The following is a 57,671-nucleotide window of genomic DNA, read 5'->3' as shown; positions in this document are numbered from 1 at the left end:
AAAAGTGGCATTAATCCCGAAGCGCTCCATCAGGTAAGGGTTGGTAGCCGGGTTCAGGTCGTAGCGCCAGAGCAGCGGGGCATGCTGGGCTGTAAGCACCGGGTATTTATACCTTTTGATAACTCCGTTTCCTAAAGGCAGTTTCTCGTTTTTGCGGGTTATCAAATCAATATATGACTTCTCTAAACCTTCCAGTCTTTTTTGAAATAAGTTTTCCATTTCAAGTGGTTGTTAGTATGTATAGGAACTGCCGGGTCTGTTAGCAGCAGCAGTAAATCATTTTTGGGATACCAGCCTTTTCTTAAGCGCGGCAGCTACACCAGTGCCTTCAGCTTCAAGTTTGTCCCACCAGGTCTTTTTCAGGATAAAGCAACAAATTAACAGTACCACGCCTGTTACTGAGAGTTCCATGTGCATGCCCAGCACGAGGTAAATAGGGAGCAGCACCAGGCTTAGTTGCCACACAATGCCAATAACCACATTAAAAGCATCGAGCCAGAAGTTTTGGTTTTCTACAAAGGAAGGATCTTCTGCTTTCACGAGAGCATCTATTGGTTTCCAGAAACCCCAGGGGCGTACATTTTTGTAGAAGCTCTTAAGCGTTGCTTCATCAGTGGGAGGACCGGCAAAAGTGCCAATAATACTTCCGGCCAAAGATATGGCGAACAGCAAAGGGAAGTAGTAAAGGTCTAAACCATCGAAGAAAGAGGGGAATACCAGTGCAGACACAATACCCGCCAGCATGCCCCAGAAGAAGCCTCTGGCATTGAAGCGCCACCAGTACCACTTGAGCACATTGGCTGCCACATAGCCGCCATACAAACCGGCCACAATCCACTGCAGCAGGCTGTTTACATCTTTGGCAAAAAAACCCAGCACCACGCTGGCCAGCACCACCACCACACCCGTGAGGTAGTTAACGGTGCTTATCTTTTGGTTAGATGCTCTTGGGTTTACATACCGCAGGTAAAGGTCATTTACGATGTAGGCCTGGGCTGCATTTAGCGTACCGGCAAACGTACCGATAAAAGCCGCCAACAGGCCAGCCAGCAACAAGCCCATCACGCCAGAGGGTGCAAAGTTTGAAATGGCGGCTGGCAGAATCTTCTCAAAATCGATTCCGGTTGCCGACTCCAGGTTAAGCTGGTGGTAGTTCAAAATCGCCAGAACGGTAAATCCAATGATCATCAGGTAACGGGTCGGGAGCAGTACCAGCGACACGAAACCACTCATTTTAGCGGCATCCGTTGGCGACTGCGACGACAGGATCTTCTGCATGTCGTAATTAGGTGCGGGACCTGCCAGGCTGGCAAGGATGCCTTTAAAGAGCATCAGGGAAAAGAAAATACCGAATAGCGAAAAACCGTCTGACTGTATTTTATCATTTACCTCATCTATGATCCCGGTCCAATCCATGTTCAGGCTGGCTCCGAAGAAAGGCGTAATCCACTCTTCCGGCACGTTAAGAGAAGCTACATTGAGGTTCGCCATGGCAATAATGGCAATGGTAATGCTTGCCACCGTCATGATTACATACTGCAGCACATCTGCCCACACAATACTGGCCATGCCACCGATAATGGAATAGAAAACGGCAAAGGAAGTAAAGGCCAGCCCGTACAGATGCGGCACAAACTCAGGGGCAACATAGAAAGGAACATAAGGCGAAACGACCGACCAGGGAATAAAAATCTCCACAAACTTACCCAGCCCGATAAACCCATAGGCCAGAAAGCCCAGGCAACTCAGGAGCGCAAACACCACCACAATGGAATGCGACATCTGGGAATCTTTACCCCTGCCGAAGCGGGTCAGCATCCATTCGGCACCCGTGGTTACATTAGACCTGCGTAGCCAGCCGGCCAGGAACATCATTAGGAAAATCTGGTTAAAGGAAGGCCAGAGCCAGGGAATCCAGATGCTCTTTAAGCCATACACAAAGGCCAGCATCACCATCCACATCGTGCCTGAAATATCGAACATACCCGATGCATTCGACAGGCCGAGCGCATACCAGGGCAAAGTATTCCCACCGAGCAGGTAAGCGCTTTTACTTGCTTTCGCCCGCTTTTGGAGTACCAGTCCGATGGTAGTTATTCCAATCAGGTAAAGAAGTATAATACTGGCATCTAGTATGGTTAGCTTCATTTTTGGGTTGTTTGCTTAAGGTTTGAAGGAGCCACTTGCAGCAGCAGCGCTCTATTGCACACTCCTCTCCTGCTAATTTAATTCGATTTCAGGGGTTTATACAGCTGCTCCTCTGCCACATCGTTTAAGAAAAGGATGTTTGGTTGCCGGTACAGTTCTATAAAATTACTCGCACTCTTCTGCCCCGGATAAGGTGCGTAATAATGATCAGGGCGCCCGTTGCGCCAAAGCAGCACATACGATAAACCGGAGTCCTTAACAATCGGTAACAGGGTCTCTGTCCACCAGTTTTCATCCGGAATCATTTCCAGGCCGGTTTCGGTCAGGGCCCACACTTTGTTTTTCTCCTGCCCTATCTCGCGCAGTGTTTCCACCATCCGGCGAGTATCTGGCACAAAAGAATCGGCAACACCGGGCTGCGGGCGGTGGTAAATGTCAAACCCTACCATATCCACGTAATCATCGCCGGGGTATCGCTCCAGGTAGTCTTCTTTGGAGTTGAACCTGTCGGTGGAGTAGGCGATCAGGAGGTTGTTTACTTTTTCTTCTTTGCGCAGATAGTCAATGGTAAAGCGCCACAGTTTTATGTATTCTTCAGGGGTGCAGTGGTCGCGTCCCCACCAGAACCAACTGCCAGTGTGCTCATGAAAAGGCCGGAACACCACCGGAATCAGTTCACCATCCGGGCCTTTCAGACTCTTCATAAAAGTTGCCAAGGTTCCTAGCCAGGACTTGTAGCGCTTCATCGCCTTTTTATCGGAGAACAGTTGTTTGATGGTGGAATCTACCTTATCCCAACTGGTTTTGGCAGGCTCCACCGGGTTATGCAAATGCCAGCTAAAGGTGTTCAGTCCGCCCATAGTGTACGCTTGCTGCGCCATGGCCTTCATTTTGTCGAAAGGCACCTCGTCGAGGTTTGCCTGCTTTCCCATCTCCAGTTCTCCCAGATCCCAGCCAAATACAGCAGGATATTCACCCGTCACTGCCTTTACATCGGAGCTGCCGGGTTCATAAGCCCAGCCTACTCCGTACGCTAAGTCGTCCTGATGGCCAAACATGACGCCCTTCTGCGAAAGCCGCTTCAGGTTGGCATATAAATTCTTTGTTTCGGGTGTTGCCTTCGGGTTTACAGGTCGTACTTGCGCCTTGCCCGACACTACCAGCAGGAGCACCAACAGGCAACATATAAGGTAAGTTACGGAAGGCCTTTTTCTTTGCATCTTGTTTAAGTTAAAGCAGTTAAACTGTAACACAGCGCATGGTAATCACCCTTGAATGGTGCTGGCATAAAATTCATTTGGAAGGCGATTTTCATTTGAATAATTCGTGCTTATCCCATCTTTCTTATGATTTCACCCTGTAGCCTTATTAAGACTAATAGACTTCTTCCTAGGAGCAGATCTTGAACCTAATAACTGTTAGCAAATCTATAGTTTTATGGCTACTTCAGCATAATACTATTTTATCATTTTGTTCACTATTAAACCTACTATCTAATACTCATAATCCTTTAAGGCAGGTGCTGGTTATTTGTATTAGGAGGTTTTTCTTAAAAAAAGGGGATAGAAAACAATAAAAAAGCGACATTTATAAATTTTGGTTTGAGTTTAATAATTAACAACCTTGTATATTATTTAATTAATATTTGATTTTATTTTAACTAAATCTTTAAATGATTTATATCTTTATCAAACATTTTCACTCTTACAATTAGGAATGTTCAGCTTTTAAAAGACCAACATTAACAACAAACAGCTGTTAATAAAATTAACTTTAAAACCAAATTCCCTTTTCTGAATTTCCGTTTCGCTTGTTTTATATGTCCTAACTATATCGCCTTATATGAGCAGCATTTACAGAGAAATAACGCCACTAACTCAGAACGACTGTTTCACCATTTTTTCGAGAGTGAAACAAGGTTTCGATTTCCCTTTACATAACCACGAAGAATTTGAGCTTAACTTCATTTCCAATGCTGCCGGTACCAAGCGCATTGTGGGAGACCATGTCGAAGTTATTGACGACCTGGATCTGGTACTGGTCGGGAGCAACCTGCCACACGGCTGGTTTACACACGAGTGCAGGAGCGACAAGATTTACGAGATTACGCTTCAGTTTCACCGCGACCTGTTCGATGAGAAATTTTTGCGACGTAACCAGCTAAACTTTATTCGGTCGTTGCTGGAGCGAGCCAGTAAAGGCATTTCCTTCTCCAGAGAAACAAAAGAAGCTTTTCAGCCCCGGCTGGAGCAGCTAACCCAAAAAAGCGGGTTCGACTCGGTGCTGGAGCTTATTTCTATTCTCCACGATCTGTCTACCTCGCGCAATATGCGGACCCTCTCTAACAGCACCTTCACCACCGACCAGATTAATTACCACAGCCGGCGCATAGAAAAAGCCTTTGAATACATGCAGACCTACTATAATAAAGATGTTTCGCTGGCGGATGTCTCTAAAGTGGTCAGTATGCCGGAAGTTTCGTTCAGCAGGTTCATTAAAAAGTGTACCGGAAAAACCTTTATTGACAGCCTCAACGAGATTCGCCTGGGCCATGCCTCCCGTATGCTCATCGACACGACTGATACAATTTCTGAAGTTTCCTACAAATGCGGTTTCAACAATCTATCATACTTCAACCGGATTTTTAAGAAGAAAAATGGCTGCACTCCTTCTGAGTTCCGCCAGAATTACTCTGGGGTAAGAGTCTTTATTTAGCAGGATGATTTTACCCACACGAAATTATAAATCTGAACTCCCACAATCAAAAAACGCCTAAAAACTTCTTCCGCTTATAAATGGCACCAAGGTCCTTTTCGAACAAAGAGAAAGGGTCGTGGTAAAACTCCATAAAATCCGGGACGCTGCCATGCCCTGGGTAAGGAGCGTAATAGTGCGTCGGGCTCCAAATGTCGTTTCGCCAGACAAGTACGTAAGCCAGCCGCATGCCTTCTGCTTTTAGGATGGGCAACAGCGTTTTTGTCCACCAGGTTTTGTTCGGAATAGACTCCAGCCCTGTTTCGGTAAAAGCAGCCAGCTTTTTCTTTTTAACCGCATAATCCGATACGATTTTAAGTTTCCTGGTAGCTGTTTCGATGTCGTACTGGTCGCGGCCTACATCGGCATAATTATCCATGCCGACCATGTCTACCCAGTCGTCGCCGGGGTAGCGCTCCAGAAACTCCGCTTCAGAATTAAACCTGTTATCGGGCGAGAAGGCGTAGATAAAATTATGCACCTGCAGGCTGTCTCTTAAATAAGTAACCGTAAATCGCCATAACTGAATAAAATCTTCGCGGGAGGTGTGGGCTTTTCCCCACCAGAACCAATCGCCATCGAACTCGTGGTAGGGCCTGAAAATGACAGGGACCAACGCACCATCTTCTCCTTTAATGCTGTGGGCCCACTCTCCGATTCCATTTAGTATTACTTTGTACTGCGCATGTGCCTCTCCCCCCGGAATTATATACTTAACGGCAGGAAGCGACACAGAATCTTTCCAGTAAAAGCCTCCTTCAGAAACCGGGTTATTAAAATGCCAGGCCACTGTGGTAATGCCGCCTCTGTTGTACGTGTCTACAACATTTTGCCGGACAGCCTCTTTCGCTCTCTCCATGGCCTCCGGGGAGCTACCCGAGAAGCCGCTGAAATCGACTCCAATGACAGCCGGATGAGACCCTGTAACCGATTTCACATCTGATCGTCCTGCTTCTCCTGCCCATCCGTGCCCGTATTCAGTTGCGTGCTGGTGCCCAAAAAGTGTATGCTTTCCGGATAACCGCCAAAGGTTCTGGTAAAGTGCCTTTGTTTCTCTCGTAGCCTGTTTGTCGATTAGCTGAACTTTTTGGGCCTGTGCCCCTGCTACAGCCGCAAGTAAACTAACTATAAGTAGCAGCGTGATTTTAGGCATGTTCCATAATTTTATCATAAAATAAAGGCAGTTAAAATCTCCCGGCCTTGAATAAACTAAATACTACAAATGCTGAAGAACTAATTACTATTCCCTTTAAATTTTAAAATATCAAGGCACTGTTAATATAGTTCCAGCGCTTTTAGCAACTGTTCCATCCGGTGCCCTTAGGCTTAACTGTTTCATAGTTTTGGCTCCGCGGCCGTGAGCGCTAAGACTTCTACAATGAAAAATGAAAGTCTAAGGGCACCGGATGAAGCTTTTACCAAATGTATTAGAACTAACCAAAAAATGCTGCATACTTGAAGGTGCGTAACATCAATTTCTAATTTACAAATAAACTAGCTGCTTACCCTTGACTTAAAATTTCAGAAAAAGCTTTGGAAGGCTTTTTTCATTTGAATAATTCCTTTATTAAATCTTGTAAGATCAGCTACTTCAGCGTTTATTTTAGCTCACTCCTTTTCCTGTTGCAGGGCTTCCAGTGCGGCGGCTAAGTATACAAGTGGGGCATTCCAGTTGATGGCAATCTCATTCGAGGCGTAGGAGCAATCATCATCGGTATACATTTCATCCGGGAATTCAGAGCGGTAGGTGGTACACTTGTCCTGTTGATTTGCTCTGGCGTTTGTGCCGCCAGACAGCAGGCCTGGCACAGGCTCCGGAATGCCATCGGCTACCGAAGGCCGGTGATGCGGATGAAGTGTGGATTTTTCTCCGAAGCCGGTTACAAAAGAATAGCCGGTGGCATTGCGCCCCAACAGGTAATCGAGGTTAGAGAGCGCTCCGTGCAGGTATTTTTTTTCTGACGTAACATTGTATGCCTGCAGCAAGGCGATTCCCTGGTTAGCAGCCACTGAACTGCTACCCCAGATGTAATCCTTCTCCGATTTCCCCATCACGGTGCCATACGACCGGTCAGCAGCACCCTCCAATAACTCATCTGCAAAGCGCAGTAGCCGTTTTTTTAGTTCGGGCTCGTCTTTTTGAGCCTCTGGCGTAAGGTTGCGGGCATGCCGAACCAAAGAATAATAACCGAGCAAACGTACCTGGTTCCAGCCCGGCAATGGCATGTTGGCATCAGGAAACAGTTTTACAGCCCGGTAATACGCAGCGTTTTTGGTAGTAACGTATAATTCGGAGGCTGCCCAGATAAATTCATCCGTCAGGTCTGAATCGCCATAAGCTCCTGTGCTTATAGCTGGTTCGAATCGCTTGTTCAGGTCGTCCTGTTGGTACAGGATAGCTGGGTTTTGCTGCGCCCACTCCCAGGCTTTTGTAGCCGCAACCAGGCAGGAATCTGATAAACCAGGAAATGTACTTTCAAACGGTTTGTAAACGCGGCTGGCCTGGGCCATAACAGCAGCAAAGTCGAGGGTGGCGGCAGTTCCTTTCTGCACCACATACCGTACGCCATTGGCTTCAGAAGGCATCACCATACCGTCAAAAGCCGGGTTCGTCAGTTTATGGTAAACGCCTCCATCGCCAGGGTCCTGCATCGTAAGCATCCAGCGGAGGTTCCAAAGCACTTCATCCAGCAGGTCAGGCACCTTGTTGCCGCTCTCTGGAATATTCAGCTGCTGCTGCTGAAAGTAATCCGGAAAATCTTCGTAAGCTGCTAACAGCGTGCCCATGGTAATACCGCTGTTCACGATATACTTGTTGTAATCTCCGGCATCATACCAGCCTTTTGCTGATGAAATGACCGTACCTGCTGGTCGCTGAGCAGTAGCGGCTGACGGATGAACCAGCACCTCGCTGTCGGGGTGACCTGCAGGCCGGTGCCATTTACCTGCGTACTCAGGTTGGAGGTCGGTGGAGGCACGCTGGAAGTAAAATCCTTTCAGGGCAGCCGCCGCCAATTCTTTATGCACCTCCTGCTTCACATCAAAAGCAAAAGAATGCCCTACCCCTGGCACTACCAGTACAAAGTTTCCGGTGGCGGAGAAATCAGAAAAATCGGCCAGGCGCGTCTGTTTCTGCGAGTATTCTCCTGCCCTGGCTTCTGCCAGCCGGCCAGTGAAAACCGTTTCAGACAGGTCAGATGTTTTAAGGTAGAAGGTGTCTCCTCCGGTCTCACCTGTAACGATGGCTATTTTGGGTGCGGATAGATAAAAGCCAACCTGGTTCAGGTGAATGTTTTCGGTCAGTTCGTTTTCCATAGCAACGGTTGCCTGCCGTGGAGATGAACAAGCAAAGCCCAGGCAAACGATGCCAGAGAAGAAAACTTGTAAGGCGTATTTATTTGGCATAAGGTCTTTGGATTGATGAAATTTTAAACAGGCCCTTTTGAAGTTGAAGCAGAGGGAAAATGTGAAACCATTTCAAGAATAACAGCACCTACAGAAATTATTTGAATGAAAACTGCCTTCCAAAGGTGAAAATGCCTTTTGAGCTCCAAGGCTTCTTTGTCTGAAAACCTTACTTTCTACCTACCTGCTCCAGCCGCTCCGGAAAGCAAATTATCAGGTTACTCTTTTATTACTTTCAGGGTACCTTGTTGTGGCACCTCCACCAGGTATACCCCCGAAGGAAATCCGGCAAACGATACAACAGTAGAAGTGCCTTGAACGAACTGCTCTTTTACCAATTGCCCCAACAGATTGTAGATTTTGATGTTGCCCAGGTTTCGCTGGCTGCTTAGCATCAGTTTGTCCACTATTTTGGTCGGGTAGGCTTCAAAGGTGGCCGGTTCTGCCATCTTATCTTTGCTGCCGGTGGTAACGGGCCGGGTGTAGGTCTTCAGAGCAGGCATTTCATCGAGGGTAATTACGTAATCATGGGCAAACATTTTCTTCCAGAGGTCCAGTGAATTGTACTGGCTGCTGCGCGTATAATTTCCATACCAGGGCATGAACCAGGACCAGGCTGCACCATCCTGCACCAGGTTATCTACATCCGGAAAGGAACCCACCTCGCTCAATGCAATCATTTTTTTGCCGCCATACAAGGCGTTCAGGTTGTTAAATTCTATGGCGTGGGAGCTGTGGTCTCCATCTTTGTAAATATCACGGCCAACTATGTCTACATATTCATCGCCCGGATACCAGGCATCATCTCCGGGCTCTCTCGTCCAGACCCAGATCAGGTTACGCAGCCCGTGGTGGTGAACCATGCGGTTGTACATCAGCTGCCACAATGCTTTAAGCGGCTCCGGACCTTTGGTGCCCCACCAGAACCAGCCACCTGCCGCCTCGTGCAGGGGCCTCCAGATAACTGGTACGTTATGGTCCTGCAGCTCCTTCAGCAAAACGGAAATATAATCTATATCGGCCAGCATGGCTTTGTAGGCTGCTGAGTTTTGATCCGAGACTTTGGAAATATCGAAAACTGTTCCGTTTGGCTTGCCTGAATTTCGGGCATAAAACTCTTCCGTCGCCCGAGAAGGGTCTCGCCAATGCCACATCAGGTTGGGTATGCCGTTGCGGTTGTACCAGCTTTTGGCATCGTTAATGGGTTCTTTGCTATTGTACCAGCTGTAGTTGCGGCCGCTGTGCATAAAATCAAGGCCGAGCAGGGCTGGCTCTTTGCCAGTGTTTTGCTTGAGCCAGTTTACCTCGTCCATGCTGTTGAGCGTCATCACACCCGATATGATTTTTTTACTGTAGTTATCGAGCAGGAAGTTATAAAGGGCTGTAGCCTCTGCTGTTGCATTTGGTGTAACGAGCGTCTGGTTCAGGTTGAAACGGTCTGTGGCATTTACCTTCTCCAGTTCAATATAATCTATGTTAATCCAGCCCCACGATTTCTTTATGGCCAGTGTGTGCGCGCCAGCCGCCAGCTTGTACGTATTTACTACCTTGTGGCTACCATATTGCGGATTATTAGGTAAATGAAAGTCTGCAGACACCCCATTCAGAGAGATAATATTTGTTTTTTCGCCATTAGGAGCCGATGCTCTTACAGTAATATTATAAAAGCCTTCAGTCGGCAGTGAGATGGCAAACGTTAAGCTACCCTCGCCTTGAGCTACGGCAGCGCCACCTGAACAAGAAGCACAGTTTATTTTAGAGGCACCACCTGCCAGGCGTGCGCCTTCTGCCTCATATTTCTGAGCAAGCGCATCTGGCCTTACCAGGTATACCAGCACCAGAAAAAAGGCTGTTCTAACTATCCTGTTCATGCTTATTTTCTGAAGTTTCAGCATTTTGGTGGCTCATTTTTTAGGGTTAACGCTTACTTAAAGGCGGCACTTCAGCATACCATAAAATGTTTTTAATAACCTTTGATAAACACCTCTAATATCTATAAAGAGGCAGAACCTTGATTTGAACTGGTTAGAAGGTTAGATTACCGGTAATCACTCCTCCTCGTCAACACTCATTCAAAACTTCTCAGTCTTCAAATTACCAGATACTCAAATCAAAAAATGCAGGGCACTAACCTATAAGCATCTAAATAATATTTTTCTAATGAAAGTGGCCTTCCAAAGGTTTTATCCCTTTTTCCTTCCAAGGGTAGCACTTAGATTGTAGTTGTTATCTGCATCTAACCAAAGAGGCAATGGGTATAAAAGAGGAAGAGTATTGCCACTCTCCCTCTTCTGAATTTACTTGACGTTCTTACCTTAATCCCATATCGTCTATGAAAACTGTATTTGGGTTAGTGCCATAATTCTTAACCATAAACTCTGAAATACCTGCCGAAATATCGCCGAACTCACTTAAGGCTATTTCAACTTTTTGCCACTCGCCTTGCTTCAGGGTGAAGCTAGGTTCCGCAGAATAAGCACCAGAAGTGGTTTTAAGCTGTATAGCCATGCGGTTGTCGCCGGAGCCACCGTATACGTACAGTACCAGGTGGGTATAACCTGCAAGCGCTTTCGGGTTATTCGGGTGCAGCTGCAGGGCACCGTAGGCATCGTTGTAAACCACCTTAATGGCTTTTGTGCCTCTGCTTACACGTTCGGTGCTTTCCAGGTCCTGACTGGTGGTACCCCAGCCACCCCATTTCTGCCACTCATCGTCCTTTTCAGACCGCAAGGCATCGTTATAGATGTAGTAGGAGATATTGGGAGCTTCTGTTCCGATCTGCGCCTGTTTGTCGGTCGTTACCTCGAAGTTTGAGTGTGTGATAAGCTTGAGTACGCCTGTCTTAGCTGCAGCCGGCACGGTAAGCACAATTTGTGTTGCGTTCTGGGCTACAAACGTAGATACGGTAGCACCACCTGTAAACACTACCGATTTTACCAGGTTAAGCTCTGTGCCGGAAATAGTCAGGTAATTTCCTGCTATAACGGGTTCAGGCGCCACATTGGTAATTACCGGCAACACAATTGTAACCTGTGCATCCGTCTCAATCACATAATTTTTTACGGTAGTTATTGTCAGGGCTCCTCTTTTGGCATTCATGGGCACTTTTACAACGATGCTGTTGGCTGACTGACTTACAAACGTCGAAACCACTGTTCCCCCCTGGAACGTAATGCTTTTAACCAGATCGAGGTTCGAGCCATTAATGGTCAGGTTCTGGCCTGGGTCTACGGGGCTTGGCGAAACCGACGTAATGGCTGGCAGCACAATGGTAAGCTCTTGTGTTGTTTGCACTTCTACACCGGAGTTTGCCACTAGCGTTAACTTTCCTTTGGAGGCGTTGTCCGGCACCTTTACTACGAGTTGGGTAGCGGTTTTGCTTACAAAGCTGCTCACATTGGCTGCGCCCACGCCCGTAAATTTAATTTCTTTTACCAGGTTCAGGTTGGTGCCGGTTAGTGTCAGATTTTCGCCATGCTTTATGGCAGTCGGAGCCAGTGAGGCTACAGCTGGCAAGTGCAGCACAACTTCCTGCGTAATTGTCACTTCTTCATCAGAAAGCGCCACTAGCGTCAGAACACCCTTTGCAGCATTTTCAGGCACTTTCAAAACAATTTCTGTTTCTGTTTGACTTGCAAAGCTGGTTACTGAAACATTGCCTGCACCAGTAAAATTCACCTGCTTCACCAGGTCCAGGTTAGTGCCGGTTATGGTCAGGTTTTCTCCATTGTGCAGCGTAGCAGGAGCCACAGCGGTAACAGCAGGGAGAGTTATTACCAGTTCTTCCTCTGTTTCTACAAAGGTGGGTTTTGTACCTCCGCCAACTAATACCAATTTGCCGGTTTTTGCGGTTAGCGGCACCCGCAACACCAGTTCCGTGGCCGACTGGCTTACAAATTCAGCCACTGTGTCGCTTTCAAAGACCACACCTTCTACCCAGTTCAGCTTGGTGCCGGTAATCGTGATATTGGTGCCTGGCTTAGCTTCAGGCGTAACAGCCGTAATCGTAATGGGAACTTCAAAACTCAAAACTGTTTTTGAAACTACCTCTTCACCTCCGCTTAACTTCAGGGTAACCAGGCCAGCCATGGCCTCCTGCGGCACCACAAGCCGGATAAGCTCCGGCGTCTGCTCCAGGAAACTAGCCTTAGCCACGGTTACGCCTGCCATTTCTATGGCATCTACTTTGGTAAGGTTGCGGCCAATGAAGCGGATTTCTTCGCCATGCTGCACACCGGTAGGTCCAAAGCTGAGCAGTTCTACCTGGCCAGTGTTTGGCATGGTTTCATCGTCGTCGTCGCAGGCAGTTAAAAAGCCTAAACAAATTACCAGGCAGGCAAGTATTATCAGCTTTACATTATAAAATTTCTTCATCTCTGATTTTGTTTAAACGGTTATTTAACTGGAACCACCCGCATGTTATCTAAAGCGAAATTTGCATTTACTGCCAATGGGCCGCTGAAGTGGAAGGAGACACCATAGCCGCTTTCGGTATAAGGGAACGATTTGTTCGCAACATAGAAATCCTCAAAAGGAATGCTAACCGTTTGCCAGGTGCCGTCAGTACTGATATTAGGTTTCCATATATAATGGGTATTCCCTCTTTCTGAGCCCATGTCGCCGGGACCCATATACATCCTTACTTCTGCACCTGTTAAAGAGGCTAATGTGTTTATCTCGAATTTGAGGACATAATTTTTAGGGTTCGCAATGGCAGCTGCCGGAATGTTACGGGTTTCTTTAGCTGCATCGCTGTTGTTAGGACCCACGTAGAACTCAAACCAGGCCCAGGCACCTAACTCTCTGTTTATGCGGAGAAACTTACCGTTTATAGGGGTAATATCCGGATCAGATTCTTTTATAAAATCAGGGCCATGCCACAAACCTTCTGTCGGACCGTCGAAAGTGGCAATCAGGTTGCGGTTGTCACGGAACCAGAAATCAGACTTCGATTGTCCGAAATTAGTTGTAACCGTTATGGGACCAGGTTCAGCACCTTCCGGCACTGTAACTTCTATCACATCATCCTCTACACGCACCACATTACCCTGTGCTCCGCCAGTAAAGGTTACCGTTAGCGGTTCATAAAAGAAATCTCCGGTAATAGTAGCTACCTGGCCTGCATTGGCGTATTCTCCGAGCATCGAGGCAATTACCGGCTCACTTATATCTACCGTGAAATTATGAATAAGTGAATCGCCATTAGCAAACACAAGCTTCATCCTGTTCGAAATCTGTGTAGGGATCTGGGAAGGAACTCTTGTAATAATCGTGTTATTGGTGATGTAGGTCGGCGTTAGGGTTCCCTGCAGGTTGTTAAACCATATTTCCCGGGCGTTACCCAGGTTCTGACCAATAATGGCAATCATGCTGCCCTGCCCTGCTTTGGCTATAAGCGAATCTGAAGCCTCTGGCCTTGTAACCCTGATGTAGTTGATCATGGGCCTGCCATTGTTCGGAAGATTTTCATCATCTGAACAGCCCGAAAACATTCCTGCCGTCGCTACCGCGAAGAAAAGGAATAACCATGCTGTATATCTTGATTTCATGAACTTTTGCTTTATAAATCCTTTTTAAAATACTGCTTAACCGCCAAAGTCATAAGGAACAGGGTCTGCCCGAAGACTTGGTGCCTGGCTGGCTTCTGCTGCCGGAATCGGCAATTCGAAGTTGCCTGAATTGGCGTTTGCTGTTCTGTCTGCAAACCATTCTGTTTTGGTAAAGGTCCAGGCGGTTGGGTTTGGCATTCTGTTCGGCTTCACCACAAACAGGCCCCGATCCTGGTTATTAATGATATCATAGGCTTTTTGCGGATTGTAATAATGCAGGCGCACCAGATCGTACCATGCCAGCCCTTCCATGGCAAATTCCTTTATCCGCTCCTCAAAAATATCGTCCCAGGTTAACGGATCTTCAAATGCAGGCAAGCCGGCGCGCTGGTGCACTTTGTTAAAGAATTCAACTGCCAGAACATCGGTGGTGGAAGCACTGTTGCCCAGAACTGCCTCTGCATAAATCAGGTAAATCTCTGCCAACCGTAGCATATACGTATTGTTAGGATAGCGCTGCTGCATGGCCTGCCCGCCCACATCCTTGGCCTTGCCTACTACATACTTTTTGATGCTGGCAAAACTCTGGTCTGCTGTAGCTGCCGGTGCCGGAAACACAAGTCCCTGCTCTGTTTCTTTCCCATCGGAGTCTCTCACCGTCTGCGAAATTTCAGGATAATGGAAGCCAGGCAGCATATAGCTGGCCTTCAGGCGTTGGTCTAGTGTGAAACCTGGTCTGGCACCATTGTCCTGTATCAGACCATCGTACAGGCTCAGCATCCACCACGATGCACCCAGGTCACCGCCCCAGCCATCGCCATTGGCAATGTCGTTGCTGAACGTGATCTGTGAAACCATGGTATTGGCATAGCCATAGTTGGTGGTAAATACCCATTGCTGCTCAAACAGCGATTCGTTGTTGTTATCGTAAGGGTACCGGAACAAGTCAGCGTAGTTTGGCAACAGCATTTTTCCGCTTCCGGCAATTACACTTTCGGCATATTGCTTGGCTTTATCAAGATGCTCCTGCTTCCGTACGCCTCCACTAGCCTCTACACCTGCCCGTGTAAGGTAGGTTCTGGCCAACATTCCTTCCGCCGACCACCTGGTAACTCTGCCTGGCTGAACCGGGGTTGCAGGCAAATTCTCGGCTGCGAAAATATAATCCCTTGTAATGAACTCCCAAACACTTTCTACCGTGTTGCGTGTAAGGCCTCCACTGTTCAGCAGCTCCAGGTTATTTTCAATGATCGGCACCGGTCCGTAGTTCGATACCAAATAAGAATAGGCAGTGGCCCGCATAAACCGTGCTTCGGCAATGGCATGGTTTTTTACAGCTTCACTTACTTCCGGTCCTGCATAGCGGTTTAAATTTTGAATTAGAGTGTTCGATTGACCAACCACGATAAAAAATGCCCGGTAAGCCTCGCTGTTAGCCGTAGAAACAGCCGTCGTGTTAAACAGCACATTGTCTCTGTCGCCCCAGGCTCTGAAGGTGGTGCCTGCTCTTAAATCGCCCAGCGCCCAGGAAGCCTTGTCTACGTAATCTTTCCAGACGACACTATAGAGTGGTGCTGAAGCAGCCAGTACCTGTTCGTTGTTCTTAAAGAAGTTAGCATCTACTAAGGTATCTAATGGAGGCCTTTCCAGGTATTCTTTTTCACAGCCCGAGAATAAGGAAAGTGCCATGATGCCGGTAATGAATATATATTTATTTTTCATTTTGCTTGTAGCTTTAAATTAGAAGTCAACTCCAACACTGAAAGAATAAATCGGGGTTAAGGGGTAGCGTCCGTAATCCACACCAATGGCGGCTGCGTTCGGGTTCTCCAGCCCACCAACGTGCGAGCCTACTTCCGGGTCGAAACCGGAGTAACCTGTCAGGGTGGCTATGTTCTGAGCACTTATGGCTACCCGTGCGGCTTTTACAAACTTCTGGCGGTTTAGCAAGGAAGTTGGCAGGTTGTAATTCAGGGTCACGTTTTTGAGCCGTACAAAAGAGCCATCTTCCACATATTTATTTGTATGACGCTCAAAGTTGTTGTTCCTGTTACCACCAGACATTCTGGCTACTGTGGTGCCGGGGTTCAGCAGGTATGGGTTGCCTTCGCCGTCTAATTCTACTTTAGCATAATCAAAAGCACCTACAAACAGGTTACGACCCAGGTTTATGTTGTTGGGGTTGGAGTTCTCGTTGCGCAAATAATTATAGATGTCGTTGCCGATGGTGCTGGTAACAAGCACGCTTAAGTCAAAGCCCTTATAAGAAAAGGTGTTGGTGAAGCCTGCAAAATACTTCGGCCATGGGTTCCCGATAAACGTCTGGTCCTCACCGGTAATAACTCCGTCACCATTAATATCTTTGTACTTAATATCGCCTACCCAGATGCTGTTCTCTCCTATCGGGTACGGGTTACCGTTGTTATCAGCCGGACGTGGGTGAGTCATCAGGTCATCCATATCCTGGAAAATACCTTCTTCTATATAGCCATAGAACAACCAGGGTGCCTGCCCCACCACAGAGCGCTGTGCCCAGTTAATCCACTCTCTGGTAGTTCGGTTCAGGATACTACTTTCAGAAGAAAGCGTCAGGAGTTCTGTTCTGAAATGAGAAATATTGAAGTTAGATTCCCACCTGAAATCTGGTCTGTCGATGTTTACCGTGTTTAAGGTAAGGCTCCAGCCTTTATTCTGCAATGAGCCAATGTTAACGTTAGGAGGCAACACAGCACCATTGCCGTTAGTACCCATGTACCAGGGCAGCGTGGCTTCCAGAATCAGGTTGTCTGTGTTCTTGATGTAGTAGTCTGCTTCTATCTGAATTCTGTTGTCGAACAGGCCCAGGTTTAAGCCAAAGTTATTTGTTTTTGTTTCTTCCCACTGAAAATTCGGGTTCGGGTACCTTTCAGGAATAAAGCCTGTGCCCCAAGGAGTTGGCCCCGGAGACAACCTGCCGTAGATGGCCCCGCTGCCACCCTGGTTGCCTGTAAGACCAATTTCGTAACGTAAGCGTAAGTCGCTGACAAAAGGAAGGCTGAAAAATGCTTCTTCCGAAACACGCCAGGCAGCAGAAACAGACGGGAAGTAACCCCATTTGTTTTCCGGACCAAAGTTTATTGATCCATCAGCCCTGAAAGCAGCCTGCACTATATAACGATCGTTAAAGTTATAGTTAATGCGGCCCAGATACGACTCCATTGCCCAATCGCCATGCCCACCGTTTGCTACACTTGTCAGTATATCTCCTGCGTTCAGGTCCAGCACATCATTGGTCTGGAAGCCACGGCGTTCGCCATATAGGTTTCGCCAGGTAGACTCCTGCGCCTCGTGCGTTGCCATTACGTTTATGCTGTGTTTGCCAAACGTTTTCTGGTACTGCAGCATCTGGTTCCAGTTCCAGTAAGTGTTCTGGCTATTGTTGTTATTTAACCTGGCTTCGGTGTTTGTCTGGTACCCGAACCTGTAGGTTGGCAGAAAAAAGGTGGAGTTAGAGAAGTTCACATTTCCGTTTACTGAAGTTCTGAAATCCAGCCCTTCCAGAATATGAAAAGCCATGGTTATGCCGCCCAGGAACTGCCGTCTGGTTAATTCGTTTGTAGTGATATTTGCCAGACCTATCGGGTTTGGTGGCGTAAACTGTTCTGCTGTGTTGGTTGCTGATACTACACCGCCGCCATAAGTTCCGTCTATGTTAGTAACCGGTATATGCGGAGGCAACTGTATGGCTCTAGAAATAATGTTAGACTGTGTGGTGGCTAAGCGCTCATCGGTTTGAGAGTAGTTCACATTACCGTTTATAGTAAGCCATTTTTTTGCTTTGTTGTCTAGGTTCAAGCGTACAGAATAGCGGTTAAAGCCGGAGCCAAGTGCTATGCCGTCCTGGTCGAGGTACTCGCCGGAAAGGTAGTAAGTTGTTTTATCGCCACCGCCACTCAAACTAACCTGGTGTTTTTGCATAGGCGCGGTCTGGAATAACTCTTTCTGCCAGTCTGTTCCTGCTCCCAGCAACGATGGATCCAGAAACTCCTCGCGAACGGCACCACCTGCTATTCCTTTGTACTCATTATCCATTTGAGCATATTGCCGCAGGTCCATTACCTCCAATCCTTTCGGGGCGGTTTGAATACTGTGCATGTAGGAATAATTGATACGAACCTCGCCAGCCTTACCTCTTTTAGTTGTAATTAAAACTACGCCGTTGGTTGCTCGCGATCCATAAACAGCTGTGGCTGAAGGCCCTTGCAGAATCTCCATGCTTTCGATGTCAGACGGGTTCAGTGTAGACAATGGGTTGGAGCCTGAAGCTGAAACGGAGCCTTGTATCTGCACACCATCAATAACATACAGTGGCTCGTTGCTTCCGTTAATAGAATTTACGCCCCTGATGTTCACAGATATACCGCCACCCGGTGCGCCCGTGTTCTGGGTAACGTATACACCTGCCGCTCGGCCCTGAATAGCCTGCTCTATGGTCGTGTTTACGGTTTTTTCGATGGAAGCCGAACTGATAGTCGACTGGGCACCTGTTAAGTCCGATCGTCTGAGTTCGCCATACCCGGTTACAACCACTTCCTGCAGCACCCTCTCATCGGGCACCAGGTTAACTGAAACCGTTGTTCTGCCGTTTACCGGCACTTCCTGCATTATAAACCCGATAGAAGATACTACCAGCACGGCATCTGTAGGAGCCTGTAACTGAAAATTACCGTCGATGTCAGTTACTGTGCCGTTAGTACTTCCTTTTACACCTATGCTAACTCCTGGCAACCCTTTGTTGTCTTGCGAAGAAATTACTTTGCCGCTTACCATTTGTGTTGTTTGGGCAAACCCAGAGAAAACCTGCAGCAAAAGCATCGCTACAGCTAATGGAACCAACCTCCAGGCACAGGAGAAATTACGAATAGGCTTGTTGTGGAAACACTGCCCATATGGGTATATGTTCTTCATCATAAATATTGGTTTTCGTTATACTATATATCTCAGATCAAAATTAATAACCTCTTGGTAAGGTGTAAGTGAGGGGCATGAGGTTGTGCTGCTTGTATACACATGTGCTTTGTAATTATGCACGTAAAATGGCACCAGCACCAAACTTTAAAATCCCTTTTATTATGTAGGGTAGAAAATCATTCCTGCTTTCATTACACCTTATGAACTAATTGATGTACCAGCCTTTGTTTGCCCTGGCATTACCTGGTTTTTCTAGGGTTATATTTCCTGGGTTCCCGGTAGCCTCCTTATTGCCTACATTTCTGCTCTAAACTATAAAAGGAAAAAAACAGCAGCAGTTAAACTATACTTGCTTTGTAACTAAATCAAATAAATAAATCTATTCGCACACTAACAAATGTTAGCTGTAAAAGTTTTATAGTTTGTTAAAATAGTATTACCCTTTTCAGAAATTCAATTTTACTAAATAAACAATTAACTTAAATAACGAACAGTAGGATGAACAGTAGGTATAACTTTAGCTAATGCAGAACAGCCAATTATACCTAAAAGTAGGTTAATGAGCTTATCGCAATAATAATGGAGATAAAGAAGGAAAACATGTGGTGGTATTTATAGAAATTAAATTAAAAATTTTTGTGCAGCTAGCGATTTTGAAATCTAATTTTGGTAACGCCAAGCCTACATAAATAACAAATTTATATTTAAAAAGGAAAAACTCACCAACTGCTATTAATTAGAGAATGGTAAAAAAAGAGTATAATATCTCAGGAACTAATTTGAAAAAATATACTATATTATGTACACCTAAAATAGTAAGATTACATCTAATTTCCTGTATTCAGGTAGAATGAATTCATGAAATCAACTACTTTAGTAAAGTCTTTATATACATAAAGATCTTGGCAGAGTCTGCTCCTCCTGGTTTCAAACCTTTTAAAATTCCTGAAACTTTAATTCAGTAAAAAGCGAAGTGAGGTCTATTTCCATTCAAATAAGTAAAAACCAAATTTGAAGTAGTGATTCTAAGTAAAAGAGCCTTTTTATCAAGTTCACCTTCTGCTGCATCCGGGTTAAGCTGGCAGCTACGGCAAGTAAAAATGTAAGCCTTTACAGATCAGAATAATTGCAGGGTATTGCATTGCCATGTATCTTTCGGTTTGACATAGAATACACTATGTGAACATTTTTCCGTTACAATACTTTGTTCCGATAAAAAAGATTTAGTTGCCTTTCGGAAAATCAAACGTAAATAGTAGAAGATGCAGCGCGTAGTGCTGCTTAAAGAACAAGTAAATGCGAACTACGGTGCTTATGCCAACGCTACATAAAGATAATGTTTTTGCAAATCGGTTCCAGTTAGCAGAGCTGATTAGCTCCCGAGGAATTTCGGAGCTTTGGAAGGCGCAGGATCTTGAGGAAAACGGTGCGGTAGTGGCTTTAAGAGTGTTTGCTCCGCAAGGTGTACTCGACGAGTTTACTCTAGATTTGCTGAACAAGGACCTGACCAAGATGATCTCAATGAGTCATCCGAATCTTTTGCGTCCGTACCTGGCCGACGAGTACCAGGGGTTGCCTTACCTGGTGTTACCGTACCTGGCTAATGGCTCGCTACGAAAAAGATTGAACGAGGAAGGTCCGCTTTCGGAGGGGCAACTGGCGCAGTTGTTGCAACAGGTGGGAGCAGCTCTTTTCTATTTGCATGCCCACGAACTACCTACACTGCACCAAAACCTGAACCCCGATAACATTTTAATTTCAGATAATGGCGATTATATAGTAACTGACTACGGCCTTAGCAGCCGCACCCGCAGTGCCATCCGCAAAGTTATAGGTCAGGGAGCCACTGTGTCTGCAGAGTACTCTCCGCCGGAGCTTTTTTCGGCCAAACCGAAGCGAAATGCCGCCTCCGATATTTTTTCGCTGGGCGTAATTTTGTATGAGGCCTGTACCGGCGAAGTGCCCTGGATGGGAAATGGCGGCATTTCGTTGCTGCAGGGAGCTGCTATTCCGGTTTTACCTTTTAAGTACTCACGAGAGTTGCAGCTAATGGTGAAGGCATGCCTGGACCCGGATTGGGAAAAGCGCCCTTCTGCAGCAGAACTGGAGACCGAAGGCAGGTACTACCTGGAACATGATAGCTGGAAGAGCTTTGGCAGGTTCGGTACCGTAACCGTAAAAATGGTACAGTACGAAAAGGAAAAACCCTGGACCCTGATCTGGCTTGGTGCCACTTTTTTAGTTGTATTGCTAGCCACTGGTTACATCTATTTTTTCGCCCCGGATTTGTGGCAAAAGCTGATGTCTCCTGCTACTGTTAGCGCTACCGTTATCAACTCCAAAGCTGCTTCGCAAAATACCACCACTGACTCAACAGCGGCTGCTGATCCTGTTGCAACAGTACAAATACCTGACAAGGAGCTTGAGGAGGCTGAACCAACCATTCCTGCTGCAGCCACCACCACTCCCCAACCTGTAGCCAGTAAAACACGCCGTGCAGTAGCCAACCCGCCACGGAGGTACGACCCGACCGAGGAGCCTAGAATGAGCTACAGAAAACCGACTTCTCTGGCTGGCTTACTCCAGCAGCTGCCCAACGATGGCATCCCGATGTCGGTAAGGGAACAGTGGCGCTCCGATATTCAACGTTATTTTGTTCCGGAGGCTATTGTGTCGTTTACAGCCAGTGGCAACGTAACAGGCGTTTTTACTGTAAACGAAATGGTGGACAAACTGCTCAACGCCGAACCCATCAGCAACATTCACATAGACAACATGTCGCGAAACGATAAAGGTAAAATTGAGGAGCTCTCGATCCGGGTTACATCAGATGGCGGAAATTGAAACAAATCTAAACAAGAGTAAGGGGTATTATCCTACTGTTACCCTTGACTAGTTTTAAGCAAATTTGCTTCTGGAGGGTTATTTCATTCGAAAAATTAGACGTAGAGGAACTTATAAATAGGTACCAAAGTCGAAATCCATCAATTTTAGGTAGTTCTTTTTACTTACTGATGTTACGCGCTAATGCCACCAGCTGGTAATTGTATTGACAGCCCAGTTGTTTACTTTCTGTTTCAGTAGCTGAGGGTGGTAGTGCAAACCCCAGGTCTTAGGTGGAGTGCCTTTGCAGCTTACCGGTGCCGCAGGCAGCCTGAGCGAGAGTAGGAAACGATACCTAAGATCGAGGCTTCGCTTAAAATGTCACCTTCACCAGCCGCGATCGCTAAGTTAGTCGCTATATAATAAGTTAACTTAAGCGCACCGGATGAAGCAGTAACAAGGAGAATTTGAACCAAACATTAAAGACCTAGTTATAAACTAACTGCGCACCGTCAGATTCTCAAATAAAACCTGCTAGTGTAGTACAACCAACTAGAATTTAGCAGGTAGACCCTTGGCAACTTTTTGCTGCAAAGCCTTCTGGAGGCTTTTTCTATTCGAATAATCTGGAAGCTCGCATTGCATGCGGTTTACCTTATTTCTACAAATCGTACTTGCCTGTATTGAAAGCCTCCTGAATGCCACTCTTATGGCTTCGGCAGAACTTTGCATCGCCAGGCCACTTACCTCCTGTTTAGAATTTTGATGGATGATGCTCTATGTTTTCCTCTAACATGAGGATTTGATCTGACAGCGCAATTATGTTTAACATAAGCCAAACCTTTACATCAACTCATAAACTTTTGGGTACCGATACTGAGGAGCAGCTGTAATAAAATAAGTATTTTTACGTATAAAATCCTTCTTATAATAAAACTTAATATTAAAATAATCGTAAAAATAAATGGTTAGCCTTTAACAAACGGATATAACAGATCATACTCAGTTCTCCTCCTCCTGACATAATTTTGTCATAATCAGCCTACTACAGCTTGTTCTTCTTGTAACTTTTAGATACCATATTGTTAGGCCCCCGCCTCGTCCGGCGGGTTCTGGCTTTATTCTCTGCCATTGGTTTTTCTTCCCAACTCTCAACGCTTTTGTATATGGTTACCTTTACCAGTTTTTCTGATAGCCGAATAGGTAAGTATTGTCCTGTTCTTCCTGAAGTAAAAAACTTTTATAGCTGGTTTTTTCTTCTCCTCACTTCATGTTGTTTATTATTGCCTGCCGCACCAGGTCTAGGTCAGCCTACTGGTTTCGTATCAGAAAAAATTGGTACTAACTGGAATGCCGCTGTAGGACTTGCTTTTTCTAAAGACGGAAACCGCATGTATGTTTGGGAGAAAGCCGGCAAGGTGTGGATTATTGAAAACGGCCAGAAACTCCCTACGCCACTGTTAGATATAAGTGAGGAAGTTGGCGATTGGCGCGACCACGGTATGCTGGGCTTTGCCCTTGATCCTAATTTCGAAAGTAACGGGTACTATTACGTGCTGTATGTAGTAGACAGGCACCACCTGCTCCACTTCGGCAAAAGCACCTACAGTTCCAGCGCCAACGAATACTCCAATGCCACTATTGGCCGCCTCGCCCGCTATACGGCCCGGTCTGGCGATAACCGGAAAACAACCGACATGACCAGCCGCAAATTGCTGATTGGCGAAACAATTTCGCAGGGCATCCCTATTCTGTACCTGGGCCACGGTGTAGGATCACTTGTTTTTGGGGAAGACGGCTCTTTGCTGGTTTCTGTCGGGGATGCGGCATCGGCTGGCTATGTAGATACTGGTTACGATCCTTTAAACCCTAACGACACTTACATTCCGCAGGCTATAAAAGACGGCATCATAACCGAAAAAGATAACATTGGAGCTTACCGGGCACAGCAGGTGGAATGTATAAACGGTAAAATACTGCGCCTGGACCCCGCCACCGGTAATGGCCTGCCCTCTAACCCCTTCTTCAACTCCTCTGCACCCCGGTCTGCTGCTTCCAGGGTTTGGGCGCTGGGCCTCCGCAACCCGTTCCGATTTACAGTACGACCAGGCAGCGGGAGCAGCAGCTTTCCGGGGGTACTTTATATTGGGGATGTAGGCTGGCATGTTTGGGAGGAAGTAAGTGTGGCAACTAAAAGCGGTTTGAACTTTGGCTGGCCCATATACGAAGGCCTGGAACCGCATGAGTGGTATTATCACAAGCAGGTGCCTAACAAGCACGCGGCACCGAACCCTTTGTATGGCCAGGGTAGTTGCACCCAGCAATACCTTTACTACGGCAATATGCTTGTTCAGCCAAAGCGCACGCTGGCACCCTACTTTGGCAACCCCTGCGATTATTCTAAACCACTACCGGGTACCTATAAGCTGTTTGTGCACACCCGCCCCGCCTTTGAGTGGAAACACGAAAACAGAGGTGGCGGCTCCAGAGCAGGCACCTTTTCTGGAGAAGATGCCGCAGTCGCTCTCATTGGGTCCTCTGCTTCTCCTGTGTCCGGACCGCAGTTCTCCGGAAGTTCCGCCACGGGTGGCATCTGGTACACAGGCAACGATTTTCCGGCGCAATACCAAAACACGTATTTTTTTGGCGATTATGCTGCCGGCTGGATCAGAAACTCTACATTTGATGCCGCAAATCAAGCTAAAAGTATAAGTAATTTTAAAGATAAAGATGCCTTTGTTGTTGCCTTAGCCACCAATCCTGTAACAGGTGGGCTATATTATATTAACTATGCTACAGAAGTTATCCGGGTTTCTTACAAGGCAGGCAACCTGCCTCCTTCCGCTGTGGCCGCTGCCGACAAACTATCTGGAGGCAGCCCCTTAACCGTAAAGTTCAGCAGCAGCGGCTCTGCCGACCCGGAAGGGCAGGCGCTGAAGTATGAATGGAATTTTGGTGACGGGACCCCGGTTACAACAGAAACAAACCCAAGCCATACGTTTTCTTCCTCCACCGTAAAATCGTTTACTGTAACGCTGAAAGTGACAGATGCTGGCGGGCTTTCTGCAACTGCTTCACTGACCATAGCTCTTAATAACACGGCTCCGGTGGTTACTATTACCAGCCCCGCCAAAGGCACCCTGTACCCGCTAACGGAGCAGAAAGTGTATACCTTAACAGCAACTGTAACAGACAAAGAGCACAGCGGCACCCAACTGCAGTATAATTGGCAAACCATACTGCACCACAACCAGCACACGCATCCGGAGCCAATAGACAATAAACCCAGCACTACTACCACCATCTCGCCAATTGGCTGCGACGGGGAGACTTACTTTTACCGTATTGTGCTTACTGTTAAAGATGCAGCAGGCCTGAGTGGTTCAGATTACGTGGACCTTTACCCTGATTGCGGTGGTAACGTGTATAAGGCTGTTGCTATTACGGCACCAACCGAAGGCCAGACTTTTTCTGCAGGTGCCAGCATTGCCTTAAAAGTAACATTTAATGATCTGTCGCGGGCGTGGGCAAAAGTAGTCTACTACCAAAATGGCAACAGAATAACTGAAACGACGACCAGCCCTTTCGGTAGTACCTGGAAAGATGTACCGGGTGGCAATTATTCGCTTTCAGCCAAAGCCACGGATGCCTTAGGTCATGAGGTAGAGGCAACTGCAGTCAGGATTTCCGTAACTGGTGGGCCTAACAACTCAGGGAGCATTACAAGGGAATATTGGGCAAATGCACATGGCAGCACTGTAGCGACAATACCTTTAAGCAACACGCCTACCTCTGTTACGGAGCTCCCTTCCTTCGAGGCCCCGGCCTATACAGGCGATAACTACGGGCAGCGGGTGCGCGGCTACATTACGGCTCCTGCCACCGGAGGCTACACCTTCTGGCTGGCCGCCGACGATGTGGCCGAGCTGTGGCTGAGCACCTCCGAAGACCCCGCCCGGAAAACCAGGATCGCGCTGGTGGAACGCTGGACCGGGCAGAACGAGTGGGGCAAGTACCCTGGCCAGCAGTCAGGCAAGGTGATGCTGGAGGCCGGGAAGCGCTACTACATCGAGGCGCTGCATAAGGAGCAGGGTGGCGGCGACAACTTATCGGTGGGTTGGCAGTTGCCGGCTGGCACAATGGAACGGCCTGTTCCGGGAAATAGATTAGCATCGTACCTCAAACCGCCCATCTATGAATATGGAAAAATAACGAGAGAATACTGGGCAAATGCACATGGCAGCACTGTAGCGACAATACCTTTGGGCAACACGCCTACCTCTGTTACGGAGCTTCCCTCCTTCGAGACCCCGGCCTATGCAGGCGATAACTACGGGCAGCGGGTGCGCGGCTACATTACGGCTCCTGCCACCGGAGGCTACACCTTCTGGCTGGCCGCCGACGACGTGGCCGAGCTGTGGCTGAGCACCTCCGAGGACCCCGCCCGGAAAACCAGGATCGCGCTGGTGGAACGCTGGACCGGGCAGAACGAGTGGGGCAAGTACCCTGGCCAGCAGTCGGGCAAGGTGACGCTGGAGGCCGGGAAGCGCTACTACATCGAGGCGCTGCACAAGGAGCAGGGCGGCGGCGACAACTTATCGGTGGGTTGGCAATTGCCGGCTGGTACAATGGAACGGCCTGTTCCGGGAAATCGGCTATCTCCTTTTAAGGGAACGAGTCAATTTGTTAGCAGCAACCTGATAGTCTCCGAAGCGACCTTAGCGGAAACTACTTTAATTTATCCGAATCCATTTTCCGATCAAATTACTATCAGCCTGCCGGACTCTGCCGGTGAAATAGAGCACCTGATGCTGTATGATTTAGCTGGACGTGTTGTCTTTCAGAATACAGGTAAAATAACGTTTACCAACTCGGAGGTTACCCTTACACTGAACAGCGCAAAATTGGGGAGTGGATTTTATATTCTACGCCTTCAAATGGAGAACAGGAAAGCCAATGTCTTTAAGGTTCAAAAGCTCTGAGGAACCTATATGTGTTTGAAAGTCAGTTGTAATTGAGGTGACGAACTTGAGAATACTAAAAGTTAACCTGCCACAAATTTAAGTTGATGTACCGTAGCCGGGCTGTAGCAACCGGAGCTATTTTGTTTTAATCAGGCATAATAAGCAACTTCAGTGTTCACTCCCGCTTCTACTATTTTTTTAAAAACTCCCTGTGCTCCAGCTACCTTCCCTGGGCAAAGGGAGTTTTTCATTTACCTGAAATTTTACTGGCCCTGGCGTACCCTCAAATTATTTACATGAAAATAGCCTTCCAAAGCTTTTGAAGCTAAAAAGAGCTAAGGGTAAATTCAGGAAGTTTAGTTAAAGCTCTGTTGTGCCAGAGAGTTGCAGGTTTATAGCTAGCTATCTGCCTCAAAAGTACGCCACCTCCCTTACATCTGGCAAGTAAGGCAAGTAGCCATCTTCGTAGGCTTGGCATTTAAATGTTTCCACAAACTTCCTTCCTTAATTAGATTATTCTAAGCTGCCACACATCTTACTCCGTTTGCACTATTTCATCTTTGCATTTTGTCCTGCAGAAATAATTCGGGCAATTATCAAATTTTTGAATTCTAAAGCACCAGCTTTTAAAACGAACTAAAATAAATTAACAGTATCACGAAACCTCTCGTTACCTCCTAACAAACAGACACTTACAAATATTTCAACATTTTTTTCTGTTAAAATTCTGTACCATCCGTAATTGCTTTAGTTCCTGTAGTGGTTGAACGGGCTTGGTTTAATAAGTAACTTTATAAGTTAAAGCGAGAATTTATGATTCAAAAAATTAGATTATATCAATTTCTTTTGTTGACGCTGTTTTGTCAGCTGGCACATGGGCAGGAAACAAAGGTATTTCAGGATCATGTTTTTTTGAATGGGGAGGTATACCAGGCCAACTTCAACTATTACGTCAATAAAAAAGACACCTTATACCATGGCCCTTTTGCTTTATCGAAAGAAGTGGAAGAAGCCATAGGCAACGCTAACTACAAATACGCAGCGCTAAATGGCCATTTTAACAGGAATGTGGCCGATGGTAACTGGGCCATCAGGCAAGGCACCTTCTCTTCTGCCGGAAAAGGAGTTTACAACGACAATGCCTACATCTTTAAAATAAACGGGAACGAGTTTATAGCAACTGGAAACCTGGAGAAAGGCCGCAAAAATTCTCCCTGGCAAATTTACGAATGGCAAATCGCCAACTCCAATATAGTTGATACACTTTTTTCTGCTCAACTCCCTTTCCAGAACGACAACCTGCAGGGTGATCTTCGGCTTTATTATAAAGGAGAGTACCTGGAAGGTTCTTTAGACAGCAAACAGTTTACAGACAAACGGTGGTCGTTTTATATAACCGATGCCAACGGGAAAAAAGTGCTGCTGAAAGAATGGGTTTTCCGGGATAATCAACTTGTAAGCAAAGTGCTTTACGAAAATGGTCAGGCCTTTGAGTTGAACATACAGCAGGCAAACAACCAACAGGCAAAAATTATCGAGATTCCTTTTGACGAAAATTACCTGAAGATAATTGACCTGAAAGCCTCGATGAACAACCCGGAACTATATGATAAGTACCGTGGAGTTGACAAAGTGCGCGATCTGCTTTTCACAATTATAAACAAGCTTCAGGTAGTTGACTCGCTGTTTGTGCCGGTTAGCAAAGTTTCTTTAAGCCCTGTGCTAAAAACGCGCGTAGAGGTTTTTCCTTATGCAGAGGCTGAACTTCCGCTTTACAAAGCAGCCCAGAAAAACACGCAGGAAGCCGCCAACATTATGCTCGCTGTAAATAAAGACCCCCAGGTTTTAGTAGCAAGCACTGCCATAGAAAAGGCAGCCTTTTATTATTCCACACTACATGCCGTCGAAAACCAGTTACTGGCAAAAAACAGGACTATAATTGAAAACTATGAGAACGGAAACCTGCAATACCTGAACCGGAACCAGCTGCTTAAAAGCACAATAGCAGTGCCCGCCACCATACAAGTGCCCTTTGTTTACAACAACGACACCACCCATACCTCTTATAATTTAGTTCATGTAAAAATAGACCCCAACCAGGAACCTGCGCAGCAATTCAAAGCCTTATCAGAAACCTTATTGCGGGAAATTAAACACCTGAAAGATAGCCTCGACACGTATGTGCAGGAAATAAGACGCGACGAGTGGCTGGTGGAGTCGGAGGCGGCGCTGCTGAAAAAGCAGGCAGACATCAGAAAGCTTAGCGACTCGCTTTTACATGAGCAGCACGACAAACTGGCTAAGTTCCAGGTAAAAACGGTGCTGCTGGGCTTTACACAGCAACTCATGACCGAGTTTAACGGGCTGGGGCTCCAGGAAAAAAACCAGCAGGTTGAGGCAACCCTAAACTGCCTGCAACAGGTCGAGAACCTGATTTTGAACCTGGAGAATGTACCTGAGAACAGCTACATGGTGCGAGATGCTTACATCAACAAAGTGTTTAACCCCTACACCTTTACCGATATGGAAGAAGTAGTGAAGGAGCCAATCTACAACTCGTTTACAGATGTTTTGCTGCCCGGCGTCTTCAGCAATTTACAAAAACTGTCTTGCCAGAATATAACTGCCTACAACCAGAATTTCGATAGGTTATTTGAAGGAGTGCTACAAGCCCTGAACAGAAACACCAGAAGAGAGGAAAGACAGATTAAACGAACCGATAAGCCTGCAAAGGCAGCTGAAATCCTTCACATCAACCTTACTTTTTAAGTTAGTACGTTTTATGAGAAAAAGTATTTGTGTGGTATTTTGGCTGGTTTGCCTGACTGTTCCTACACTTGTGTCGGCGCAGGAAGAACGCACCCGAGACTCTGATAACTGGAACACGAACCTCTGGATCGGATTTTATAACAACTTCCGCTTGTCAGAAAAGTTCTTCTGGCGCGCCGAAATGCACTACCGCCGTGGGGACTACGAAGGCCAGGAGTTTGTAGGAAAAATGGAACAGATCTATAATCGGCACGCTATTACCTACCTGTATTCTCCTACCTTCAACATGTCGTTTGGTGGGGTGCTGCGCCTCAACTTTACACCAAACCCTGGCAACGATAACTACAAGGAGGTGATGCACGAACCACGCATCTGGCACGAGTACCTTTTTGTTATGCCCTTCCCGAGGTTTCAGGCTTACCACCGCATCCGGATTGAACACCGGTGGAGCAAATCGAACAGCTTCGATGATGACTGGATTTTCAGAAATCGCTGGCGCTATAAATTTTATGCAAAGTTTCCGCTGAACAAAAAGACATTAAGCCCCGGCACCATTTATTTTAACCCCGATGTGGAGATAATAATGCAGACAGGCAAAACAGTAATAGACAGCCCATTAGAAGATTTAAGAATATACCCTTCTTTGGCCTACATCAGCAGCCCACGGGTAACTTATTCGGCTGGCATGATGTACGCCACAGGCCAGAACTTAAGCGATGGCAGCGTGTACAGGCAACGCTGGGTAGCTAGAATCAGCGCCTACATCTCCCTCGATTTCAGAAAAGACGAGAAAAAAGTACACTCCGTCAGGTTACTCGATTAGCCTGTTAACCCAATAGTTAAGGGAGCAGCCTCCGTTCTACAATTTAGAAAATGTTGCCAGCCAGGAAGCATCAAATACTCAAGCAAACGACTAGAACCCACATTCCAGATAACAATTTAGCCCTTAAACCAATTACCAATTATTTAAATAAAAATGCCCTTCAGAAGTGTTTGAGCAGGTTTAAGGTCAAGGGTATATGTAAAAGCAAGCAGAAAGTGAACAACAGTTTTCGTAATTAAAGTAGCGACTACCAGAGCAAATGGAGCGCTACCAGATACATAAATTATTTTGTAATATGAATTCTAAAAAGCAATTTTCCAGAATACTATTCTTCGCTATTCTTTTAGTTATTAGTTTGGTATCGGTGGGCTTTTCTTTTAAATATTTTAGGGCCTATAAATCGGCTAACGCTACCAACACCTACAACCAGGAAATGGTAGACAATCTGAAAACCCGCCTGGATTCGGTGGTCCAGAAATCGAAGGCTGATGAACTGTTTATAAACGGCCACTACGACTCTGCTATGGCTGCCTACCAGGCAATTCCGAATGGTGCCTACAGTGCTCAGTTTGTGACCGAACGCAAAAAGATAATCGAACAGATGGCCGAATTCCGTCAGTCGCTGAAAACGCAGACAGAGCAGGCACAGAAAAAAGCGGAGTTCAGCCAGGATATGCTCGGTCTTAAAATAACGTCACTGGAACTGCAGCACGAGTCTGCTGCCGACTCGCTGCAGACCGTACTCACTAACCGTATTGAGGCCCTGGAGAACCAACTGAAGAAAAAAGACCAGGAGCTGGCTGCAGTTCCACGCATAGAGCGGTTAACCTTCCATAACGCCAACGGCACTAAAATAAATTACTTTGGGGAGGTGCGCAACGGTAGAGCCAACGGACAAGGCATCGGCAGCCACGCCACCGGCAGTGTATACGATGGCGAATGGAAGAACAACAAAAAACACGGCAAAGGCACTTACAAATGGGTAGAAGGCGAAGTGTACGAAGGAGATTTTGTAGAGGAGAAAAGAGAAGGAAAAGGCACCTACTACTGGCCTAACGGCGACAAATATGTGGGCGACTGGGCTAACGATGCCCGCAACGGAAAAGGCGTTTTATACGACAAAGAAGGAAAAATAATTGTGCAGGGCGAATGGAAAAACGACGAAGTAGCGAAGGCAGCTCAGTTATAGCTGCCTTTGCTACTTAAGGTAGCTTACCGGAGCACAAACCCCAGATAAGCCGTAACCACATGGTTAGCCAGTGTGCGCCCCTGGTTATTAATGGTAAACTGGCCCCTTAACGACTGAATAGGTACAAACCCGTGGTTGTAGCGCAGCCCCACCAGCATATTCTCCCTCACAAAATACTCTGCCCCCACCAGCAGCGAGTAATCAAACTTCTGCAAATCGCTCCTGATGCCCCTGGAGTTCGTGTTGCCGTTTTCCTCAGAACGGTGCGTGCCAGCCAGCAACAGGCTTGGCTGTATGCCAGCGGTCACGGTTACGCCTTTATACAGATCTGTGCCCAGCATTAAGGGCAGATCGAAGTAGTAGAGCCTGAAATTATCTGTAGGATCGCTGCCCCAGGTGCGGGAGCCTTTTTGAGTGAATAAGGCTTCTCCTTTAAAAAAAGGCCTGTCGCGGCCGCCAAGTTTGGCAAAAGCCCCTACCTGTAGCCCCGGCTGCGGGTTTAAACTTGGCTGATGTGATAAAGTACCCACGGCCACTCCCACCTTAAAACCAAAACTCTGCGCTTCCTGCGCCTGCACTTCTAAATTAAAAAATATTGTTGTACTGATAAAGCAAAAAAGGAAACTCAGTTTTTTCATGCTGCAAATTTAGCAATTTAATAGGTTTACTGAAATTAGCCTACAAAGATGCAACCGTGCCTACATCCTAGACAGCCTTTCGAAAATTTAATATTCAATACCAGCTGCGAAAAGACTGATTCAAACACTGCCCGCCTTTTGCTTGATAACAGAATTTTAAGAGCTGAAAGAAATGAAGTGAAGCTGCCTTACGATTTACACTATTGGCTGACCATATTAAAGTGTAGGCTGAGCTGCTGCGTCTTGCATTTTGTAGCCAATCAGGTTCGTAGACATGCCGTTGAACACAAAATGATGGAATGGTAGCACAGCATACCAGTACAGACGGCCCAGCAATCCTTTTGGCCGGAATGTGGCCGTTTGCTGCAGAAACCTGCCTCCTGCCTTTTCTATTATTTTAAACTCCAGCCAGGCCTCACCAGGAAGCTTCATTTCGGCGTACAGTAGCAGGCGCTTTGTCTGTTTGTCTGCCACCAGCACCCGCCAAAAATCAAGGGTATCGCCGGAGTGGATGGTGTTAGGGTTTGTTCGGCCTCTGCGCAAGCCTACGCCACCAACCATTTTATCCATAAACCCTCTAATAGACCACAGCCAATTGCCATAGTACCACCCGCGCTTCCCTCCTATCGACCAGATGTTCTGCAGCACCTGCTCTTCTTCGGTGGTAATTATTTTAAGCCGTTTGTCGAAAAAGCAGCCGTTCGTTGGCACATGAATATGCTCCACCAGCGAACTGCCCCTGTAGCTCGATATGAGCGAGTCTTTCCAGCTGGAGACGACGCTGTTCTGGTCTATTTTCTGAAAAGCCAGTTCAACGGCTTGCTTGTAGGTGAGCAGCTTTACATTTACCAGTTGATTCAGATTGTTAGGCTTTGCCACCACCTCTACCTTCATGCTGTTAACCAAGTTTGTTGCCAGTTTATAGGAAGTAGATGTAACAAAATAAAGCCAGTACGAAGACAGGCGCGGCGTCATGACAGGCACTGTAAAAATAAAGCGTTTCAGCTCCCTAACCTTCGCAAACTGCAGCAGCATCTGCTTGTAAGTCAGCACATCTGGCCCGCCAATATCGTACGACTGCCCATATGTTTGAGGTTGCAGCAGCACGCCCACCAGATATTCTAACACGTTCCGGATAGCGATTGGCTGTGTTCTGGTCTTCAACCATTTAGGCGTAATCATAACCGGAAGTTTCTCGGTCAGGTCTCTTATTATTTCGAAGGAGGAACTGCCGGAACCTACAATTATGCCAGCTTTAAGGGCCGTAACCGGTACTGAACCAGACCGCAGCACCTCCTCTACCTTTTTCCTGGAAGCCAGGTGTTTCGAGAGTGTTTCGTCGTTAATAATACCTCCGAGGTATATAATCTGCTGTGCCTCTGTTTGGTTTACCAACTCCACAAAATGCCGTGCCGACTGCTCCTCCAGCTTTTCGAAGTGCGGGGAATTGTCGCTCATGGAGTGTATCAGGTAATAGGCTACATCAATTTGCTGCAGCGCCTCCTGCCACACGGGTTCTTTCAGAAAATCGATTTCGACCAGCGTTATATTCTCATGGCTGAAAATGCCTTCTGTCGGAAAGCGGTTTTTGTCTCTTACACAGCAAACGACCTCGTGCCCCTGCTCCAGCAACAAAGGCAACACCCGTTTACCGATATACCCGTTGGCTCCTGTCAATAATATTCTCATCCGATGATTGGCTACGTACGCGGGGCACCTACCGCAGGGCTCCTATACCAAAACTAAAAACGCCAGCAAAGGTTTTAACCCTGGCTGGCGTTGAGGATGACTGCTCCTGTGGCCTTACCCTGCAGCGTGGCAAAAGTAGAAAACAGTAACAGGAAATTACCCTTTGAAGAAATTGGCTGAAAAATCTTCTGAAGGCTATTTTTATTTGAATAATTTAGGTCTGCTTTCTAAGCAAACCGATGCGAGTCTTTCCGTTTGGTCTTGCTCAGGAGGGAATCCAGGCTCCAGATGCCGGCTCCGCGCGAAGCAATATATAGAAACAGGAAACAATAGAGCACCGATAACTCGCCACCATTCAGGAGCGGGTTCCAGCCTTGCGGGAAATGAGACATAAAGAATGCCACCGCCATCTGGCCGCTGCAAATAAAAGCCGCTATGCTCGCAAATAGCCCTATGGCAATTAAAATGCCGCCTACCAGCTCTATAACGCCAGCCACTCCCATAAGTGAGGCAAGCTCTACAGGGTCTTTATCGCCTGGTATTCCAAATAATTTCTGGCTACCATGCATCGCAAACATTATTCCGGCCACAATTCTGAGTATGGCATAAAGATAAGGGCTCAGTGGTGCTAAAAATCTTTCCATGGTCTAGTTGTTTTTTAGAGTTGCTGTAAGGCTTAATTGTTTGCGCATAAGTGCCTGAAAACTCTAAACGTAGATTCACTTCATAAGTTAACAGCTTCTAAACCAGCAATAATAAAGTTACTTTACGAAACAGCTTCTAAAATTTAGAATTTCTGAAACTCAAGAAAGCAAAAACCAGGAGCAAAACGCCTCACTCAAGATTCGAACTATTCCTAAGCTTTTCAACCTGTTGTAGTTTAGCTTTGTTGCGGCCTCACCAATCACTCCCTTACCCTATCTGCCTAAACCAGTGACTGCTTCAGCAGAATAATGGCAACTTACCTTCCTGAAATTTTGCATCCCCACAGCAGTTAGAACAGGTGCAGCATGCTACCAAATTAATAAAACTGTTTACTTATAAATGTAAAGTTTAAAAGGAAGGCAGCAATTATATAAAGTTTTACTAACTTTCGGAAGTTAAGCCAACTCCTATGAAATATACCCTTGAGTTGGCATTTCAGCTGCAGGAGCAGCCTATACCTTAACCCGTTACTAGTTTTAGAACCAGCGCTTACATGAACGAACACTTGTTTATACCAGACAATTACGATCCTATTCTGAACCCTACCCGCACCGAAAAAGCCATAAAGCTCACCAAAGACTTTTTTGAGCAGCAACTATCGGCGGAGCTGCGGCTACGCAGAGTTACGGCTCCCCTGTTTGTTTTAAAAGGCACCGGCATAAACGACGACCTGAACGGTGTGGAGCGCCCTGTTAGTTTTCCGATAAAGTTCATGAACGAAACGCATGCCGAAATTGTGCACTCGCTGGCCAAATGGAAACGCTGGAACCTGAAGAAGCTGGAAATACCGGTTGGCTACGGCCTCTATACCGACATGAACGCCATTCGCCCGGATGAGGACCTCGACAATGTGCATTCCTTGTATGTAGACCAATGGGATTGGGAACGGGTTATTTCTGAAGAAGAACGCAACCTGGCATTTCTTAAGCGCATCGTTTCAAAAATTTACTCGGTTATGAAACGTACGGAGTACCTGCTCTATGAAGAATACCCGGAGCTGACACCACAGCTGCCTGAGAAGATCACGTTTATACATGCCCAGGAGCTGGAGAACCAGTACCCAGGCCTCAGCTCTAAAGAAAAAGAAGACAGGGCTGCTAAAGCACATGGCGCCATTTTTATTATCGGCATAGGCGGCACACTGGCGCACGGCAAGAAACACGACGGCCGCGCCCCCGACTACGACGACTGGACCACCACCTCGGAAGGTGAATATAAAGGCCTGAATGGCGATATCGTTGTCTGGAACAACATCCTGAATCGCTCCTTCGAGCTTTCTTCTATGGGTATTCGGGTAGACAAAGAGGCGCTGAAAAAGCAACTAAGCATTGCCTGCTGCGAGGAGCGCGCGCAGCTTATGTGGCACCAGCTGCTACTCAACGACCAGCTGCCTTTAACCATTGGCGGTGGCATTGGTCAATCGAGGTTGTGCATGTTCTTTCTGCGGAAAGCCCATATTGGCGAGGTGCAGTCCAGCATCTGGCCCGATGAGGTAATAGAGACTTGCGCCAAACACCGCATACAGCTGCTTTAACAAAGCAGCTTTTTTTTGCCTTAGCTGAACCCGCAACCCTTGGCACCCAAAACCCCAAATAGCTTCTGAAGGCCGTTTTTATTTGAATAATTTAAGCGGAGCGGCTAAACAAATTCATACGTGTTCCTCCGTCAGCTCTCTACGGTCATTCCTTTTGGTTCTTGTGAGCGAGGGCCACCAAGCTAATTTTCCTTGTCTGCAGGTGAGGCTAGCAGCCAATTCAGACTATAATGCTGAAATAGGAATAGAAAAAGAAAGTACCTCATGACTGCACCTGCCATTCAAATAGATCTGTTATTAGATCTGTTTTACACCTTTCTTAGAACATGCTTCACACCTACAGGCACGCTACAGAGTTAACTTTTTATTAATCAGTTTCTTACAAAGAAACACTGGTAATATTAAAAACAAATCATCGACAGCTTTTAATCGACGAACTTCTGCCAAAGAGTAGCTTCAGATGTTGCAGTTCTGCCAAGCGGTGCCCACACAAATTCAGATTTAATTGATTGAATTCAAACATCTTACAATCCTCAGCAGCGAACTCAGAGGCTAAATACTTTTATATTATAACAATATAAAGGTGGTTTTGGTGTTTTAAACAGAAGTTAAGGCGAGAGTGAGACCCAAAGGGCGCATAAGCCTTTTTACTAACATATATTTTTTTAACTTTACCCAGTTTTCAATAAGTCAAACTTTATAATTACACGTATGAAAACTCTCTTATACCCATTATTTTGTTTGTTTTTATTTACTTTAAGTACAGCAAACGCACAGCAAACCACCACCAAAGAACCTGCCTCTCCTGCCCCGCTTGCCCGGCAATTCAACAACCTGAAAGAAGGTTCTAACTCCTACCGCGAAGGAAACAGAGAATATAAAGTAGTAAATGTAAGTGCCCTCGATGCTTTCTGGAAGAGCGTGCAGCAAACCATAAAAGCCACTGAGCAAGGCCTGATAGACGACAAGAAAAATGCCGAAGGTAATTTAGCCAAAGCAGAGGCCACCATTCAGGAACAGCAAAAGCAGCTGGCCGCCCTGAAACTGGAGAACCAGCAGAAAGAAGAACAGGTACAGCAGAGTCTGCATGATGTTAACAGCCTTTCGGTGCTGGGCATCGATATGAAAAAGCAGTTTTATGTTATTTTAACGGCCATTATTATTCTGGCGCTGCTGGTGATGCTGGCCATAAAAATACAGCAATACAAGCGCAACAACGTTATTGCAGTAGAAAAGCAAAACGGCTACAACGCCATAGAACAGGAGCTGACTGAATATAAGAAGACTGCCCGCGAACGTGAAATAAAGATAAAGCGCGAGCTGCAAACTGAAATGAACCTGAACCAGGAGCTGTCGCTGGAACTGGAGCAGTTAAAAAGAAACCTGGTTAAATAAAGCTTGTTTCAAGTTAAGAGTTAAAAGTTGAATAGGCTTTACAACCTTTAACCAACCTCATCAGCAAGGGGGCAATTATTCAAATGAAAATAGCCTTCAGAAGGGAATAGTACCTTTAAAAGCCAAGGGTAACACTCTACTACTAAAATTTATAAGCTCTTGAAGTAAACTCCGGTGGGAAACTTGCAATACCCACCGGAGCATTACAACACACTATGCAGGCTCAAGCGCCTCCACCTCATAGGCTCTCCTGAAGATCGCCATGATTTCCTGCACAGTAACTTCTCGGGGGTTGCCGCCTGTGCACACATCTGCGAAGGCTTGCTCCGAAAGTCTTTCAATATCTTCCGGTTTAAAAGGTGTGTCGGCCAGGTTCGGAATCTGGAGTTTTTTAGCCATCTCTTTCAACGCCTGAATAGCTTCCTGACTTGCCTCTTCCACACTCAGGCCCTCTACATCGCGGCCTAAGGCAATAGCAATATTACGGAACTTCTCTGGGCAAACCACTGCATTATACTCTTCTACAAAGGGCAGCAGCAAGGCATTCGCCACACCGTGCGGCAGGTCGTACTCAGAGCCGAGCTGGTGCGCCATGGAGTGTACAATTCCCAGACCACAGTTTGAAAATGCCAGCCCGGCCACATATGATGCCCAGGCCATTTTAGACCTTGCCTCCAGGTTTTTGCCATCCGCCACAGCAGCTTCTAACGATTCGCCGATTAGTTTTATCGCTTCCAGGGCCAGCGTATCGGAGAGCCGGAAAGCGCCTTTGGTAATATAGGCTTCTATGGCGTGTGTCAGGGCGTCCATGCCGGTGGCTGCGGTTAAGCCTGCCGGTTTGCCCAGCATCAGTTCCGGGTCGTTTACAGCAACTGTAGCCAGCGAGTTCGGGTCCACGATCACCATCTTAATTTTGCGCACCTCGTCGGTTATCACATAATTTATGGTTACCTCAGATGCTGTACCCGCAGTGGTGTTAACGGCAATAAGCGGCACCGATTTTTTCATGGATTTTCCGATGCCTTCGTACTGTGTAATGTCGCCCCCGTTGGTAAAAAGTATGCCAATGGCTTTGGCTGCATCCTGCGGAGAACCTCCTCCAACCGATAAAATACCATCGCAGGAGCTGGCTTTGTACGCTTTCAGGCCATCTTTTATGTTTTGTGTGGTTGGGTTCGGTTTTACATCATCGAAAATAACATAGCTGATGCCGGCTTTCTCCAGCACTTCCGTTACCCTGTTCACGATGCCCACCGCCCGTAGCACTTTGTCTGTTACCAGCAGTAACCTCCGGAGGCCTAGTTTTTTAATTTCGATGCCGATTTCGCGTACAGCGCCAGGCCCTATCAGGTTAATGGCCGGCCAGTAAATACGTCTTACAGTTTCCATGAGTATAAAAGTTAATTTGTGTTCTTAATTCTGCCTTTCAGGAAAACTGCCAGATAGTACCGGCCATTTACCCGAATGCGCAGGGTTTACTTCCTTCTTCCACCAGCTGTTTTGTTACTGAAAAAATTGATTGAAGGCAGGTGCAGGTATCCGGCTGCAATTTCAGGCTAAAAATGCGGCGCGTAACGCTTCTACCTGCTCGTTGCTGATCGGCACCAGGTTCCCCAGAGGCGCACACATCACCAGCGATTTGGCACTGAATTCTGCCACTTCCAGCTTATCGAAGGTCTGGAGCAGCTTGTCGCCTGTTACCAGCACCGAGTCATTCCGGATAATAACGGCAGGGTTAGCAGGCGATAAAATCTCAGGAATTTCGGTTCTGCCTTTAAACTGAATACCAAACGGCAGCGAAGGCACGTCCTGCAGAAAAATCCAGCTTTCAGGAATGGTGCGCACATTAAAGGGAGCGCCAGTCACGGCAAAAGCCATCAGGTAAGGCGACTGCGTCAGGATAATGGAGTTGATTTCGGGGTGGCGGGCATAGATTTCCTGGTGCAGGTAGGTGGTGCGACTAGGCATTTTACCCGGTTCCCGTTTACCGTCTTTTATCAGCACAATATCTTCCAGCTGTATATCCCAGCGTGGCACACCGGTTGGCGTTATCAGAAAGTCATTATCTCGCCAGCGTACCGATACCGTGCCGTAGGAGCTGATCATGAGGCCATGGTTACAGGCCCGGTGCACAATCTTACAGATCTCCTTGCGCTTCTCCCGCTCATCGGAAGGGTGGCTCACCTCCTCCATTTCAGGCAGCAGGTGCGGAATCTGCATTTCAAAAGCATCTATTTCTTCATCAGACAAATAAGTTGGTTCTCCTACCTGTTTTCCGTATAGCAGGGCTCTCGCACTAAACTCCAGTGTTTCGAAACGCTGGAATGCATCCATCATGTCGGCACCGCCTACTACGGTACCATGGTTCTCCATTATTACAGCCTTAAACCCTTTCAGAAATTCCTCAGCTATTTTCGCGCCCAGCGCAGCACTGCCTGGTAGTTCATAAGGTGCATAACCAATAGGGCCGCACACATGCTTTGCCTGCGAAATAACGTTTGTTCGGGGTATGGCACGCACAATGCTGAACGACACCAATGCAGGCGGGTGTGCATGTACAATGGCTTTAATATCAGGACGAATCTGGTAGATGGCTTTGTGAAACGGGAACTCAGAGGATGGCCTGTGAGGACCTACTACTGTACCGTCTTTTTTCACGCACATGATATCTGACGGCTGCAAGGCTCCTTTGTCTACACCTGCCGGTGATATCCAGATGTCGCCGTTCTCGTCGAGTAGCGAAATATTGCCACCTGATGTGGTCGTGAGGCCTCTTTTATATATCCTCCCCATTATCAAAGCAATCTGTTCGCGGGGGTGCAGTAGCTGCGTATTTAATACTTCTTTCATAATCGTTTATCGAAAATACCGTGGTTCGTGCGGCTGCTTTTTAACTGGCACTAACCTGTATGCCATTACAAAATGTGAGTCAGACCCTTGAGACATTTCCGGCGAAAAGTCTTCCGGAGGCTGTTTTCATTCGAATAATTGAAAGCCTGCTCATACATTTCAGCTTTATTCCTCTGCAGGTAGCGCGTGCCCTTGTAAAATTAGAAATAGGCTTAACTTAGCCATGTAAACATCTGTTTTTCAAATGCCTAACCTGATTAAGATATGTGGACCTCTTATTGGAAGTGTGAATTGTAGATGTAGTTTTAAAGGTATAGGCGTATTTTACTGCTTAAAAGTCAAACCTTTACTTGCTTCTGCAGGATTTACACTTTGTGACCTCTCCCGAAACTCAGGAGAGGCCACGAAAGGTAAACTAGCACATGAAACAATAAAAAGGGCAAAAATTAAGACTTAAGCTTCAACAGGTTCTTCTTCTATTTTTTCTATGTCCTTCTGGAGAGCAACGGCTACTGGTGCTGCTGGTCTTCCTTCAAAGGCATGGATGTAAACTTGTTTTAGTTCGCTGATGAGCGGATAGCGTGGGTTGGCCCCGGTGCACTGGTCATCGAAAGCCTGCTCCGACATTTCGTCCAGCGAAGCATAGAACCTGGTATCGGCTACACCAGCCTCTCTGATTGATTTCGGAATGCCTACTTTCGCTTTCAGTTCCTCTATCGCTGCAATCAGTAACTCGATTTTCTCATCTTCGGTGTTACCCCCCAGGCACAGGTAATCGGCTATGCGGGCATAACGCCATTTGGCATTCGGGTACTTGTACTGCGGAAATGCCGCCTGCTTTCTGGGGTTGTCTACGGCATTAAACCGGATAACTTCGCTTATGAGCATGCCATTGGCAACACCGTGCGCAATGTGGTGCGTGGCACCAAGCTTGTGCGCCAGCGAGTGGCAAACCCCCAGGAAAGCATTGGCAAAGGCCATGCCGGCAATGGTAGAGGCATGCGCCATTTTCTCTCTGGCCTTGATGTTGGTGGTACCCTCTGTGTAAGCTGCCGGCAAATATTTAAAGATGAGCCGTATCGCCTCGAGTGCCAGGCCATTCGTATACTCCGATGCCAGCACCGACACATAGGCTTCCAGGGCGTGGGTCAGGGCATCTATGCCAGAGGCAGAGGTTAAGCCTTTTGGCATCTGCATCATAAGCTCCGCATCAACAATGGCCATGTCCGGAGTCAGCTCGTAATCGGCAAGCGGGTATTTTACGCCGGTGGCCTCATCGGTAATAACGGCAAACGGGGTAACTTCGGAGCCGGTGCCAGCCGAGGTGGTAATGGCCACGAACATGGCTTTCTCTCCCATTTTCGGGAAGCTGTACACGCGTTTGCGAATATCCATGAACCGCATGGCCAGGTCTTCGAACAGAACTTCGGGGTGCTCATATAGTACCCACATAATTTTGGCGGCATCCATAGGAGAACCACCTCCCAGCGCAATAATGGTATCTGGCTGGAAGCTGATCATTTCTTCGGCACCTTTTCTGGCGGTTCCCAAAGTCGGGTCCGGAGCCACATCAAAAAAGACTTTGTACTCGATGCCCATTTCGTCCAGCACCTTCTCTACCGTGGTGGCAAAGCCCAGGTTGTAGAGTACTTTGTCGGTTACGATAAACGCCCGTTTCTTACCTAATTCTTTCAGTTCGCGGAGGGCAACTGGCAGACAGCCGTATTTAAAGTAAATTTTTTCTGGAACTCTGAACCACAGCATGTTTTCTCTTCTTTCGGCTACGCTCTTAATATTTAGCAAATGTTTTACTCCTACGTTTTCTGACACGGAGTTACCGCCCCAGCTACCGCAACCCAACGTGAGCGATGGGGCCAGCCGGAAATTGTAGATATCGCCGATAGCTCCCTGAGAAGAAGGCATGTTAATGATGGTTCTACCGGTTTTAAGAGAGGCCCCGAATTTCTGAATACGGTCAGCAGATTTTACCTGGTCGGTGTACAGCACCGAAGTGTGGCCAAAGCCGCCAAGTTCTACCAGGCGTACTGCTTTCTGCAGGGCATCCTCGAAGTCTGTGGCCCGGTACATAGCCAACAGCGGCGATAGTTTTTCGTGAGAGAAAGGCTCTTCCAGCTCAACAGATGTTACTTCGCCAATCAGAATTTTAGTTTCTTCCGGCACACCAACACCAGCCAGGGCAGCTATTTTGGCAGCAGACTGGCCTACAATGTTGGCGTTCAGCACGCCTTTTATGAGTATAATGTCGCCTACTTTTTTAACTTCCTCGCCTTGTAAGATGTAAGCGCCACGTTCTGAGAATTCTTTTTTTACTTCCTCATACACCTCATCCAGCACGATCACCGATTGCTCGGAGGCACAGATCACCCCATTATCGAAGGTTTTGGATAGCAGAATAGAGTTAACCGCCATCTTAATATGCGCAGTTTCGTCTATAATGGCAGGTGTGTTACCGGCTCCTACTCCAATGGCAGGTTTACCGGAAGAGTAAGCGGCTTTTACCATGCCCGGCCCGCCGGTTGCCAGCGTTAAGTCAGAGAGGGCCATCACTACCTGCGACAGCTCTACAGAAGGCTCATCAATCCAGCCGATAATACCTTCCGGCGCACCTGCTTTTACAGCGGCATCGAGCACGATTCTGGCAGCGGCAATGGTGGCATTTTTAGCTCTTGGGTGCGGCGAAAAAATAATGCCGTTCCGGGTTTTAAGCGCAATAAGCGCCTTAAAAATAGCGGTAGATGTCGGGTTGGTAGTAGGTACCACCGCCGCAATAATACCGATTGGCTCGGCTATTTTGGTTATGCCAAAGGCTTGATCCGTTTCTATTACACCGCAGGTTTTCTCATCTTTATACTGGTTGTAGATATACTCCGAAGCAAAATGGTTTTTAATAACTTTGTCTTCCACAAGCCCCATGCCCGATTCTTCAGTGGCCATTTTAGCCAGTATAATGCGGGCGTTGTTGGCAGCAATGGCAGCCTGACGGAAAATTTCATCTACCTGCTCCTGTGAGTAAGAAGAATAGATTTTCTGTGCTTCGCGCAGCTTTTCGATTCGGGTGGTTAATTCTTTTACTGTTGTTACTTTCATGGCAACGTTCTCCTTTTTTGTACATGCAGCTCCCCTGCCATGTCTTTTCCGGCAGTAATGGGCATGCGAAAAGTTTAACTGTTTTGGGTTGGTTGTTGGACTAGAATTTTCAGGATGATGGCCTTGTTCTGTACTGGAAAGCAGCACCGAACTTGTTGCATCAACACTATCTCTATCGCATGCACGGCTACCGCGGGTGGGGCGGCAGGCTTTGTCCCTTCTTCTGAGAGATCAACGGGATCTTAGGCAAACTCTGCCCGTTACATGTTGCAGCACTAGCACAACGGTTGGCACGAAAAGCTGCCAGGCTATGTCTTAAAGGACTAATTTCTGCTTTTGTGGAACAGGCTACTTTGTGGTTTTCAGGTTCGTTACAGCGACCCGTGGCGCTACTTCTTAAACACTACATAGGCATCTGGTTTAGTTTTTTTAGGAATGGGTACTAGTTTGTGTTGTGAGTGGTTGTTGTTTTTGACTCTGTAAAGGAACTCCAGGAACCGTATAATTCTAATGACGGAGATCAGTTATCCTATTGATTATTATCACTCCTGAAGCACAAGCCTTCAAAAACTAAAACCACCAGATTATTCTAATAAAATTGGCCTCCAGAAGAAATTTGATGTATTTTTTGTCAAGGGTTAAAAGTGTGAGCTTTGGGTTGGGGAGGTAATTAGTGTAGGCTTCTTGTCATTATTAATGATTGTTATGAAGTGGCTATCAATTTCCAGCCCCTGCTTCATAACGGTGCAGTGCAACAGTAAAACTTCTCTTTTATTATTTAAATCAAATCACAAGCGCTACCCTTGACTGAAATCTTTAAAATTTCTTCTGGAGGCTAATTTCATTAGAAAAATTCCAGTTGTGATGCGGCTATAGAAAATAGTTTGACATACGAATCTTCTTACCACACTCCAATTTTGCTGAAGACACCACAAAGAACTCCTCCTTTTAATGGAATTTTTGAAGTCGTAGAAAATGTTGGGAATAACATCTACTTTTACAGTTAAATAGAAACCTTTTTTAGCACCTATACCAGTACCCATGTTTAATAGAATTATCATTTCCTGCCTGTTATTAGGCTCCTTATCGGCTCAGGCACAAACAAAAAAAGCTGCTCCAGCCAAAAAGCAGGCAATACCAGCCAAAGCGGCTGCAGCTCCGGCAACCACACCTCAAAACCAAACCGATAGCCTGAGTTATGCCATGGGTATTTCGGTAGGTCAGTTCCTGAAAGCGCAGGGCGTGGAAGAACTGAACTATGAGATGCTCAACAAGGCCATTGCGCAATCCATCAAAAACGACCCTACCCTCTTCGATATAAACGAGGCGCATGCCGTGATGGAGCGCTACGCCAGAACCGGCATGGAAAAGAAGCTAACCGCGGAGAAAGAGAAAGGCAAAAAGTTTCTGGAGCAGAACAAAAAACGTGAAGGTGTAACCGAAACAGCCAGTGGCCTGCAATATGAAGTGCTTACTGCCGGTAAGGGAGCAAAACCAACCCGCGACAACAGCGTGCTGGTGCATTATAACGGCAAGCTCCTCGATGGTAAAGAGTTCGACTCCTCCTACTCACGCGGTGAGCCCATTACTATTTCGGTTTCGGGTGTTATACAGGGTTGGACAGAGGCTGTGCAGCTGATGCCCACCGGCAGCAAGTGGCGTCTGTATATTCCGTCGGACCTGGCTTATGGCGACAGTGGCGCAGGCCGCGACATACCCGGTGGTGCCACGCTTATTTTTGATGTGGAGCTGCTGGAGATAAAATAAAGCCAAGTTCTGTATTCTGATTTTACATAAAATACAAAAGCCTGCTTCATTTAAATTGGAGCAGGCTTTTTTTTGAGCAGCAGTAACTACCCCTTCTTCAGGAAGCAGGTTTTTAGCACAATGTTGCTGCCATCAACACGGCAATCAATTTCTTCCTCGTTGTCGGTGAGGCGGATGTTTTTAATTGTTTTGCCTCTTTTAAGGGTAATCGAGGAGCCTTTCACTTTTAGGTCTTTGGTTAAAGTAACGGTGTCTCCTTCGCTCAGGATGTTGCCGTTGCTGTCTTTTACTTCCATATTCTTTTATGGTATGAAGTTAAAAATATTATTTGATCGCTCTTTGTAATCAGTCCTAAACGGTAGGGCTTTTTTGCAGCAATTATCCTAATCAAAATGCCCTTCAGAAGACTTTTAGGGCAAAAAGACCCAAGGGTGAAATTTCAGAAATCTGTCTGAAGTAGGAAAAGCTGAAATGCAACGGCTTTAGCCTGTCACGTTTCCACCTAAAAGGGAAAAAGTATTATTGCTTACGTTCAATTTCCCGAAGATTCTCCAGTTTCTTGTTTCGAAGGAAACCGTTGATGTCTTCGAAATGCTCCCGGATGCGTTTGTTGCCGAACTCAAATACTTTGGTAGCCAGCCCGTCCAGGAAATCGCGGTCATGCGACACCAAAATCAGGGTGCCATCGAAGGCGATCAGTGCTTCTTTCAGAATGTCTTTTGTTTTGATGTCGAGGTGGTTCGTAGGTTCGTCCAGAATCAGGAGGTTTACGGGCTGTAGCAGGAGCTTGATCATGGCAAGCCGGGTACGCTCTCCTCCCGACAGCACCTTCACCTTTTTCTCGATGGTATCGCCACTGAACATAAAGGCACCGAGCAAGTCTTTTATACGGGTGCGCATGTCGCCTACGGCAATTTCATCAATTGTCTGGAAAACAGTCAGGTCGCCATCCAGCAGCGAGGCCTGGTTCTGGGCAAAATACCCGATCATGCAGTTGTGGCCCAACTGCAGTTTGCCTTCGTAGTTTATCTCGCCCATAATGGCTTTTACCAGCGTCGATTTACCTTCGCCGTTCTTACCTACAAAAGCTACTTTCTGGCCACGCTCAATGGTCATGGAGGCATCTCTGAAAACCGTATGGTCGCCGTAGGTTTTGCTGAGGCCATCTACAATAACCGGGTAATTACCGGAGCGCGGGGCAGGCGGAAACTTAATGTTCAGCGCAGAGGTATCTACTTCGTCAACTTCCACAATCTCCATTTTCTCCAGCATCTTTACCCGCGACTGCACCTGCAGGGTTTTAGAGTAAGTGCCCTTAAACCGATCGATAAACCCTTGTATATCGGCAATCTCCTTCTGCTGGTCGTCGAACTGCTTTTGCTGTTGCTCGCGCCGCTCTTTGCGCAGTTGCAGGTATTGGCTGTAGTTTACCTTGTAATCGTAAATGCGGCCCATGGTTACTTCTATGGTGCGGTTGGTGATGTTGTCTACAAAGGTTTTGTCGTGAGAAATCACGATAACGGCTTTAGCATTGTTCACCAGAAAATCTTCGAGCCATTGAATCGACTCGATGTCCATGTGGTTCGTAGGCTCATCGAGCAGGATCAGGTCAGGCTGTTGGAGCAGTATTTTAGCCAGCTCGATGCGCATGCGCCAGCCCCCACTGAACTCACTTGTAGACCTCGCAAAATCTGACCGCACAAAGCCAAGGCCCATCAGGGTTTTCTCGACTTCAGCATCGTAATTTATTTCTTCTATAGAGTAATACTTCTCGCTCAGCTCCGATACCTGCTCAATTATAGCATAATATTCTTCCGATTCGTAGTCGGTGCGCGTTTCGAGTTGTGCGTTCAGCTCCTCCATCGCCTTCTTCATGTCGAGGATCTTGGCAAAGGCTTTGGAGGCTTCTTCGAAAACAGTGCACTTGTCTTCGGTGAGCAGGTGCTGCGGCAGGTAGGCAATCACGGCATCTTTCGGGGCCGACACTTTGCCACGGGTGGGCCTGGCCTCGCCGGCAATAATTTTAAGCAAGGTCGATTTACCTGCTCCGTTTTTGCCCATCAGGGCTATTTTGTCGTTTTCGTTTATGTTAAAGCCAACATTACTGAAAAGAGCTCTGCCGTTAAACTCAACAGCAACTGCATCAACTGAAATCATATTTTTCCTGCTAAAAATAAAGCTGCAAAGATATTATTTATTTGCCGCTTTGCGGTAGCCACCTGCTATATTTTAAGATGAACCCCCAACAACCCGTCAAAAGATTGATGTGCAACCGTTAACCCAACTTTATTTCGTTTAGTCGTTTTACATGGCCTCCTGCACCTCTTTTTCGGGTTTTAAAAAGATTTTATAAAATTTTTTAATTAAATTTTAATATTAAATTTGGTTAACTAATGTTAGTTATTTATATTTCTCAAATAATTGAAACCATTACCATCTGTTACCTAGCTAAATACACACTACTTTCCTGAACTGATTTTTCATCTAAATTTAGCTTATGAAGACATTTATACATTCTTTCAGTACATTTTCAACTTTTATACCTGTCTGCAAAGTCCAACTTTAGAAAGACCTGGCATAAAAAGTACCCGCCACACTTGTTCCTCAGATTCCATTACGGTAGTAACCAGTAATTTTTTTCTGGATAAGCAGCAGGATAATTAGCAGGCTTATTGCGCAATCGATTGCACTAAATTTGCTAATACCGCCAGCCTACACACGGTTTACTGAACAACAAGTACCTGATCCTATCTTCTTACTCTGCCCTTGGCCCTTGCAGCAGCACGCATGTTAAGTAGTGCTGCTACCTGAGCTTCTTACCCTGAACATGTAAAACACAAGCATTCAACTTTAACCAAATTTTAAATTTATGAAGCACATCTTACAAAATCAGATGAAATTCTGGCTGATGCTGCCACTGCTCGTTGCTACCATGGCCAGCGCCATAGCACAGGGCATACTCGTGAAAGGTAAAGTGACAGATGAACAAGGCGCCGGATTGCCTGGCGTTACTGTCATTCTAAAAGGAACCTCTACAGGCACTGCCACAGACCTGGACGGCATCTATTCTCTTTCGCTGCCATCGGGCACCGGCACACTGGTTTTTTCTTATGTAGGCTACTTAACACAGGAAGTACCGGTTAATAACCGCGCCAACATTCAGGTAAAGCTGGCCTCCAACTCCAAAGTGTTAGACGAGGTAGTGGTAGTAGGCTATGGCACCATGAAGAAAAGCGATGTAACTGGGGCCATCACCACTGTTAAAACCGAGGAACTGACTGCCATACCAACCACTAATGCCCTGCGCGCCCTGCAAGGCAAGGTATCGGGGCTGGATGTAACCCAGAACAACGGGCAACCAGGATCGAGTGTAGGCATAGTGCTACGTGGCAACCGCTCTTTAAGAGCAGATAACCAGCCGCTTGTATTGGTAGACGGTATTCAGTATGGCTCGTTTGTAGATATTAACCCTTCTGATATTGCCTCTATTGAAGTACTGAAAGATGTAGCCTCCACGGCTATTTACGGAACGCGTGGAGCTAACGGTGTTATCATCATCACAACTAAAAAAGGCAGCGCCACCGGCAAAACCAACCTTACCTTTAACTCCTATGTTTCTACGTACGAGAAGGGCAAGTACCCGCGTATGATGAATGGCGAAGAGTATTACAACCTGAAACGCGAAGCTTACCGCACTACCAACAATGGTGATTATCGCCGCGACGAAGACATTTTCCAGATAACAGAGCTGGATTATTATAAAACAAAGCAGTTTGAGAACTGGCAGGATTATATTTTCCATACGGGTATGCTGCAGAACTACGAGTTGAACCTGAGCGGCGGCAACGAAAAAACAATCTTCTCGGTATCAGGCGGTTTCCAGAAAGACAAAGGTCTGCTGCTGAACGACGTGTTCTCCAGAGTAAACGGTAAAGTGAGCGTAGACCACAAACTCAACGACATGTTCCGGGTAGGTGTATCGGGTATTTATACTTATAAAACCCAGGACAAGCGCGATAACCCGCTGAACATGGCGAACAAGATATTACCGATTGCCAAAGCTTTTGAAGATGATGGAAAGATTATTCTGTTTCCGGCTCCTGGCTACAGCGCTCAGTTTAATCCGCTGGCCGACGAACAGCCTGGTGTTTTCGTAAATAACATTGTAGATAAACGCTTGTTCTCTTCTGCTTACCTGGATGTTAAATTCTCTGAGTCCTTGTTATTCAAGACTTCTGTTGGCCTCGATATCCGTGATTTCAGAAATGGCTATTTCAGAGGGCATAACACGGTGGCTAACGTAGGCCGTAAATCCATATCTGGTGTAGATATGAACAACACCATGAACTACACCTGGGAAAATACCCTGAACTACAACAAAACAGTAGGTGAGCATAGTATTCAGGGGCTCTTAGGTACCAGTACACTGGGTTTCAATACTGAGGTATTCAGAAGCTCCGGCGATAACCAGGCTTCTCCGGTAACCTCCTTCTACGACCTGAACTCGAATACAGCTACTAAAGTTATTGGTAGTGGCCTGAAAGAGTCGCAAATTGCCTCGTTCTTTGGCCGTGTAAATTACAAGTTTAAAGACCGTTACATTTTCCAGGCATCACTCCGCACGGATGGATCTTCTGTACTGGCTGAAGGTAGCAAATGGGGTTATTTCCCGGCTGTGTCTGCTGCATGGCGCTTAATTGAAGAGCCGTTTATGGCGAGCCTGCCGGCAGTAAATGACCTGAAAATGCGCGTAAGCTGGGGTAGATCTGGTAACGCTGCCATCGATCCGTATGCAACCTTAGGCGGCTTATCTCTTTCTGGCTACGCGTTTGGCAGCAGTCCTGCTTTTGGTTACTACCCAAGTGTTATCCGCAACTCAAGCCTTACCTGGGAGACTACTTCTACCTGGAATGCCGGCCTAGACTTCGGTTTATTCAGCAACCGCCTAACAGGTAGCGTAGAATTTTATCAGTCGCGTACGTCCGACCTGCTGCTGCCGAGCCTGCTTCCTCCTTCTACCGGATTCCCAGACAGAATTGAGAACATCGGCCAGACCCAGAACAGAGGCGTAGAAGTTACCCTGACCACCCATAACATAGAAAGCACAAACTTCCGCTGGACAACTGACTGGACTTACTCCCTTAACCGCGAAAAAATACTGGCCCTGAACAATGGCGTTACCCGCAACGAAGCGAACAACTGGTTTGTAGGTTCCCCTACCCGCGTATTTTACGATTACAAAAAAGTTGGGATCTGGCAGTTAGGTGAAGAAGAAGCAGCCACCGCTTTCGGAGGTTTTAAACCCGGCGACATTAAAGTAGCTGACTTAAACGGCAACGGCATCTTCGACACAGAAGACAGAACCACTTTCTCGCGTGTGCCTAAATACTCGTTCGGTGTAAATAACACGTTTGAGTACAGAAGCTTTGACCTCTCGGTGTTTGTGTATGGCCGTATCGGACAATTTATTAACTACGAGTACAACACAGCTTACAAGCCAAATGCACTCGAAAACTCCTCTATGGTAGACTACTGGACCCCGGAAAACCCAACCAATGCCTTCCCGCGTCCGAACAGCTCTTACTCTACCAATAACTACCTGCTGCAGTCAACAGTGGGGTACGTAGATGGCTCCTTTGTAAAAATCAGGGATATATCATTGGGCTACAACTTGCCTAACTCCTTGTTTGGCACGTCTAAAGTGGCGAACATCAGGCTGTACAGCACTCTGCAAAACTACTTTGTGTTCAGCAACCTGAAAGATTATGATCCGGAACGTGGCGGTGACCTGAGCTTCCCGCTGAACAAGCAGATCATTTTTGGTGTGAACGTTGGCTTCTAAAGAAGAGTTAAATCCGATTATTTTAAAGAAAGAACAGCATGAAAATTAAATATATAACCACCGTATTGCTGGCCGCCGCCCTGGGCTTCTCCTCCTGCAAAGATTTTCTGGAAGAGACAAATAAAAGCGGCCTTACCGAAGATCCGTTTTACAAAACAGAGCTTGGCATAACCAGTGCCGTAAACGCCTCCTACTCCGGCACGCGCTTGTGGTATGGCAAAGAAGCTCCGTTTGGCATAACCGAAACAGGCACCGACCTGTTCCTGCGTGGCGGCGACAACAAGGCCAACCAACTTTCTGATTATACCATCGACTTGAATGGTGCCCAAACTAACCTTAAAGATTATTGGGCTCATTTATACAGAGCATTAAACGCTACCAACACTGCTATTGCGCTACTCCCCAGCCCCCTCCTGACCGATGCGCTGAACAAGCAGTACATGGGCGAAGTAAAGTTCCTGCGGGCGCTCTACCTGTCGTTGATCGTAGAAACATGGGGTGGCGTAGTGTTAAATACAGAGCCAACAGCGGGTGCCGTCACAACGGCCAAGCGCTCATCAGAAGAAGAATTTTACAAGGTTATTTTCTCGGACCTGGATGCAGCTATTGAAAACCTGGCCGCCAAAAAATCGACGGATGGACGCATTACACAAGATGTAGCCAAGGCATTTAAAGCCCGCATGGCCCTTACCCGCGCCAGCCAGACAGATAACGCCGGACTTTATGCCGAAGCAGCTACGTTGGCTAAAGATGTGATCAGCAATGGCAGGTACACGTTGTTCAGCGATTACGGCTCGCTCTGGGATATGAAAAACAGCGAAGGCGGTACCAACTCAGAGGTAGTATATTTTGTAAACTACACCGGCGACGACACCATGAATGGCGACTACGATGCCTCTGCCGGCAAAGGCAACAGCGGCCACCTTTACTTTATTATGGTGTACGACAAGCAACCTGGCATGATCCGCTCCATCGATTACGGCCGGCCCTACCAACGTTATTTGCCTTCGCGGCACTTGCTCAACCTGTTCGACGAGACAAAAGACCAGCGCTACCATGGCAGCTTTCAGACGGTTTGGAAGGCTAACGACCCCAGTAAATCGGCTCCGGGTGGTGTAAGTGGGTACCCGCAAATGGTTGTTGGCGACACCTCTATGTTGTTTCTGAAAACGCCTGCAACTGCAGCCCAGACAGCAAGAGCAAAGGATCGCTATAAGATTTTTGATGTAAACACGATGTACCGCCCCGATGGCTCGCCACTGCTCCGCTCCCAGTTCATACAGCTTAAAAAGTTTATGGACCCAACCCGCCTGACTGCCAACCAGGAATGGAGCTCACGCGATGCCTTCGTTATCCGGATCGCAGAACTTTACTTAATCGCGGCGGAGGCTATGTTGAAAACTAATCCAGGTGAAGCGCTGCAATACATAAACACGCTACGCACGAAACGTGCCTTACCAGGCAAGGAAGTAGAGATGCAGGTAACGCAGGAGCAGCTAAATATAGATTTCATTCTGGAAGAAAGGGCACGTGAGCTTGCCGGAGAGCAGATTCGTTGGTTCGACTTAAAACGCACCGGTAAACTGGTGGAGTATGTGCAGAAGTACAACCCGGATGCAAAAGATAACATTAAAGCGCACCACAGGCTCCGACCAATTTCGCAGGTTCAACTCGATGCAGTAACCAACAAAGAGGAGTTCATCCAGAACGAAGGATATAACTAGAGGGCTTCGTGAAACAAGAAATTTAAATTTGCTTTCGTAACCAATACCAGAGCTAAACTTCTTGTGAGTTGGTAAATTTCTAAAACGACTTTAGGAAAGATTATTTAATACTACAGATTATTTAAATAAAAATGGCCTTCCGAAGCAATTTAGGCCTTTTTGGCTCAAGGGTAGTAATCTGAGTTTAGGCTAATTTTATCTCATTATTAATTTTCGGACATGTTTAGTTTAGAAAAAGGGGAAGTTTTGCTTCTCCTTTTTTTTATGCCAGTTGTTGAGGCTTACTCTCTGCTCCTGCCGCCTATGTCGCTTTGACAACAAAAACCAATACAAGAATTGAACGCAGCATTTGCACCAACGCACTTTTTGCGCTTACTTTATAGGTAAACTCCAAGAATAAGAAGTCCAGCCCATAAATACATATGCCACCCGGACAGACAAAGCGCCCTAAAAAAGTACAGATGCCCAGGAAAAGCAACAGGAAGAAGAAAAAGTCTGTTCGCTGGCCATATTATGTTTTAGCAACTGTAACTCTACTTGCTATTGGTGTGTTTTTGGCCTACAAAAAACTGAACCCAACCTGGTACAACATCAATAAAAACAAATACCCCATTACCGGCATAGATGTTTCTAAGCACACCGGCCGGATAGATTGGGAAAAGGTGCGCGAACAGCAGGTTCATTTTGCTTATATAAAGGCAACCGAAGGCGTTAACTACCTGGACCCCAAGTATAAGGTAAATTACCAGGGAGCAAAGGCAAGTGGCCTGAAAACCGGGGCCTACCATTTTTTCAGGTTTAACAAACCAGGCAAGGAGCAGGCCGAGAACTTTCTGAAGCATGCCCATCTCGAAAAAGAGGATTTACCACCGGTAATTGATGTGGAAGACTGGGGAAACAAACATCACAAAAAAACGCCAGCCCAGATTTCCGAGGAAATAAAAACGTTTATTGAGATAGTTGAAAAGCGCACTGGCAGAGAGGTGGTGATTTATACAAACGAGAGCTCCTACAACAGCTATATTGCCGACCATTTCGACAGCAGCCTGATCTGGATCTGCACCTTCCGGAAGGAACCGTTGCTGGAGCCGGACCGCTGGATTTTCTGGCAGCACTCGCACGATACCCGCCTGGAAGGTGTGGAAGGCTGGGTTGATTGGAATACCTTTAACGGAAACGAAGAAGCCTGGCGGTTTTTCGCGCAGCAAACCCTTTAGTACCCTTGAAGTAAATTACCCTGAAAAGCTTCTGGAGGCCATTTTCATCTGAATAATTCAGTTAGATGCTAAAGGCTCCGGGCTGCCACTACAGCTACCTGGAGCCCTGCCAAGGCTTCTACCGCATCAGGAAAGTGTAATGGCCAAGGCCACGTAGGGCTAAAGCGGTGCCACGTGCTACAGATCGCAAAGGGTCGTCTGCAATATGAACAGGCAAACCAGTTCTGGCCGATAAGCGGGCATCGAGGCCACGGAGCAAGGCACCTCCGCCTGTCAGGTAAATGCCGTTCCCGTAAATATCACCTGAAAGTTCTGGCGGCGTAATTTCGAGGGCGTTCATAACGGCATCTTCTATTTTAGCCACCGATTTATCGAGGCACTCGGCAATCTCCATATAGGTTACCTTTATTTCCTTTGGTATGCCCGTCATCAGGTCGCGGCCCAGCACGGCATAATCGCCGGGAGGGTCTTTGAGCTTGGTATGCGCGGCTCCCATTTCAATCTTTATTTTCTCGGCCGTCCGGATACCGATGAGCAGGTTGTGCTGCTGCCTTATGTAATATTCTATCTCAGAATCGAAGGTTTGCCCGGCCGTATGAATAGATTGCTCACAGACAATACCGCTCATGGCAATAACGGCTATCTCGGTAGTGCCTCCGCCTATATCCACAATCATATTGCCCACAGGCTCCTCTACATTAATGCCTATGCCCATAGCAGCTGCCATAGGTTCATGAATCATGTACACTTCTTTGGCTCCTGCGGTTTGGGCTGAGTCGCGGATGGCTCTTTTCTCCACTTCGGTAATACCCGCCGGAATGCAGACCACCATGCGGAGCGATGTCGGGAACCACCCTTTCCGGAGAGCAGCCATTTTAATCATGCCCCTTATCATTTGCTCTGCGGCATTAAAGTCGGCAATAACGCCAGCGGTTAAGGGCCTGATGGTTTTAATGTTATCGTGGGTTTTGCCTTCCATTTGCATGGCCTTGTGCCCCACCGCCACTACTTTATTTGTTCTTCGGTCTATGGCAATAATGGCAGGCTCATCGAGCACAACTTTACTGTTATGTATGATCAAGATATTGGCCGTACCTAAATCTATGGCTATATCATGTTCTGAAAATCCAAATAATCCCATCCTTGTTTAGTTAGTGGAAATCTTTTGTGCCAAGGCAGCTTCTTCAAAATGCCTCGCCCCTCTTTCATTCAAAATTAAATTACCTGCTCCTATTCCTGCCAGGCCCAACACCTGCACAAACTCTTAAATACCAGCGCTTGCTACCTTGCGCAGGCAAACCAGGCACCTACCAGCAAAGCAAAAGCAACCCCGCGTATACTTGAGTTCAGGAGTACCGAAAACAAGGCTCCTGCCCCTCCTGTTCATGCAAATATACAATAATAATAAAGTCTTAGTTAAGCTATACCCTTACTTCCTGCTAAACAGCTGGCACCTTTTACCAGGCGAAGAGGGTGGTACCTGCAAGTGGCCGTAGCGGTTTATTATGCTGAAAATATGCTTATACTAAAAAAGCAATAGTGAACTTTGGTTTTGTTACATTTGCCGCATTATGTACTTTTAATAGCACTTCCTGAGCATTAACATGGTTACATTCGAAAATAGCTATCTGAGCATGTGGTTTGACCCCGAGGTAAAACTCCTGTATAGTGAGTGGAAACGGTTGCCTACGCAGCAGGAGTACCAAGATGGGGTAAAAAGATCGGAGAAGCTGTTAAACAGCTACCAGGTATTATACTGGATTATGGATTCTACCCGGCTGGCAGCTATGCCCATAGAACAACAAAGCACAACCTTACACTACATGGCCCAGGTTATTGTTACTTCCAGCATAAAAAAGCTGGCCCGTATTGTACCGAAAGATAACTCTATCATCAGTTTTTTTGAGGATACACTACAGCTGGCCCAGAAAGCCTATAACTCTAAAATTGAAATAGACCGCTTTAATACCTACAAAGCCGCTGCCGACTGGATCGGGATGATTGGGTGTTAGAAATCAAACGAAAGTAGAGATGTGCTTAGGTAGTGGTATAGCTAAAAAGGAGCAGAACTCATAAATTGTCTACACTCTATCAAAAACTTCCTATAGGGCATCCATATGTTTTCCTCATTAGACCATTCTCTTATTATTTAGTAGCTTTACCCAGTATTTCTGAGATAACATAATTTTGCAGCTGCAAACATATTGCTCATAAATTATGCTTCTGATTATCAACGTCAAATGTTAAAAGGAATTTTTTGGGACTTAGTAGACAAAGTTTTCAACTTAGGTGCAGGGTTTATTATATCTGTTATCTTATCAAGGATATTAACTCCGGAAGATTTTGGGTTAGTGAGCATGGTGATGGTTTTTATAAGCTTTTCGCAGGTTTTTCTGGATGTTGGTTTCAGCTCGGCCTTAGTTTATAAGCAGGATGTAACGGAAGAGCAATACTCTACTGTATTTTATATCAATATTGCCATTGGCGCTCTTTTAACCTGCATTATGTTTCTTTTATCGGAAGTAATAGCTGGCTTTTATGGCCAGTCAATCATTTCCTCTTTAGTAAAAGGCACTTCTATTCTTTTCCTGATTAACTCTTTAACAGTAGTTCAGAACGCACATTATATAAAAGTAATAAACTTAAAACCTCTTGCCATTTTTAGAGCCGTAGCCGTCATAATTTCAGGTGTGGCTGGCATTACTATGGCTTATTTAGGATTTGGTGTCTGGAGCTTGGTTTCTCAAAGTGTTTTAAGTGCATTAATTTTCACTCTGCTAATCTGGGTTTTCTCAAAGTGGCGACCAAAGCTACTTTTTAACTTACACTCCATAAAGGAACTTTGGCAGTATGGCTCTAAAATATTTATACCCAACCTGTTAGAAACATTTTTCTCAAAACTTGATGTTTTAATTATAGGAAAAATATTCCCGCCTGCTTCGCTTGGGTACTACACAAGGGCTCAATCGTTAAACAGCCTGATCATTCAATACAGTTCTGGTAGCCTTCTAAAAGTCTTTTTCCCGGCAATCAGCAAAAATCAACATGATTTAGTAAAGGTCAGGGAAATTTATAGTACAGCGCTTATTGTAGTGTCTTTCGCAGCCCTGGCTTTGTTAAGTATTCTTTTCGTTAGCTCTAGAAGCGTTATCATTTTACTTTTTACAGAAAAATGGATTCAGTCTGATATTTATTTTAAGATACTGGTTCTCAGTGGCTACGCTTATCCGCTAAGCGCTATTATGGTAAATGTAATTAGTGGCAGGGGCAATTCCAAGGCGTATCTGAAGCTGGATTTAATTAAAAAAGCCATATTAATTGTTGTCTTTACCATTGGGTTTCAAACCGGCATAACCGGTTTCCTCTATGGAATGGTCATATTTTCTTTTTTGGCTGTCTTATTAAATATGTATTTTGTAAGTGTTGAAATTGGAATTTCTGTTACAAACCAAATCAAAATGGTTGTACCTTATTTTATAATTGCAGCGTCATCTATCGGCTTAGGCCTCATAGTTTCTAATAATGTTGATCTTCCTAACTTTTTTATGCTGGTAGCTGAATCAGCTACAGTTGTAACTTCCTATGCTCTTTTAAATATTCTCTTTAACTCAAAAGCATTTTTGCTCTTTAAAGGAAAATTTATAGTACAGAAAGTATAGTTGCCAATCAGTATTATATTAATCAATAAGATCGAGTGTAGGTAGAAATATTGATACAAAGCTAACGAACGTTTTAAGCTAAGACTTAGGCCTATACAGTTATTTGAATTAGGCACTTGTTTAATGGCTAAGAAAGCTGTAAATTGATTGAAATAGAGCTATTTACATG

The 57,671-nt window shown here is 46.3% G+C and carries 33 protein-coding genes (1 of these 33 running past the window's edge); 14 read left to right on the top strand and 19 right to left on the bottom strand.

Annotated features, from left to right (window positions below; genetic code table 11):
* The 3 genes from FVR03_RS00800 to FVR03_RS00790 form a co-directional block, all read right to left on the bottom strand.
* Positions 1–219, bottom strand: the 5' end (the start) of a protein-coding gene (locus FVR03_RS00800; RefSeq protein ID WP_147919853.1) for a glycoside hydrolase family 130 protein. It extends 999 nt beyond the left edge of the window; the window shows 219 of its 1,218 coding nt (coding positions 1–219); its start codon is at positions 217–219; its stop codon lies beyond the left edge, outside the window.
* Between the two features lie 57 nt (positions 220–276).
* Positions 277–2,148 (bottom strand): sodium:solute symporter family protein, encoded by a 1,872-nt coding sequence (locus FVR03_RS00795; RefSeq protein WP_147919852.1) that lies wholly within the window; start codon positions 2,146–2,148, stop codon positions 277–279.
* 77 nt (positions 2,149–2,225) lie between these two features.
* On the bottom strand, positions 2,226–3,368 hold the full coding sequence (locus tag FVR03_RS00790) for a glycoside hydrolase family 26 protein (RefSeq protein ID WP_147919851.1): 1,143 nt from the start codon (positions 3,366–3,368) through the stop codon (positions 2,226–2,228).
* Between the two features lie 622 nt (positions 3,369–3,990).
* Between FVR03_RS00790 and FVR03_RS00785 the strand changes: the two genes are divergently transcribed.
* A complete protein-coding gene (locus FVR03_RS00785; protein ID WP_147919850.1) occupies positions 3,991–4,863 on the top strand; it encodes an AraC family transcriptional regulator in 873 nt (290 codons plus the stop codon).
* Positions 4,864–4,909: 46 nt separating this feature from the next.
* Here the strand turns inward: FVR03_RS00785 and FVR03_RS00780 are convergent, their stop codons facing one another.
* The 7 genes from FVR03_RS00780 to FVR03_RS00750 all read right to left on the bottom strand — a co-directional run bounded on the left by FVR03_RS00780 (position 4,910) and on the right by FVR03_RS00750 (position 18,806).
* The gene (locus FVR03_RS00780) at positions 4,910–6,073 is read right to left on the bottom strand and encodes a glycoside hydrolase family 26 protein (RefSeq protein WP_187269987.1); all 1,164 of its coding nucleotides are present in this window, start codon (positions 6,071–6,073) and stop codon (positions 4,910–4,912) included.
* A gap of 437 nt (positions 6,074–6,510) precedes the next feature.
* Positions 6,511–8,217: a glycoside hydrolase family 9 protein gene (locus tag FVR03_RS00775; protein WP_255473990.1), complete on the bottom strand. Its 1,707-nt coding sequence runs from the start codon at positions 8,215–8,217 to the stop codon at positions 6,511–6,513.
* Between the two features lie 308 nt (positions 8,218–8,525).
* Positions 8,526–10,178 (bottom strand): glycosyl hydrolase, encoded by a 1,653-nt coding sequence (locus FVR03_RS00770; RefSeq protein ID WP_187269986.1) that lies wholly within the window; start codon positions 10,176–10,178, stop codon positions 8,526–8,528.
* Between the two features lie 439 nt (positions 10,179–10,617).
* On the bottom strand, positions 10,618–12,681 hold the full coding sequence (locus tag FVR03_RS00765; RefSeq protein WP_147919847.1) for an IPT/TIG domain-containing protein: 2,064 nt from the start codon (positions 12,679–12,681) through the stop codon (positions 10,618–10,620).
* 20 nt (positions 12,682–12,701) lie between these two features.
* Complete coding sequence (locus FVR03_RS00760) at positions 12,702–13,856, bottom strand: glycan-binding surface protein (RefSeq protein WP_147919846.1); 1,155 nt, start codon at positions 13,854–13,856, stop codon at positions 12,702–12,704.
* A 36-nt stretch (positions 13,857–13,892) separates the two neighbouring features.
* Positions 13,893–15,578 carry a RagB/SusD family nutrient uptake outer membrane protein gene (locus tag FVR03_RS00755; RefSeq protein WP_147919845.1) on the bottom strand — a complete coding sequence of 562 codons (1,686 nt, stop codon included), beginning with the start codon at positions 15,576–15,578 and terminating at the stop codon, positions 13,893–13,895.
* Positions 15,579–15,596: 18 nt separating this feature from the next.
* Positions 15,597–18,806, bottom strand: a complete 3,210-nt coding sequence (locus FVR03_RS00750; protein ID WP_147919844.1) for a SusC/RagA family TonB-linked outer membrane protein — start codon at positions 18,804–18,806, stop codon at positions 15,597–15,599.
* Between the two features lie 1,314 nt (positions 18,807–20,120).
* Here FVR03_RS00750 and FVR03_RS00745 point away from each other — a divergent pair.
* From FVR03_RS00745 to FVR03_RS00725, 5 genes are all read left to right on the top strand, one after another.
* Positions 20,121–21,650, top strand: coding sequence for a serine/threonine protein kinase (locus tag FVR03_RS00745; protein WP_187269985.1), 1,530 nt, complete (start codon positions 20,121–20,123; stop codon positions 21,648–21,650).
* 1,262 nt (positions 21,651–22,912) lie between these two features.
* Positions 22,913–26,611 (top strand): PA14 domain-containing protein, encoded by a 3,699-nt coding sequence (locus tag FVR03_RS00740; protein ID WP_187269984.1) that lies wholly within the window; start codon positions 22,913–22,915, stop codon positions 26,609–26,611.
* A gap of 828 nt (positions 26,612–27,439) precedes the next feature.
* Positions 27,440–29,362, top strand: a complete 1,923-nt coding sequence (locus FVR03_RS00735; protein ID WP_222707155.1) for a hypothetical protein — start codon at positions 27,440–27,442, stop codon at positions 29,360–29,362.
* 13 nt (positions 29,363–29,375) lie between these two features.
* On the top strand, positions 29,376–30,185 hold the full coding sequence (locus FVR03_RS00730) for a DUF2490 domain-containing protein (protein WP_147919840.1): 810 nt from the start codon (positions 29,376–29,378) through the stop codon (positions 30,183–30,185).
* Between the two features lie 295 nt (positions 30,186–30,480).
* Positions 30,481–31,374: an MORN repeat-containing protein gene (locus FVR03_RS00725; RefSeq protein ID WP_187269983.1), complete on the top strand. Its 894-nt coding sequence runs from the start codon at positions 30,481–30,483 to the stop codon at positions 31,372–31,374.
* A gap of 23 nt (positions 31,375–31,397) precedes the next feature.
* Here FVR03_RS00725 and FVR03_RS00720 read toward each other — a convergent pair whose 3' ends face one another.
* The 3 genes from FVR03_RS00720 to FVR03_RS00710 all read right to left on the bottom strand — a co-directional run bounded on the left by FVR03_RS00720 (position 31,398) and on the right by FVR03_RS00710 (position 34,345).
* Positions 31,398–32,012 carry a porin family protein gene (locus FVR03_RS00720; protein ID WP_147919838.1) on the bottom strand — a complete coding sequence of 205 codons (615 nt, stop codon included), beginning with the start codon at positions 32,010–32,012 and terminating at the stop codon, positions 31,398–31,400.
* A 216-nt stretch (positions 32,013–32,228) separates the two neighbouring features.
* Positions 32,229–33,701, bottom strand: a complete 1,473-nt coding sequence (locus FVR03_RS00715) for an SDR family oxidoreductase (protein ID WP_147919837.1) — start codon at positions 33,699–33,701, stop codon at positions 32,229–32,231.
* A 227-nt stretch (positions 33,702–33,928) separates the two neighbouring features.
* Entirely contained in the window at positions 33,929–34,345 is a 417-nt protein-coding gene (locus tag FVR03_RS00710; protein WP_147919836.1) for a DoxX family protein, read from the bottom strand.
* A 554-nt stretch (positions 34,346–34,899) separates the two neighbouring features.
* Here FVR03_RS00710 and asnA point away from each other — a divergent pair.
* The gene (gene asnA / locus FVR03_RS00705) at positions 34,900–35,940 is read left to right on the top strand and encodes an aspartate--ammonia ligase (RefSeq protein WP_147919835.1); all 1,041 of its coding nucleotides are present in this window, start codon (positions 34,900–34,902) and stop codon (positions 35,938–35,940) included.
* A gap of 711 nt (positions 35,941–36,651) precedes the next feature.
* Complete coding sequence (locus FVR03_RS00700) at positions 36,652–37,335, top strand: hypothetical protein (protein WP_187269982.1); 684 nt, start codon at positions 36,652–36,654, stop codon at positions 37,333–37,335.
* A gap of 213 nt (positions 37,336–37,548) precedes the next feature.
* On the opposite strand, the gene FVR03_RS00695 is transcribed toward FVR03_RS00700, so the two are convergent.
* From FVR03_RS00695 to adhE, 3 genes are all read right to left on the bottom strand, one after another.
* Positions 37,549–38,724, bottom strand: a complete 1,176-nt coding sequence (locus FVR03_RS00695; protein ID WP_147919834.1) for an iron-containing alcohol dehydrogenase — start codon at positions 38,722–38,724, stop codon at positions 37,549–37,551.
* A 162-nt stretch (positions 38,725–38,886) separates the two neighbouring features.
* Positions 38,887–40,185, bottom strand: a complete 1,299-nt coding sequence (locus tag FVR03_RS00690; protein ID WP_147919833.1) for a class II aldolase/adducin family protein — start codon at positions 40,183–40,185, stop codon at positions 38,887–38,889.
* Between the two features lie 453 nt (positions 40,186–40,638).
* Entirely contained in the window at positions 40,639–43,440 is a 2,802-nt protein-coding gene (gene adhE / locus FVR03_RS00685; RefSeq protein WP_255473984.1) for a bifunctional acetaldehyde-CoA/alcohol dehydrogenase, read from the bottom strand.
* 894 nt (positions 43,441–44,334) lie between these two features.
* On the opposite strand from adhE, the gene bamJ reads away from it, so the two are divergent.
* Positions 44,335–45,060: a BamJ family beta-barrel-assembly machinery protein gene (bamJ, locus tag FVR03_RS00680; protein ID WP_147919831.1), complete on the top strand. Its 726-nt coding sequence runs from the start codon at positions 44,335–44,337 to the stop codon at positions 45,058–45,060.
* An 86-nt stretch (positions 45,061–45,146) separates the two neighbouring features.
* On the opposite strand, the gene FVR03_RS00675 is transcribed toward bamJ, so the two are convergent.
* Together FVR03_RS00675 and FVR03_RS00670 are read right to left on the bottom strand one after the other, a co-directional pair.
* Positions 45,147–45,356, bottom strand: a complete 210-nt coding sequence (locus FVR03_RS00675) for a zinc ribbon domain-containing protein YjdM (protein WP_147919830.1) — start codon at positions 45,354–45,356, stop codon at positions 45,147–45,149.
* 223 nt (positions 45,357–45,579) lie between these two features.
* Positions 45,580–47,217, bottom strand: coding sequence for an ABC-F family ATP-binding cassette domain-containing protein (locus tag FVR03_RS00670; protein WP_147919829.1), 1,638 nt, complete (start codon positions 47,215–47,217; stop codon positions 45,580–45,582).
* 712 nt (positions 47,218–47,929) lie between these two features.
* Between FVR03_RS00670 and FVR03_RS00665 the strand changes: the two genes are divergently transcribed.
* The 3 genes from FVR03_RS00665 to FVR03_RS00655 all read left to right on the top strand — a co-directional run bounded on the left by FVR03_RS00665 (position 47,930) and on the right by FVR03_RS00655 (position 53,843).
* Positions 47,930–50,902 carry a SusC/RagA family TonB-linked outer membrane protein gene (locus FVR03_RS00665; protein ID WP_147919828.1) on the top strand — a complete coding sequence of 991 codons (2,973 nt, stop codon included), beginning with the start codon at positions 47,930–47,932 and terminating at the stop codon, positions 50,900–50,902.
* A gap of 38 nt (positions 50,903–50,940) precedes the next feature.
* Positions 50,941–52,626 (top strand): RagB/SusD family nutrient uptake outer membrane protein, encoded by a 1,686-nt coding sequence (locus FVR03_RS00660; RefSeq protein ID WP_147919827.1) that lies wholly within the window; start codon positions 50,941–50,943, stop codon positions 52,624–52,626.
* A gap of 461 nt (positions 52,627–53,087) precedes the next feature.
* Complete coding sequence (locus FVR03_RS00655) at positions 53,088–53,843, top strand: glycoside hydrolase family 25 protein (protein ID WP_187269981.1); 756 nt, start codon at positions 53,088–53,090, stop codon at positions 53,841–53,843.
* A gap of 118 nt (positions 53,844–53,961) precedes the next feature.
* On the opposite strand, the gene FVR03_RS00650 is transcribed toward FVR03_RS00655, so the two are convergent.
* Entirely contained in the window at positions 53,962–54,984 is a 1,023-nt protein-coding gene (locus FVR03_RS00650; protein WP_147919825.1) for a rod shape-determining protein, read from the bottom strand.
* Positions 54,985–55,447: 463 nt separating this feature from the next.
* Between FVR03_RS00650 and FVR03_RS00645 the strand changes: the two genes are divergently transcribed.
* Both FVR03_RS00645 and FVR03_RS00640 read left to right on the top strand, forming a co-directional pair.
* Complete coding sequence (locus tag FVR03_RS00645) at positions 55,448–55,855, top strand: hypothetical protein (protein WP_147919824.1); 408 nt, start codon at positions 55,448–55,450, stop codon at positions 55,853–55,855.
* Between the two features lie 228 nt (positions 55,856–56,083).
* Positions 56,084–57,502 carry a lipopolysaccharide biosynthesis protein gene (locus FVR03_RS00640; protein ID WP_147919823.1) on the top strand — a complete coding sequence of 473 codons (1,419 nt, stop codon included), beginning with the start codon at positions 56,084–56,086 and terminating at the stop codon, positions 57,500–57,502.
* Positions 57,503–57,671: the final 169 nt, after the last annotated feature.

Origin of the sequence: Pontibacter qinzhouensis (assembly GCF_008017455.1) — a bacterium.
Lineage (GTDB): Bacteria > Bacteroidota > Bacteroidia > Cytophagales > Hymenobacteraceae > Pontibacter > Pontibacter qinzhouensis.
This window is presented reverse-complemented; position numbering and strand designations above follow the sequence as displayed.

What these genes read in the sequence shown, in the direction of transcription:
- FVR03_RS00695 (WP_147919834.1), bottom strand. Translation starts at nt 38,724, where the DNA reads ATGGAAACTGTAAGACGTATTTACTGGCCGGCCATTAACCTGATAGGG.
- FVR03_RS00710 (WP_147919836.1), bottom strand. Translation starts at nt 34,345, where the DNA reads ATGGAAAGATTTTTAGCACCACTGAGCCCTTATCTTTATGCCATACTC.
- FVR03_RS00725 (WP_187269983.1), top strand. Translation starts at nt 30,481, where the DNA reads ATGAATTCTAAAAAGCAATTTTCCAGAATACTATTCTTCGCTATTCTT.
- FVR03_RS00760 (WP_147919846.1), bottom strand. Translation starts at nt 13,856, where the DNA reads ATGAAATCAAGATATACAGCATGGTTATTCCTTTTCTTCGCGGTAGCG.
- FVR03_RS00675 (WP_147919830.1), bottom strand. Translation starts at nt 45,356, where the DNA reads ATGGAAGTAAAAGACAGCAACGGCAACATCCTGAGCGAAGGAGACACC.
- FVR03_RS00655 (WP_187269981.1), top strand. Translation starts at nt 53,088, where the DNA reads ATGCCCAGGAAAAGCAACAGGAAGAAGAAAAAGTCTGTTCGCTGGCCA.
- FVR03_RS00770 (WP_187269986.1), bottom strand. Translation starts at nt 10,178, where the DNA reads ATGAACAGGATAGTTAGAACAGCCTTTTTTCTGGTGCTGGTATACCTG.
- FVR03_RS00790 (WP_147919851.1), bottom strand. Translation starts at nt 3,368, where the DNA reads ATGCAAAGAAAAAGGCCTTCCGTAACTTACCTTATATGTTGCCTGTTG.
- FVR03_RS00730 (WP_147919840.1), top strand. Translation starts at nt 29,376, where the DNA reads ATGAGAAAAAGTATTTGTGTGGTATTTTGGCTGGTTTGCCTGACTGTT.
- FVR03_RS00670 (WP_147919829.1), bottom strand. Translation starts at nt 47,217, where the DNA reads ATGATTTCAGTTGATGCAGTTGCTGTTGAGTTTAACGGCAGAGCTCTT.
- FVR03_RS00660 (WP_147919827.1), top strand. Translation starts at nt 50,941, where the DNA reads ATGAAAATTAAATATATAACCACCGTATTGCTGGCCGCCGCCCTGGGC.
- asnA (WP_147919835.1), top strand. Translation starts at nt 34,900, where the DNA reads ATGAACGAACACTTGTTTATACCAGACAATTACGATCCTATTCTGAAC.
- FVR03_RS00785 (WP_147919850.1), top strand. Translation starts at nt 3,991, where the DNA reads ATGAGCAGCATTTACAGAGAAATAACGCCACTAACTCAGAACGACTGT.
- FVR03_RS00690 (WP_147919833.1), bottom strand. Translation starts at nt 40,185, where the DNA reads ATGAAAGAAGTATTAAATACGCAGCTACTGCACCCCCGCGAACAGATT.
- FVR03_RS00645 (WP_147919824.1), top strand. Translation starts at nt 55,448, where the DNA reads ATGGTTACATTCGAAAATAGCTATCTGAGCATGTGGTTTGACCCCGAG.
- FVR03_RS00715 (WP_147919837.1), bottom strand. Translation starts at nt 33,701, where the DNA reads ATGAGAATATTATTGACAGGAGCCAACGGGTATATCGGTAAACGGGTG.
- FVR03_RS00665 (WP_147919828.1), top strand. Translation starts at nt 47,930, where the DNA reads ATGAAGCACATCTTACAAAATCAGATGAAATTCTGGCTGATGCTGCCA.
- bamJ (WP_147919831.1), top strand. Translation starts at nt 44,335, where the DNA reads ATGTTTAATAGAATTATCATTTCCTGCCTGTTATTAGGCTCCTTATCG.
- FVR03_RS00795 (WP_147919852.1), bottom strand. Translation starts at nt 2,148, where the DNA reads ATGAAGCTAACCATACTAGATGCCAGTATTATACTTCTTTACCTGATT.
- FVR03_RS00720 (WP_147919838.1), bottom strand. Translation starts at nt 32,012, where the DNA reads ATGAAAAAACTGAGTTTCCTTTTTTGCTTTATCAGTACAACAATATTT.
- FVR03_RS00700 (WP_187269982.1), top strand. Translation starts at nt 36,652, where the DNA reads ATGAAAACTCTCTTATACCCATTATTTTGTTTGTTTTTATTTACTTTA.
- FVR03_RS00780 (WP_187269987.1), bottom strand. Translation starts at nt 6,073, where the DNA reads ATGATAAAATTATGGAACATGCCTAAAATCACGCTGCTACTTATAGTT.
- FVR03_RS00750 (WP_147919844.1), bottom strand. Translation starts at nt 18,806, where the DNA reads ATGATGAAGAACATATACCCATATGGGCAGTGTTTCCACAACAAGCCT.
- FVR03_RS00775 (WP_255473990.1), bottom strand. Translation starts at nt 8,217, where the DNA reads ATGGAAAACGAACTGACCGAAAACATTCACCTGAACCAGGTTGGCTTT.
- FVR03_RS00650 (WP_147919825.1), bottom strand. Translation starts at nt 54,984, where the DNA reads ATGGGATTATTTGGATTTTCAGAACATGATATAGCCATAGATTTAGGT.
- FVR03_RS00640 (WP_147919823.1), top strand. Translation starts at nt 56,084, where the DNA reads ATGTTAAAAGGAATTTTTTGGGACTTAGTAGACAAAGTTTTCAACTTA.
- FVR03_RS00755 (WP_147919845.1), bottom strand. Translation starts at nt 15,578, where the DNA reads ATGAAAAATAAATATATATTCATTACCGGCATCATGGCACTTTCCTTA.
- FVR03_RS00745 (WP_187269985.1), top strand. Translation starts at nt 20,121, where the DNA reads ATGCCAACGCTACATAAAGATAATGTTTTTGCAAATCGGTTCCAGTTA.
- FVR03_RS00765 (WP_147919847.1), bottom strand. Translation starts at nt 12,681, where the DNA reads ATGAAGAAATTTTATAATGTAAAGCTGATAATACTTGCCTGCCTGGTA.